Here is a 57,671-nt window from a genome sequence, read left to right on the forward strand (position 1 = left end):
ATCTCCTTTATCATTTAAAGTCAGAGAATGTAGAAATTATAGCTAGCTATTGATATGCTACCTACTACGTACTGGAGCGCAACCTATCTGATAGGTGAATGATTCATGTGAAAAAGGAAACGCTACCAGTTCTATAGCACCTCCTTTTTATTTAATAAGTTAGACAGAAAGAATAGAAATAATGTTTTTCCTGTTTCACTATCCTTTTGTTTGTAAATGAACTGAGTTTTGAAAAACTATCCTATATAGTATGAATCGGGTATAGACATTAAATAATAGAATAGGGCACCTATTACTCCACAAGTAAAAATAGTAAATCCCATATTTCTTATGCCTTTAATTTTTGACCACAATCCAATAAATCCTGCTATTAACCCACTTAAAGAGAATAGTGAAAAGTTGGAAACGGGTGTAAGAAGAAATTCCGCATTAATCCCTGTCCCCCAACAAACAATAGGTAACACGACAAGGGTAAGACAAAGTAATCCCATTACACTTACAAGTAATTTAAGATATTTGATACCTGCAATAATTAAATAGATTCCACCTATAAATCCACATAACCAGTAAATTGGCATAAAGTAAATCCAAAGAAAATGCAAGATGATCATATGTAATTTCCTCCTATTTATTTTCGCTCATTGTAGTTCTGGTTATTTGATGTTCTGAATTCGTTGCTAATTTATTAAGTTGATTTAGCGTTTCTTCTAAATCAAACGAATTAAACCAGCGGTAATCCTGTCTGTCTAGAATACGATAATGCTGACTAATTAGATTTTGTTGTAAGCGAAAGTTCCCTTTTTCTTGAATCTGCTTCCACCAGACTTTTCCTCCCAATGTTTTTTCTTTGAAGTTGTTAGTGCTATTGTGGGCCATTGTTTCGATTACTACTAATGGATCATCCCCAAGAGTATTCTGTAAAACTTCACTATCTCTAAACAATGCACAAATAGCAACAGTGTTGGTCCAACCTGCATTCGTTCTCCCTTTCTCAATTTGAACAAGCGTTTTTTTTGATATGCCGAGAACTTCAGCCATTTTATCTTGTGTATATCTTTTTTCAGTGCGTATTAACTTTATTTTCATTGAAATAAGTTCAATTGCATGCTCCTTATTCACTTTACTTCCCCCTCAAAAGTAACTAATGTGTTATTTAGTGTAATTTTACACTTTAATCAATTCATTTTCAACTCAATCCTCCTTAAATCTTGTAAGAAATAATTGGATAAGTCATAAAAAAGGCATTCCACAGTTATATATGAGAAGGTAACTCGACCATCGATTTCTAACCTCGATGGAGATATGTCGAGATCACATTTCATTTTAATTAAATAAAAAACCCGTGAATAATTCACGGGTTTTACTTTAATAACTAATTGCTATTGTACCTTCACCTGCATGAACCGCAAATGAAATTGGTAATGGATATAATTTGAAATCCATTTCAGGGAATGCTTGTCTAATATCTGCAATCCATTCTTCGGCTCCATCTTTATCATTAGCATGGAACATATGAAGTACTTTTGGTAATTCTTTTTCAAGTTCATTTTTAATATATTCTCGACATTTTTGGATTTTACGAACTTTCTTTTCAAGTAAAAGCTCTCCACCTTTTACTTCTAATATTAAGTTAACACTTAATAAACTTCCAAGTAAAAATTGAACTCCTTTTACACGCCCACTTGCGTAAAGGCCTTTTAAACTTTTCGGGAATACGTGGAAAGGTTTTCTTTTTTCATCTACTAATGTTTTGTGTATATCTTGTAACGTCATACCATCATTGTATAACGATTTCGCTTTTCTAATTAGTTCATCCATTGGATAACTTGTTGTTTCACTATCCAATACCGTTAATGGGAAACCTGCCATTTCTGCAGCTAACTTCATGTTTTGATAAGTTCCACTTACTTTTCCGCTAATAGCAACTGCAAATCCCTCTTCATATTCTTCTTTGCATTTCGAAAATAAATCTACCATTTCCCCTATGTTAGGCTGTGATGTAGTGACAGTTTTACCTTCATTCAAAGCATTATAAACGCGCTCACGCACACCTTCTTCACAATCTTTGTACGACACACCATCAATAATAACTTCAATTGGGATAACAAAGTTATCTCCTTCTGTTTTAAAACTCGCAGTTGTACTATCAGTAATCCAAGCAACACGCTTCATGTTGTTCCTCCCTTAATTCAATTCCTCTTTTCTAATTTTTCTATATATTTATGTTATAAAAAGAGAATATCCCTGTAATAGTAACAGGACTTTATTGTTTTGGCTATAGTAGATGTATATTAAATGTGACTATTTCTTGTCTATTTCACAAATAAAAAAGAAAATCAAGGAATTTGCTCGATTTTCTTCTTATCATATACTATTTAAAAGTTTCATTATCTAAAATTACAACATAATCATTCGTTAATCTTCCAGCTTCTTTTGTATAACTAACAAGCCTTTGTATATTATCACAGCAAATTTTTGCTCCCCATACGAGTAACGGTACGCCAATAAAATCGATATGGAACCTTCTAGAAAACAGACCACCAAAAGTCATTGGTAAAGGTACAGTTGGTGATGTATTAGAAAAAATAATTTTTTCATGACTTTGATAATGTTTTTGCAAGATTTCTCCTAAATGCTTCATCGCAGGTACAACAACTTTTGATGCGCCACATCCAATCGTATATACAGGATGACCATGTTCATCAATTCCATGAAAAATAATTTTTCCCATATCTTCTGTTTTCAATTTATTAAAGTAATCTACATTCAAAATTTCTTCTTTCGTTAACTTACGATCCGTTGGTAATTTATTTAAATGATACGCTGCAGCAAGTGAAGTTGTATGAGTACCGCCGAAGTCTGTGTAAATGTATATCATATTATCATCCCTTGTTGTAAAAGTTCAATGTTAATTAGTATTACCGTTCTTAGCAATGTTAAACAAGGGATGAATGTATTTACGCTTTTTGTGTTAATTCATTATATTTTTTCCAAATATAATAACGTCTACTAATCACGGTGCCTAATGTAATACATAAAAAGGCGTTTGTTACAACCATTAATGTCTGGTGTGTACTACCAGAAAACATACTTTGTTTAATTATAATTTTTGCTCCTAAAATAATAAGAAGGATTATTGTACTTACCCAATTTCCTTTTCGTAGTACATGACCTGTTTCACTATCTACTCGAAATGTTAAAGCTCTTCCTCGTATAATTCCAAGACCTAAGCCGATTCCAAGCATTACAACAAACAGTAGTCCTTGCAGCAAAGTTATTTGTCCCATATGAATAATGGACTGGATTGTTACAAAGCACAACAAAGCCGGAATGAGCCAAATACGGTTTATTTTCACTTTTCGTTCTTTACTTTGCATCAAAACAATAATAAGAACAACAAGTAAAATATCCATTTAGAATCCTCCTATAAACTTGTTTATCTTTAAAAATTATATTCTCCTCTTTTCATTCCATACTTGAAATACGATAGCTACTTTCAAGTGTAAGATGGAAAATGTGATTTCTCATCAGCCTTAAGCATTATTTATAAAAATAAAAAGACGTACTTTTTACTCGTACGCCTTTAATAACTCGTTTAAACTCCTATTTATCAACTAATTCCACACCTTTAGAATTAGTTTTACCCAACACTCGAATGTTAAATTTATTAATGGCTTTTAAAAAGATATTATAAATAGAATATCCAATAATAGAACCTATAACATTACAGATCACATCATCAATATCAGTAATACGTCCCACTCCACTAAATAAAGACTGAATTAATTGTAGCAATTCAATACTAACTGATATAGTAAATCCCAATAAAATAGTATTTTTGAACTTTTTATATTTATCCCATAAAATTGGTGCTAAAAATCCTAAAGGCATTAATAATAAAATATTCCCGCCTACATTTCTTACAATTAGACCAATCATAAATAGGGCATCCCCATCATAAGCACTACCAATTTGATTGATGTCTTTAATAATTGATGCAAATGGAATTATATTGACCGAGCGATTCAGATTTTCAATATTAGAAGGAAAACCGATTGGTAAAGGGAATAAAGTTACTGCAACAACCATACAAATGTAGACCACGAATAAAAAACTTATTATTTCTTTCCACCAAATCATATGTTTTTTATTTTTTGTACCAATTAATATTCCACGTACAATTAAATAACAAATAACCCCTAAAATAATAAACAAACTACCGTTGATCATATACAAATTGTTAACACATCCTTTCATATGAATTAATAATTTAAATTTACAATTATATAGTAATGTTTTTTAATTTAAAAATCCATATAAACATATGTAATTGTGCAGAATTACAAAAACCCCTTATTTAATAAATAAAGGGTTCCTCGTTAACTAAAATATTTTTCAGAACAGAAACAATCATAAACCCGTTTAAATTATTTTCGTATCTCTTCTTTTATATCCATATAATTAAAAAGCTCTTTCTATTTCTGTCATTAATTTTTCAGGTCCTGCCCCTTTATTCGATGGAATAACTAAAGTGATTCCTAATTCTGGATATATGGCCGAGCGAAAACTGACGCCTGGATCATATCCCATTACATGATATTTGAATACCTTGTTTTCTCGTGTTTCAATCCATATTCCATATCCGTAAGACTGTTTATCATTTACATGAATGTGGGGAGTTAAAAGTAACTTTGTATATTCCTTTCCTAAAATTTCATTATTAAATAGTGCCGCCCAAAATTTCAACATGTCTGGTGCAGTAACATATGCACCTCCATCAGCCCCTCCTTTTATTGGTATAGAGTAAGCGTTTGTTCTCCAATTTTGGTTGGTTTCGTCCTTTATATATCCTAGAGCTGTATGTCTTGGTAATTTATCTAACGAAAAATAGCCAGAATCATTCATGCCAATCGAATTAAAAATGTTTGTTTCTATATACTCCGTAAATTTAAGTCCCGTCTGTTCTTCTATTATTAATCCAAGTATGATAAAACCTGCGTTGTTGTAGTGAAACTTACTCCCAGGTGCAAACATCATATTACTGTTTTGGAATAATGGTAAAAAGTCTTTTAAGCTCTTTAATAGATACATAGGTGTTTGTTTCCAAAGATCCTCGAAGTTATCCATAATACTTTCATCAAAATAATCTGGTATACCAGAGCTATGCGTTAGTAGTTGATGTATTGTAATATCTTCATCGAAGTTTGGAAGTTTTATCTCTAGACAATCCTTTAATTTTGTATGAAAAGAAATAACACCTTTTTCAACAAGTTGACAGATTCCAATTGCAGTGAAAATTTTACATCCTGAGGCAATGCCAAATCTTGTTTGTATCGTATTGTTTATACATTCACTTTGGTTTGCGTAACCCATTGCTTTTTCATAGATTATGTCTTTTTCTTTTTTTACTAAAACTACCCCAGAGAAATCTATTTTCTTTTGTATTTCTTTTACAATTTTATTAATTTCATCTTTTGTTTTTATCACAACAACCACCCTTATCTTTCGGTATTGTTCTTTCCCCTTATTAAATACGATAAATTGTTAATGAGAACACAAAGTTCATTTCGAATGTATTCCGCTATTTGTGGGCAGTAGGACCCCCATCTCAAAATTCAGCGAAAGCAAAGAAGTTAAGTGGGGACCCTGCTGCCCGTAAAAGCCCGATTGGTGAGGGCTGATAATCAGTGGGGGATGCCCCCTGATTAAAGTTTCACTTTATTGATTCAGTAGAATACAACTTAGATTGTGATGGGAATAAAGTAAACACACACAAGACGATAGTAATAAATAACATGATCAATGAACCTACAATAACTACAAGTTGTATAGAAATGAACTGAGTCGCAACACCAGATAATATTGTAATAAAGATTGTTACTAACGCAATAACAAGTCCATATATACTTCCGATCCGTCCCATTATATGAACGGGAACGTTATTTTGGTAAAACGTATAAAATCCTGTATTTGCATATGCCATAGAGAAAGATAAAATAAAGAATCCAATAGCAGCTATTAAAAATATATTTGAAAAAGCATAAATTAAATAACCAATTGCGATGAATAATGATCCTATTCCAATTAGAAATGAATGTGCTAATTTCTTTGACAAAATTGTATTTGTTATGGCACCTAAAATAAATCCTGCACCAGCTATACTAACTAGAAAACCATATTCACTATCTGTTAGTAGTAATACCTCTTTCGCAAACGATAGTTCAAGTGAATCAGTAGCAGTTGCTAATACGAACATACTTTGAAATAAGAAATACACACATACGACATACACATGTTTTCTACTAAAATTTATAACAGTGTTCCAATCTTTTTTTAATACTGTAAGAGATAATGTATTACTTGTTGTATCCGAAGCTTCTTTCTTATCAAGATTAGGTAAAAGTAATGTAATTAATCCTGATAAGAGAAATGCTATAGCATTCATATATATAGCAAACTCAGGTGTACTCGCAATTAATAAAACCCCTGCTATCGCTGGACCAATTAAAAATGCACCAGATCCTATTAAACTGCGTAATGAGTTGAAACGTTGTCTTTGCTCTACTGGAATTAATTTCGTCATATACGTCATAGCAGTTGGCTCATAAATTGCACTGGCCATACTTATAAAGAATACGAATACATAAACAATCCAAAGTGACGGAAGTAAAGGTAAAATAGCGATAAATAACGCACGATATATATCGAGGTGAATCATTAATTTCCGTTTATTTAAACGATCAATCATACTCCCAGACCAAGCGTTTGTAAATAAAGTGGCTAATGGTTTTATTACATATAAAGTAGCAACAGCTAAGGCTGAGCCACCCATATTATAGACAAGTACATTCAGTGCTATTAAGTAAATCCATGCCCCTAAATTCGCAATACCAACTCCGGACAATAGTAATAAAGGATATTTCCAATCTTTAAGTAAATTTTTCATTTTTGGCCCCCGCTTTCAAAATTGTTTTACAACAATAAAAAAATCCCACCCCCAAGACTTTTAATCTTAGGGACGAGATTTATCATCGCGGTGCCACCCTAGTTTGTTAATATGTCACCATACTAACCTTATCAGGTACTGCATTCTAATTCATGCTTATACCATAGCTCTATAACGGGAGCTCCCGTCACACCATCCCCTAATAATAGGTTCCGATATGCTGCTCAGAGGCTTGGTTCAATAAAGAATTTTTACTCCTTTTCAGCTACATGGAGCTCTCTGTGAAAAATTCATTTTATTTACTCTTCTCTTCACTGCATTTATTTTTTCCATATTATCACATATGAATTTAACTGTAAATAAACAATAATCAGATATTTAACAACGTGTCACTTTTAGTTCTTTTATTTATTATTTTTTCTAAAAATTACGGTGCGTGAAATTACTCGCAACTCTAACGAAAGAGCTATTTGCATATAGCTCCTTCCAAATGCCTGGATTAATTCGTATTCGCCTCTGTTAACGGTTGTAACGGCGGTTCTAATTCTAGTTCTAGTGTATCTCCTTCTTGTAAATCTTGTCCTTTTTCAATACTTTGACTCGTTACATAACCCGTACCAGAAGTTTTCAAATCTAATTTCAAAAGTTTAGAGAAATACATAACATCACGCATGGACCACCCTTTTACATTTGGCATTTGTGCGTTATTCCCTAATAAAAATATACGATCACCTTCACTTATTACCTCGCCAGACTGTGGATATTGTTTTATTATTTTTCCTTCTCCTAAAATTACCGGCTGTAGCTTCTCTTTTTCTACACTTTTCTCTATTGTATCCATCGATTGATTTACATAATTTTGTACTTTTAATTGAGATTGTTTTGCTGCATCAGCTATTTGTTTTTCTGTATACGGTTTCACCTTTAAATATTCAAGGCTGTTTTTTATAACAGGTTTAAATATTTCAGCAAGAGGCTGAGCTCCATACTCATCTCCTTTTAACTTTGGCTGCTTAATAGCTAAGTATACGATTAACTCCGGATCATCAATTGGAGCCATTCCTAAAAAGGAGAAAATGTAATTCTCTTTCCCTTCCATATATCGGCCGTTTTCAGGATTCGGGATTTGTGCTGTTCCTGTCTTACCTCCAATTGGATAACCATCTACTTTATACATTGTACCAGTTCCTTTTGAAGATGTTATAACACGCTCCATTAAGCTTCTAACCTTGTCCGCTGTTTCTTTTTTTATCGGATTCCCAATTTCTTTCGGTTGATTTTCCATAATAACTTCTTTGTTTGTTGGATTTACAACTTTATCAACGATATATGGTTGCATCATTTTCCCGTCATTTGCTATAGCAGTAGCCGCTTGGATTAATTGAATCGGAGTTACTGTAGAACCTTGACCAAAAGAAGTTGTAACCTGTTGAATTTGTGTATTTAATAATAAAGTATTTTTCCTTTCTCCAGGTAAATCTATCCCTGTTTTTTGATTGAATCCAAATTTATTCATATATTGCTTAAATTTATTTGGTTTCAGTAACTGATCTTCTAAAATAGAAAAAGCTACGTTTGATGACCTTTCAAATCCTTCATCAAATGTAATTGATCCCCATCCAAATCCACCATTATGGTCTTTTATATCAGATGAACCAACGGAATATTTTCCAGATTGAAAATATTCTTTTCCGTTATATACACCTTCATTAATGGCAGCTGCTAACGTAAAAACTTTCATTGTTGAACCTGGTTCATATGCATTTGCAATCGGGTCATTTAAAAAGTATTCGATATCACCTACATTAGGATTGTAACTAGGTTTACTAGACATTGCTAAAACCTTTCCTGTTTTTGGATCAGCAATAATGCCAATTAACATAGAAGGATCATAATGTTCTTGCGCTTTGTTCATCGCTTCTTCTAAAAAGCTATTAATTTGTTTATCAAGCGTTAAATATACGTTATTCCCATTTTTAGCTGGTTCTACTTTACCTATATCATTCGTAAGCGGAATCCCCCTTCGTGTACCCACATATTCTATATTCCCGTTTGTAGAGCGCAAATATTTATCCAAACTCTTTTCAAGCCCAAACTTCCCTTCCGTATTCCCTTTATCATCTGGTCTAGCAAAACCAAGTATATAGGATGCAAAGTCTTCATTCGGATATACTCTTGCTTTTTCCGACATAAAAGATACACCTGGTATTTTTAAATCATTAATTTTTTCCTTCTTTTCCCTAGATAAGTTCCGACCAATTTTCCCAATTTCAACTTGCGTACGCCCTTCATGAAAGTTTTTTAATACTTCTTCTTTATCAATTTCAAGCGCATCGGCTAATTGTTGTGCGGTTTCATCTTTATTTTTCACTTTATCTTTTCCTTTTAAATTCACAACAACTCGATACGTTGTAGAATCTTGTACTAACACCTTTCCGCTTTGATCATAGATAGTGCCACGATTCGCTTCTAAAACACCTTTTTTATTATGTTGTTCATTCGCGAGATCCTTTACATTCACATTATGCACGACTCCTACTGCCTGAATATAGAATATACGCAAAATCATAATAAGAAACAAAACAATAAAAGCAATCATCATATATCGAGCGCCTTTATTCGTTTGGAGTTTTTGCATACTTATCTCCTCTCTTTTGGAATGGATTCGTACGAAGATCCGTTTTAAAATTTGTAGTTTTTGTTTGCGATACTATATGTTTCGAAGTTTTCTTTTTAATTCCTTTAAAACAATGCAAAACTAACTGTTGTTATTTTGTGTCATTATTTTATATATTTTAAATACGGTGCGTGAAATTTCAGAATATTAATTAGTACAACTTGATTACAGAGCACTCTAAACTCTTTTCGTATTTCCTATAAAAAAATTCCCCTCTGGATGTCCAAAGGGGAATTTTTTTAGGAAAATTATGCGATATGGTTATATTTCGCTAAGAAAGGAATTCGTCTCGCTACTAATGCATACATTTTGAATACAAGTTTCGCTATTGGTTCAAACATACGTGTACTTTGCATTACTAAAGCGCTCGTAATAAGTGTTAAGAATGCTGCACCAAGTATATCTAAAGGATAATGAACACCTACGTACATACGTGATATACCGACTATTACTGCCCATAATAGCGCGATATATTTCAGTTTTTCTCCTCTAAGAATAAATACGAAGGCGATTGAAAATACAAGTACAGAATGATCACTAACGAATGATGAATCTGCTGCATGTGGTACTAATTGATGTACATCATGTGATACGAACGGACGCGGATGGTAATATACCGCGTGTATAAGAACATTTACTAATAATGCAATAATAACCGAAAGCGTCGTATATAAAACTGTATATTGTTTTCTAATTGCCTTTTCTTTCTTTCCATTATTAAACCATAAGATAAACATAAATAGAACGGCTACGTATGCAGCGCTATTTGTAATAGCAATCATTAACGTATCTAATAGTTTGGATGAATCAGCAAAATTATTAAACCACTGAAATACTGTGTAATTCATTAAACTCTCTCCTTACATACAAGTGTTCTTGATTTACACAGTATACAATACCATTATGAAAATAGGCTTAAACTTTTTTCATCTAATTCTCATTTTACTATTACTCATGTGACAATTATTAAACAAATTTTATACGCTATTTATGTATAAAGCCGGTAAGCCTTTATAATAAGGCGGTTCGTATTTTTTTCATGTTTGAAATACATAACATATTCATTTAAATATACTAATTGCAAAATCATATTTTTTAATTCATTTGAAGTACAATATTTCCGAATTGTTCCCCATGTTCCATACGGCTTAGTGCTCGAATTGCTTCTTCTAACGAGTAAACCTTATCAATAATTGGTTTAATTTGATATTTTTCAATAAACTTTATCATCTCATTAAATTCCTCACGGCTACCCATGGATGTTCCCATAATATCAATTTGATTATAAAATAATGCGCGTAATGGTAATTCAATTTTATCTCCTGAGCTTGCACCAAAATTCACGATTCTTCCATTTGGTTTTAATACATCAAAATATTTCAAGAAAGTTGCCGGGCCTATACTATCTATTATTAAATCTACTTTTTCACCTTGTAAGCTCTCTTCCCAATTTCCGGTACTATTAAAAGAAATATCTGCACCATATTTTTCAGCAAGTTCCCTTTTATTCTCTACCCTTGAAGTAACACTCACTTTTGCGCCGATTGCTTTCGCGAATAACATGGCAAATGTAGCTACACCACCTCCTATTCCCGGAATTAAAACATGTTCACCGCACTTCAATCTACCCTTTGTAAAAAGTGCTCTATATGCTGTTAATGCGGATAAAGATAAAACACCTGATTCTTCCCAAGTAAGATATGCCGGCTTTTCTACTACATTTTCAGCCGGTACAATTACATATTCAGCAAACGTTCCATCTTTCGGTCCACCTAGCACTTCCGGTAACTCCGGTACTTCAGTAGCATGTTCCCATCCAATACTAGGATTAATAATAACTTCTGTATGTAGTGTAATATTTGAAACTCCTTCTCCTATTTCTGTAACAATTCCTGAGCCATCTGACCCTATTACTAATGGTAGATCCATTTCTTTTCTATTGTTTATAATAAATAAATCCCTATGATTTAACCCTGCAGCTTTTAACTTTATTTTTACTTCACCTGCATTAGGACTTATCTCAGGTGAAAATTTATATTCTAACCCCTCTAATCCTTTTTCATATTGATGTACAATAGCTTTCATTGCTTAATTCCCCCTTAATATTTCCAATGTACTAGAAATATCAAAATAAATAAAATAGTTTGCCTCCAATAATTAGAAATTATATATTTTGTCATGAAAAAAACAAAAAATCCTCTCCCTATAAAAAGTATAGGAAGAGGTTTCAAAACTAGTTAGATAAGAATCTATAAATTTATTGAATTCTAGCCAATTCTAATATTTTTCGAATAAATGGCGCTTTTGCCTTTGTATATGAAACACGATCAAAAGCATATGTAATAGCAAGCCTCTCTTTTAATTCTCTATATTCTTTACGTGCCCATTCATGGCTTATTAGAAAGTCACGAAATAAAATATTGTTTCTCCACTCATCACTATTATAAATATAAATATGCAAATGATGAGTACCCGCTCTCCATTTTCCCTTTCTAAAAAAACGCCAATTGGTTGCATCTTTTGGAACATACTCATATCCAATTTCCGATAGAACTTCAATCCAGTTTTCAGTAATTTGTAAGTCTGTTACGCCAATCATCATATCAATAAGAGGTTTAGCTCCTAATCCTTCTACTGCTGTGCTTCCTATATGTTCAACAGCAATTATTTCTTGTCCTAACAAGGAACAGAATTTCTCTTTTTCTTTTATATACTCTTCAACCCAGTCTTTTTGATATGCTTTAATAACAATTTGTTGATCCATTGTATTCACCTCTTTATAAGTGTTTATCATTATATTTATAAAATTTTATATTATTAGCATAGGATTTCCATAAAATATGTCGAATAGTGGAATGTACAACTTAATTATATTAAATGTGAGGTAATCTATGAAAGATAATTCCGTCGAAATTCAGTTAAATAGTGTAACATTCCAATTAAAAGAATATCATAATTTTGATTGGCTTATTAAATTAGGAACCGTATTTGCAGTTTTTGACCAGCAAGACTCAGGTAATATAAGTTTTGGTGTAGAAAAAGATGGTCACAAGAAATTTATCAAATACGCAGGAGCACAAACAATTGCATATGAAGGAACAACGGGTGATGCTATTAAAAGGCTAAAAAATTCAGTTACTATCTATGAAGATTTAAAGCATGAATCGCTCATAAGACTAATTGATCATTTTCCAGTTCAATCTGGATATGTATTAATTTTCGATTGGTTTGATGGTGAATGTCTTCATTCGCATTGGAGTTTCCCACCTCCTGAAAAATATAAAAATCCAAACTCACCATTTTATAAATTTAGGCATTTATCTGCTATAGAACGAATTCATTCCTTACATTCCATTTTTTCTTTCCATACTTATGTAGAAAAGAAAAACTATGTAGCAATAGATTTTTATGACGGTAGTATTTTATATAATTTTAATACAAACGAAACAAAAATTTGTGATATAGATTTATACAGTAAGAAACCTTACATAAATAAAATGGGCCGGCTATGGGGTTCCTCCCGTTTTATGTCACCAGAGGAATTTGAACTAAACGCAACAATCGATGAAAGAACAAATGTATTTAATATGGGAGCAATGGCTTTCTCACTTTTAGGCGGTGAAAAAGATCGTTCTTTTATAAAATGGGAAGCAAGTAAGGAATTATATGAGGTAGCGTATCGTGCTGTAAATAAAAATCGTGCAGAACGGTATGCATCAGTTACAGCATTTTACGAAGCATGGTTAAAAGCAGCTAACGCAGAAAAGATATAACCCTAAATTATTAAAAGAAATATAGAGTTTATACTATACTTGTTTTGTTTTCTTTGCTATTGCAAACTTCAAAAAAGCTGCAAGTAGGAGGAGGAGCGGTATTCCCTGAATAAAGAGAAATCCTCCAAAAAAATCAAGCGTAGTGCTATATGGAGAGTCTGTTGCCATCACACCTACAAATAAAGCCATTGGACTTGTGAGTAGATTTATCCCTAAACAGATCATTATCAATGATCTGTTTTTAGCCTTAATTTTTGATGAACCAGACAAGAAAAATAAAAATATCGCAGTACCAAATATAAGAAACAGTGTTACATAAAAACTTACCATAATATCCCTCCATGAATCTAATTGTACCATTAGCAAGGACAAATTTGAATAAATAGGATATTTATGTAAGTCAGATATAGTGTCTCTTTATCAGTGGTAAGAAAAGAGTGGATCCCTACTCTCTCACAAGGAATCCACTCTTTCTATTTCTACAACTCTATTTATATACGTTCCTCTTTTTGTCCTTACGAGAACTGCCATCACTAGATCATTAACATAATTATCTTTAGCGGAAGTTAAAGGTTTTTATTTTCTTGCTCAATTAAAGCACCTGTTAGTTAAAGATTATGGATAATTAATTTGAAAGTTTTTTATCTAAATACACCTTTTCTTTTGGAAAGCCAATCTTCTAAGGCATCTTCGTGTAGTTTTGTGAATAATTTTGGTATTTGGTCTATTGGGAAGTATTTTAAATCCAAAGTCTCAATACCATCTACAGTAAGTTCTCCACCAATTGGCTTACATTGAAAACAATGAGTGATAGTCTGAGCTTTATCTCCGTTCGGAAACTCACCAGAATATTTAGAGTAGACACCTATAAGATGTTCAACTTCAACATTTAATCCTGTCTCCTCAAATATTTCTCGTTTAGCGGTTTCTTCAAGAGATTCTCCAAGTTCCATAGCACCACCTGGAAGACCCCATTCATTTCTATCTCCCCGTTTTTGTAAAAGAATTTCATTTCGTTCGTTATAAACAATACCTCCAGCAAAATTAAGAAATATTAAATCATGCCCTACTTTTCCCCGGATATAACGAATGTAGTCCTTATTTGTAGTCATAAATCCCCTCCTAATTTATATATAAAATACAAATTAATTATATATAAAGATAGAAGAAAATGGTAACAAAAATGATAATATTCCTTATTCTCATAAGGGATTTGCCCTTTACTTTTTATCAATCTATGCGTTTATTAACCATTCTATTCCAATACCTTCATTTCCCAAATCCCCTTTCAAAATAAAGAGAACACCATTTCTTAAAACAATTTTATCGCAGTTCTAAAAATTAGTGTCCTCTAGTTTTCTAGCCGGACTATATTCTATTTTCAAGCTCATTTCTATCTCCCCATGAATAAAACTCAACGTTCTGTTTATACTACAACTACATCTAGAGACACATCACTGTTTAGAGCGGCTAGGTTTTGTTAGCTGCTCTTTTGTGTTTTACACAAATAAAATCAATAACTCAGCATATAATATCTATGTAGCTAGACTATTACCTCTGTATCGAGCAGTTAGGCTGGGCTAACTGCTCTTTTATTTATGACAAAATAAAACTTTTAAACAGAATTACTTTCGTATAACATTTTCAATCTCGCTTACACTATAACTGTAACTTTAAATTACACATCTATTACTTGTAGGGCCTAATTTTCTTTTGTGGAACAGGTGGTTAGCTCATAAAGTTAACCACTTTGTTGCGCTAAATATTTTTTATTTCTCAATACTTAATTCCTGGAATTAATTCTCATTTATCGGTATTAAACTATTGACATTAATTTTCCTCATATGCAATTTTTGAAAAGGCCTTTTCTCTCACATTAGGCTCTTTTATTTATTAAAAAAAGATTATTTTATATAGATTACTATAAGCATCCATAAAGCCAAAGCACCAATGATAGCGAGTACTATACGTGTAGATAGTATCCTTACTTCAAAGTCTGTTTTCTTGGAGGGTTCAGGATATGCAATTATGTAAATTCCCTTTAATAATGCAAGCCATGCAATAACCGTTAGGAATCCCTGCCAGTTGAATACCCATACATTATGTAGAATTACAGTACCTAATCCTAGGAAAATTGATAGAAAACCATACATAATACCAAACCCTCTGTCTTCAACCACTAATTTTTTTAAGTCACGTAGCTCCGATGGACGGACGAAAAGTATTCCCGATACGATAACCGTCATCCATCCCCAGAACAGCCCTAAAAAAGTACTAGTTTCCATTATTATTTCACTCCCCTCAATTATATTTATATTTCAGATATTCCTTCCTTTAGAACAATTCCAGCACTTTTATGTGTAGGTTAAAGTCTGCTCTTTTTTAATACAAACATTCCGTATTCAATACCCATACTTAATCACACCATTTCTCTACAAAATGAAATTTTTATTAATCTTCCTCATCTCCGTAACAGTTATATAATTCCTAGCATTCTTCCGACTTGCTATTCTACTTTGATTCACTGGTCTTGTATAAAAACGAACTGTTGCATGAAGTACGATCATATACTCAGCGCACTCCTGTATAGTTCCAATCCATAGAAATGATTCACTTTTATAAACGACGTACTCCTTTACGTTCAATGTTCATTCTCCCTTTTGATTAAAATAGCGCTTTTATTAAAAGTTTCTATCTTTATCATTCCCTATCCGCTTCTACTGTGCCAAAGCTTGTACTATTTGCATACGCTATTAATAAGTAAGAAGATAGGAGGTGTAAATAGAATGTCTTGCATTATCACAGGGTTAATGTATAGGGATACCACCAGCATTTTGCAAAATACCCTACGCTATGCGGAAAAATAAAATAAGCTGCCCATATGGACAGCTTATTTACATAATTATCGATTATTGGTAGTTAATACATCTAGAAGTCTACAAAAATATCCTCCAGTTAAGTACTCTGAAGGATATTCATATTTACATAATTATTCTTAAAAGAAGCCACACGAAATGAAACCTCGTTAGCTCCCAAAAGGCTTACTCTTATCTATTAATAACTGTACATCGTCTTGCTCCTCTACAGATTAAACGCTCGGCTTCTCTTAATGAAATTGGAACAAGTACAGCTTCATCAACATCGTCTTCTACATCAAAAACCGCAAATGCTTCCCCACCCACGATTAAAACACAAATGAATTCTACTTCTAAATCATCATGAGACCTAGGAATACAATTAGAAATAGTACAACGTTGAATACCCCCAGCTAACAATGTTCTAGCTTCTTGCTCAGATATTCGAATAAAAACAAATTCCTCTATGGCTACATTTCCAACTTCCACTTCAATTTCTACTAGAAGAAAGAATCTGTTTCTAATTCTCACTATACAATTTGCCCCAATTGAAATAATATCTTCATTCATTCTTTTCACCTCCTTTAATACTATAAAATGCATAAAGAGGTGAAATGGTGTGGACAAGCAAATAAAAGAGTTGTTTTTTTGAAATGTGAGACATCAGTTTACAACTATCATCAAAAAAAGAAATATACAAAATTAGTTAACATAACGCCTCATTATCGGTAGCAAGGAAAAGAGAGCAAACTGTACTCTCACCAAAGAACCTTCTTTTTTTTGCTCTATGGATCTATACATTTTTTATACATGCCTATCCTAACGCGGTTTTAGGGGGTTTGTTTGTTACTGGAACTGTATAAAATCTTGCATACTCTTAACGTAGTTTTTTTCCAAAATGCTGTGATACCCCTAGATTTTTTTAAAAAATAAGCAATGATTAAATTTTAAACCTAGTCATTGCTTTATCCATTGCATCTTGGTTTACACCTATATAACGTAACGTGACCTTCTCTGATGAGTGATTGAATATCTACATAAGTAATGCTATCGTTTGCATGTACATATGATAACCGTACGTCTTTCTCAGCGTATGTGTGCCTATTTCATCTAATTCGAACTCTGCCGCTGCTCCACTTAATATCTTATATGTCATGCTATGCCCAATAGGACGATTCTTCCCTTGTCTACTTTGTAATAAATACTGATTATCTTCTTTTTCTTCTATAAACCATTTAAGCTCTCTTTTAAGAGATGCAGTAATTTGTATTCATTTCTGCTTCCCTGTTTTCTTTTCCCTCATAGATATATGACTACCCTGAACATCTCCTACCTTCAGTTTCAAAATATTTGAGATTCTAAGACCTGTATTAATAACCATAATAAAGAAAATGTGATTACGTAAGCTCTTTTCCTTAAAATACTCTTTTAACTGCTGTATTTGCTCTGGATCACGTATTGGTTGAACAAAATTCATTATTCATTGCCTCCCTTTTCTTCTGTCTCGTAAACTTCTAATCCAAGTGCAAAAGCAAGTTTATAAAACGCTTTAGACTTCCAGCGTCGATAAGTGCGCTTTGACATCCCTATTTCGTTATAAACCATGTAATTTCATACGTCCTCTTCTTCTAAATAACGTTTATAAATAATATCTCTTTGAATGCTTCCTGCACGCCCGTTTTCTAATCGATTTAGAAACTGATCAATACGTACTAAAATTCTGTCAAGCCACTCTTCTCGTTCGTTTTATTGAATATTTGCTATAGCAACATCTTCTAATGGTTTTCCAACTGTAAGTGTAGGACCATGCTCACGTATTTCATAAGAAGGAGTGACTTTCATTTCTTTACGTATTGTCCCAAATTGTCTTTGTATACGTACGCTTTCCAACACACCTTCTAATTCTTCTTGTGTCGCTGTTCTATCAATTTTTGGTAAGAAAGATAATTGTTTAGTCATGTAAGATCACTCCTTTTTATTTTTAGATTACTTTTGTCTTATCGCTCCGCGTCTTCGTTCATAACAAGGTCTATGCATTCCCATTAACTCTTTAATTTCACGAGTACTTAATTTCTCTTTTGGTTTTGTTTTATTTTTCTTCTTTCCTTGCTTGGATTGCTTTTTCCATTCGCATAATTGGGCTTTTAGTGCCTTCATATTTCCCCATCTCCCTTTTCAAAATAAAAAGGACACCTATTCCTAAAACAACTTTAACTGCTGCTTTAATGAATTGGCGTCCTCTAGTTTTCTAGCCGGACTGTATTCTACTTGCGTTCACTTTCTATTCAAAGGATTATTTTTTTGGGTTTTATTAAATAAACCAGTCTCTTAATACATCTAAGAAACTGAAAAAATTCACACTAGCGGCCCTTTATATGGAATACGTGGCATATTAATGAAATCATACGTCACAATATCTTCTATATTTGCCAGATAGGCATGTAAGCTTTCAATTAACATAAGATTAGGTATACTTTCTTTTTCTTTTATCAAAATAATAGGCTTTTGGAATGCATATGCGTAACCAAGTTCAAAAGCCGTGCCACTATCTACACATCCATTCACAAAATCATGAATTGCCACTACTACATCCGCTCTTCTTAAATATTTTAAATCATTATGAAAAACTACAGTTCTCCACTCCGTAGATCCAAAAGTTAAATGTTCATGTTGATAAAACCTAGCCGAAAAAATATCTGCAACAAAAGGATTGTTACCAAGCGCATTTTCTAGTCTCTTTATCCTGTTAATTTGTTCATCATTAAAAAATGGACCTGCTATAAATACCCTAACTACCCTGGTATTCTTTTTTTTCATACCACCTATACCTCCTTTCGCCCTTATAAACTTTAAATATTCCGTGTATTACAAAGATATTATCGTTTATTTTAAAATTATGAATATCTACCCCTTGAATAAAACCCAATATTCTGTCAATAATGCAAACACATGATTATCTTTCTCCGATTTCCTTATTTGAGTAGTTAGCTTTTGCTAGCTGCTCTTTTATTTGCGAACACTTTAGACAAGATTTCATACAATATATCCAGTCCTTTCTTATAATTTGAGCTCGTCACTTTCGTTATAAAAATAGGGTTATGTCCTATAACTTTTTTCAGGAATCATCCATATGTTATATCTGAAAAAGTGGCTCTGCTTTATAAAAAGGTGGTTGCGGAAACTACCGCCTTTTTATTTATGACAAAATGAAATTTTTATTCAGTTTCTTCTAATTCATGTATACATGCCATACATAACTCACTAACTTCATCGATCCAATCCGTTTCCTCTAAACAGTTACTGCAGCGTTTCATTCTACTTCATCCTCCAATACCGTGACAGTTATATAATTTCTAGCATTCTTTCGGTTTGCTATTCTCCTTTGATACGCTGGTCTTGTATAAAAACGAACTGTCGCAGGAAGTACGCCCATATAATTAGCGCATTTCTGTATAGTTCCGATACATAACAATGATTCACGTTTATAAACGACGTACTCCTTTAAGTTCATTTCTAAGTCCCCTTTTCTAATAAAATAGCGTTTTTGTTTAGTTTCACTCTAAAAGTAAAATTTTCATTTTTTCATTCAATCAAGTTCATAAAATATTCTTTTCCCCCGATAAAATAATGATTAGGTGTCCCACGCGCATTTTATCCACTGGAAATAATACCTTTCACGTACTTACGTATTAGAAACTTCATTTCTGCTTCTTCTGCAATAGCAATTTTGTTCACTTTTTTGATACATTTATGAAACATTCACATGTTATCTTCAATATGTTCTATTCTTTTTGAAAAACCATGTGAGAATACCAAACTAAGAAGCCCTAGAGCCCTAACTCTAGGGCTTCTTGTTTTTAAATAAGGATTTTGCTAAAAAACTGCACATTTATTAAGAACATACATAAAATATAATGTGGTATTCTTTTTCAATATTAATATTTATCCGAGAGCGCCTTGAATGGCGCTCTTTAATTTCCAAATAACATTTTCATGTAATTACGAGAGTGGATTTTATTATGATGTACAAGCACTACTTCACTTTATTAAATAGACTATATAAATATCTAAAAGAAGGGAGCTTTTAATTCATATGGCTGATTACTTCTATAAAGATGGTAAAAAATATTATAAAAACCAATCGCATTCCAACAATCAAAAAAACAACTGTTTTATTGAAACTCATACGATAGCTGGTTCTGCAGAAAATGCAAATGGAAATATACCTGTGTCTGTTTTCCTTGAAACCACCGCTCCACAAACTGTATTTGAGGATTTTACAAACAATCATAATAAAACATTAATTCAGTTATTCGTTGTTGGTATGAGTGCACCCGTTCAAGTAACTATTCTAACAAGAAGATCTAGCGTACCAATTACTACTATATTACAACCTGTTCAAACAAAAATATTTCAAGTTGAAGATTTTCAAAGTCTTACTTTTACAAAGCAGGAAGGTTCTACTAGTGTAGTTAGTTTATTTGTTCAAAAAACATTTTGTATATGCTGTAATGATAATAACGATTCATGTAATGAATATTACCAAGAATGTAATTGATAGATTAAATCACCAGAAGAATCCTTTATATAAAGGGTTCTTTTCCTTTCACTCCCCTCATTTCCCCATTTTTTATTAAAATAACTATTTTATTATGTTTCCTAACTTACAGTAATGTCCTTAAAAAACATTCATATATATTTATCAGATACACTTTGAAATCCCAGAGTATCAAATACTTTTAAGAGTTGACTGACCAATATTCGACTTATCTTTAAAAACTTATTAAAAATAACTTAGATACAAAAAAGCTACATTTTATATAGGATAAAAAATCATCTTACGTAAAGGAGCTTGATTATTTGTGAATTACCAAAATGATAATAACTCTAACCTTCACAACCCTTGCACTTGTCCATCCCCCACGGCTAACAGTTTAAATGTTGTTCAAACTACCCCATCAATAGTTTCTGTAAATTCTGCGATTCCACTAGATACCGTGGTAAATTCTAATGGTACGGCAATCTCATTCACACCACCAACAACTGTTTTACTTGAAGGTGGAAGAACCTATTTGGCAATCTATGAAGTGCAAGTTATCATTCAACCAGGAGGTAATTCGGCAGGTATCACTATGTATCTTAATAATAATCCAATCATTGGCTCTGGTACTTCTCTGGGATATACTGCAGGATTCACTTCTGTATCAGCACCCGCTATTTTCACTACACCTTTAGGTATAACAAGTACTCTTACTGTTAATGTAGGACCATATTCTAATACATTAAATACATTGGGCTTAACTCTTGCTGTTGTAGCATTAACATAATAAAATGTAAAACTCTCTAAAATGATTTTATTTATCCCTTAACTGTCTATTGGGCTAGCCTCTAAGAACTCCACATAACTACATATAGAAAAAGAACATTATTTGGTTCCATAGTACTAGGTGACTCGGCTAGCACAATTGCTGAGTCACCTATTTATCTATAATAAAATAAAGCTTTTGTTTAATTTATTACTTGTTCTTTTTTATGCATTATTCTATTACAATCCATTTTCATGTTATAATTACCAACAGTACATATTTTAATAGGCATAACAAATCTCATAAATATAGAAGGACCTTAATAATCCTAACTCAAGAAAAGAACATAAAATTAATTATGCATTTTCTTACATTATTATCTTTTTTTATTCTTATTTTCTTTAGTGTCACAATTTTTTATATACCTTTGGTTTTCTATTTTGTATGTAAATCACAAAACATTCGGAAAAATATTCTTGAAGCTGTTTTTTTCAACTATTCATTTGGATAATTACAGTGATTTGGAATCTTTTCATAATAAGAATCTTAATGCTATTTTGGTCTAATTTAGACTTGGCTTCAAATAACGCTTTGATTATTTTCGGGGTAGCTTCTTTATATCTAATACTGTTTCTCTTGTTAATTTTTGGACCTATAAAAGGAATTTTATATGTGCTACAAGAAAAAGACTTTCATTATCCTATTATTTCTAAATGGATTAACAAATAAAAATACGTGTAGAAGAATTCAGAGTTTCACTGAATTCTTTTTTTATGGATCTTTTAAAATCTTTTACATCTTCCTTCATTCCTTCTTTTTAATAAACTTCAACTTTTATTACAATAACGCTTTTTTAAAATACAATCGTTTTTCTATAAACTTTGTAACCTTCATTTCCTTTCCTATGATTACAATTTCCTACTAGCAACCAAGTATTGGCTATCCCCCCATATGAACACCTCAATTTTATTGGCATATACTTTGAAGGAAAAAACATTTCAATTAAACATATACCTACAAATTCAGTTGCTAATAATTTACCAAAAATTACTTAACATTTAATTTTTTAAAGGAGGTATTTATGAGATATAATCGAAAATCAAATTCGTGTGATAAATTTCAGCAACCCTGCTTTGTTTCTATATCCCCTTGTGATCAAATTAATTGCTGTACACCTGTTTTTTTCTCGAATGCTCAACAACAAGAATTATTGCAAATAATAAATCAATTAAATCAAGCCACCCTTTCTTTTTTCACAACACCAAATCCAACAACTATACAAATACTCCAATCAGCATTACAGGCATTAAATGATTTATTAATAGCAGTACAACCAAATACACCAAATAGAAATTTAGTTATAAGAACTATAAATCAATTAATTAATTCTTTACCTACCGCATCTCTCACTCAAATCTCAGCATTATTCCAATTTCTATTCCAAAGCTTGTCTTCACTTATAAGTTGTTCAAATATATCGGACCCCTTATTACAGCAAACATTCAACTTAATTTTACAAGGAATCTTAAATAGTTCGCTATTAAGTAACATCGGAACACCGGGGCCGACTGGAGCCACTGGACCTAGAGGATTTCCTGGACCTAGAGGCGCTCAGGGTTCTCAAGGTGTGCCAGGAATTCAGGGGCCTGAAGGGCCTCAAGGACCTCAAGGTGTAGAAGGAATTCAGGGGCCTGAAGGACCAGAAGGACCGGAAGGACCTCAAGGTGTACAAGGGATTCAAGGACCACCAGGACCACCTGGGCCTACTGGTTCAGGGACCGGAATGGGAATTCCTGGACCACCGGGACCTACTGGGCCTCAGGGTATCCAAGGGATTCAAGGACCGGAAGGACCGGAAGGGCCCACTGGACCTCAGGGTGTACAAGGAATTCAAGGGCCGGAAGGACCGGAAGGAGCCACTGGACTTCAGGGTGTGCCAGGAATTCAAGGGCCGGAAGGACCACCAGGAGCCACTGGACCTCAAGGTGTGCAAGGAATCCAAGGGCCGGAAGGACCACCGGGACCTACCGGAGATTGTGATTGTCCACCGGGACCTACTGGACCGACCGGACCTACTGGGCCAACCGGACCTGCATGTAATTTCCTAGTATATGCTACAAATGCAGGACTCATAGATGACCCTACAAATGATACAGTATCTGTAATTAACACCGGAACAAATATAGTAGTTGATACAATTACTGTAGGTAATGCACCACTTGAAGTAACGGTTTCACCAAATGGAGCTCGTGCCTATGTTACTAATATTTTTTCTGATACCGTTTCCGTTATTGATACTGCTACGAATACTGTTATCGCTACCATTCCCGTTGGAACTGATCCAATCGGTGTAGCTGTTTCTCCAGATAACACAACTGTTTATGTTGGAAATCATGGTAATAATACTGTTTCTGTTATTAATGCAGCTACCAATGCAGTTATCACTACCATTCCTGTTGGCCTCGCTCCACAAGGAATCACTGTTTCACCAAATGGGACCTTTGCATATGTTGCAAACGAATTAAGCAACACAATTTCTGTTATTAATACTGCTACCAATGCAGTTATCGCTACCATTCCTGTCGGTATTCGTCCTAGAATAATCGTCTTCACACTAGATGGTACTCGTGCTTATGTCACAAATCAAAACAGCAATACTGTTTCTGTTATTAACACCGCTACCAATGCAGTTATTAATACAATTAACGTAGGTACCGAACCTGTTGGTATAGATATTACACCGGGTGGAAATCTTATTTACGTTGTAAATAAAGTTAGCAATAATGTATCTGTAATAAATGTGGCGACAAATACTGTGATTGATACAATTTCTGTTGGTTTATCCCCTGATCAAGTAACTATCATACCTGATGGCACTCGAGCATATGTTACAAATCAAGCTAGTAATACTGTTTCCGTTATTGATATTGCTACGAATACTGTTATCACTAATATCCCAGTAGGTGTCGCTCCAACCGGAATAGCTACTGGAACTATTTGTGAATAAAATAAAGAAATGAAAGCCACAGATAGTTTTTATTAACATTGATAGTATGTGATATTCTTTCTTTAACTACGTTCAAACAACCAGGATAAACCTCTATATTCTGTTAATATTCTTTTCTGTTTTGTCTTACAGAACCTGCCGAGCCGCTAGCTGTTGTTAGCTGCTCTCTTTCTATAAAATCCAAATCAAATACCAATCAATTTACTGAAATTGATTTTTTTGGAATTACATGATAATATTTACCTATAAAATCATTACCCTTATACAAAGAGCTATGAGCCTTTCCACTCATGGCTCTTTTTTATTACGATTTTCACTTCACATCTACACGATCAACTTTACCGTTTATCCAAACCGCGACTTGCTCACCAAATCCACTCATTGGTGGATTGACTACTGTTACATTTCCGCCCTTCACTATTAAAAGTTTGTTGCTACCAACATCAATTTCTACTTTTTTCAAATATCCATCTCCCTTTTACTACCGCATGTACTCGACAACATCAGTTTTAAAGCCACTTCCCAAATAAACCCTTACTGGAATTACTACACGACCTAGCTCGTCCACTTTTCTTGCAACACCTGTTTTTTCATAGCTTACTCTCCTTTAGTATTTTTATATTTATTTAGAATCTCATCCAAACGTTTCTAATTACGAATGGTTTCTGCTTATCAAGATTTAGATTTAATTAATTGTAATAAATCGGTTGGGGGTTTATACAGAAATGCTTTCAGGGAAATTTTTATAAAGAAATAAAAAATGCAGCAGTGAAAAAAATTAAAACTCATAATTTAAGACATACACACGCAACTATACTATTGAAACAAGGAGTTAACCCTAAAATTATCAGTGAGAGATTAGGTCATACTGACATTTCATTAACTCTTAGTATTTATTCTCATGTTTTATCGAACATACAGGAAGAAGGAGTAAAAAATTTTGGTAAAAGTATCATTGGATAGTTAACGTTTGCAAACTGTTTGTATTTTATAACAAAAAGCCAAACAAATCTTGTATTAACAAGGTTTATTCACTTTAACATATGTTATCATGTATAATACATATGTTAAGTAAATTCAGAATAACGAGGCAAATATTATGGACTTTGTTTATATTAATCAAAACGTATTAAATAATCTTCTATACATTTTATGTAGTATATTTGTTTTTTATTTCATATATGATAGCAGGCATTATTTGAAAAAATACAAAATATTACTGATTACCCTTTGTTCTAGTATCCCGCTTATTTTATGTATGCGATACCCTATCTATATGGATGAAAGTTGTATTCATGATTTAAGACAAATTCCGGTCATAATAGGTACGCTTTATGGTGGATTCCCTGTCGGTATCATATTGTTTACAATTTTATTAATTACAAGATTTATATTTTATGGCTTTAATATGCTGACAGTCGTTGTTTACGGAATAATGTTCATCGTTACAGCACTCGCATCTTCAAAATTTAATACATATAATAGAAAGCTTAAAGTAGCTTTTTCCATGTTTTTAACCTTTTTCCTAGCAATATTTACAACTGTAATTGTATTAACTTTATCAGATTTTGAAGTGAATAATTTGTATATTATTTATTTCATGGTATTACCGACTACTTTAATGTTATTTATTGTTTATATAAATGAAGTTATAAAAGATGCTGTATTAATGCGCTCAAAATTAATTAAAATGGAAAAAATGGAGATTGTTAGCCAACTCGCTGCAAGTATATCGCACGAAGTAAGGAATCCTTTAACGGTTGTAAAAGGATTTACACAGCTTTTAAAAACACCAAATTTAACTCCTGAATCAAGAGACGAATATATTAAACATATACTTGAAGAGTTAAATCGTGCCCAAGAAATTATCGATGATTACTTAACGTTTGCCAAACCTGCTCCAGAAAAATTAGATCAAATTTCAGTAAAGCAAGAGTTAAATCGAGTTATTAATATGATATTGCCATTGTGTAATATGAATACGATACATATTACACAGGATTTTTCTGAGGCAACCATTGTTGGTAATAAACAGCACTTTCAACAATGTTTTTTAAACTTAATAAAAAACAGTATTGAAGCAATGCCTAATGGTGGTACCTTAAATATTTCCTCATCTATCAATAATAGTAAAGTTGAAATACGAATTGAAGATAGCGGAGTTGGAATGTCACAGGAGCAAATACATCGATTCGGTGAACCGTATTTTAGTACAAAAACAAAAGGAACTGGTTTAGGTACGATGGTTGCTGTTAAGATTATTGAGACGATGCATGGAAGTTTAAAAATCCGAAGTATCATTAGTAAAGGAACGACTTTAACGATTACGTTCCCGAAATATAGTAAGAATACGCATTTAAACAAATAAAAAAGGAGCATAGTTGCTCCTTTTTTATTTGTTTCGATACATAAGTATCTTCAATGTTTTTTTAGTTTACATTTGTGAAGACTAATTAAAAATTAGTATCCTCCGCCCCAGCAGCTGCATCCTACAATTATTAATAGAATGAATAACACAACTAATAAAGCGAAACCTCCACCAAAACCACAAGAACCACCGTAACTCATATTTTCTCCTCCTTTTGGTTTGAAAACTAATAGGTAGTTGATCATTTTAACTGGTTCGTATTATACATTATGTGTATATCCCTTTTTTGAGCATGTCTACATAAAAATAAGTAAAAGCACTCGTTTAAAGAGTGCTTTAAAATGGATACCAAAAGTTTTGAAATACGTTTAATTTTAAATATACCGCAACAATAAATATGAAAATACCGGCAAATAAAGCGATGAAATCTTCACGTTTCGCCTTACTTGTATAAAACCATGTACGTTTATCCTTCTTTCCAAATCCTCTTAAATCCATTGCATTTGAAACCGTATCTATTCTTTCTAGAGATTGAATGATTAGCGGCCAGAAAATTAAAACACGGTTCTTCATACGAACCCATAAACTTGCTTCTCCTTTTTCAAAAGCCACTCCTCTCGCTTCTTGCGCGTGTTTAATAATTTTATACTCAGACTGGATGTCAGGAATATAACGTAGTGCAATATTTATTGCATAAGTAATCTTATAATGAATACCAAGTTTACTTAAGTTACTTACAAATTCACTTGGATCTGTCGTGTAAATAAAAAGAAGTGTAAATGGTAACAACGTAAAATACTTTAATGAAAGTGTAGCTGCATAAAATAATGTTTCATATGTAATCGTTACATATCCAACATGTAAAAACGCGGTATATGATTCAGTTAATTCAGATCCATGAGTTGGTGTAATCAATAAAATCATGACAGAGTTTAATAAACTAAATGTAAATATGACACTAAAAACAATTAAAATTTTAGGAAATGGAATTTTAGCAATGCTGAGCCCGATACACCCAATAATAAATAATATTAGCAACACCCGAAAATCAAAAAACAAAAAAGTAAGCGTCATACAAAAAATAAATAAAAACAATTTCACTACCCCATCCATACGATGAAAATATGTACTATGCACCTTCCTCCCTCCTATTACTATCTAAATAAAGCTCCATAAATTTTTCTGGACATGCAATCCCACTAAATTTAACAAGCTTGGTTAAAGAACTCTCTCTTAAGTTGGCTCTTTGTAACGTTTCTTGATCGCCTAATACATCAAACACTGTATTATCCGCAATAATTTTCCCTTCATGTAGAACTACTGCACGGTCTGTATATTCTAGCGCGAGATTCATATCGTGAGTGATAAAAACAAATGAAATTCCCTTTTTAGCTAGGTTTTTAATAAAAGACATAAATTGTTTATAGTGATAATAATCTTGTCCCGCTGTTGGTTCATCTAATATGATAAGTTTAGGATTTGTTGTTAATACAGATGCGATTGTTAATCTCTTTTTTTGCCCATAGCTTAGTGCTTGAATTGGCCAATTACGAAATGGATATAAACCACAAATTTTTAAAGTTCCTTCTACTCTATTCTTAATTTCTTCCTTAGAAAAATTATGTAATGTTAATGTAAATGAAACTTCTTCAAAAACAGTAGGCTGTGTAATCATATGATTTGGATTTTGCATCACGTAAGATATGATTTCCCCACGTTTACGAATAGACCAAGAACTAATATCTTCACCTTTTAACAAGATTTTCCCATTTTTCATTTTGTTTATGCCTATAAGACTATGAGCTAATGTTGATTTCCCTGCCCCATTATGCCCTAACAGTGCCACAATTTCTCCTTCATATATTGAAAGGTTTACATTTTCTAATACTTTTTGTTTATTAGGGTATGAAAATGATAAATTCGCCACTTTAAGTAATTCCTTGTTTTTAGTATTACCTTTTAATATGACTTGTTTCTCCATCCACTCTTTTAGAACGTTGCCTACCTTTTCTTTTTGAAGGTTTTCCATTGGATATATTACGTCATTATTACGATCAAAATGTAATCTCTTTAATGCTTCGATGTAAATAGGCTCTCTTAAGCCAATACGTGGCAATATATTTGACGCTAAGATTTCTTTTGGTGTTCCTATTGCAATAACTTTACCTTCATCAATTAATATAACTTTGTCTAAATCCAGCTTTAAAATTTCTTCTATCCTATGTTCGATAATAACAATCGTTTTATTATATTGCTCATGTATATCTTTCATAAGTTCTATCGTATGTACGGCGCTTAGTGGATCTAAGTTCGCTAACGGTTCATCGAACAATAATATATCCGCATTTGTTGTTAATAAACCAGCAAGAGAAACTGTTTGCTTTTGACCTCCTGATAATTCATGTGGACTTTGTTTATGAAACGTATGCATCTTCACCTTTCTTAATGAGTCCGAAACAATCTTTTTCATGTCATCTTGCTTTACACATTCATTTTCTAAATAAAAAGCTACATCTTCTTCTACTGTCAGACCAATAAACTGAGCATCTTGATCTTGCAAAATTGTTCCTACCTGTTTACTTTGTTCAAAAATACTTCCTTCCCTCGGGTCTTTACCGGCAATTAAAACGTTACCTGTACTAGTCCCTTCGTAAGAAAATGGGATTAGCCCATTGATACAATGAGCTAATGTCGACTTTCCTGAACCACTTCGTCCAGCAATTAGCACCTTTTCCCCAGGGTATATATGAAAGGTAATATCACTTAAAGTAGGCTGCGCAGCATGCCCATATTGAAAGGTGAATTGTTCAAAAGAAATAATTGGTTTCATGTTAACATCCCTACTTTTCAATTTTTAAATGTGTATGTTTCTTATTAGATTTTGCCAAGCCAATTGTAAGTGGCAATCCAACTACTAAGAAAACGATAACATCGGAAATTGTTGCTCCTAATACTTGTATAACAATTTTGTCAAATGGTTCTCCCATCACAATAATATCGAATGCCCCAGCAAATATAATAGCAATGACAATACCAACTAATCCAGTAATTGCTAAATAAGAAATATGCCCCTTGTTAAACGACCCGTTTTTCACACTAAAACCAACTCTTTTTTGAATAAGACCCATCGAAAAACCAATAATCCCTGAACTAATAACCCAGCCCCACCAAATCCCCCATCCAGCAATCGTATCTGTTACGGTATGACCGATAAGTCCGATTAACAGTCCTGCCACTGGACCAAATAATGCTCCAAAAACAGTTAATATAGCTAATGCTGGTTTAATAAATGTATTCGGTGCAATAGAAAATCCCCAAAGTCCTAATATCCCGTATAATGCTGCTCCAATACCGATTGCTACTACTAACTTTGTTGATAATTTGTTCATGACAATTCCCCTCTCATATTAGTCAACTTTTATTACTCTATATTTAATTTAAAAATGAATTATGCATCGACACTCCCTTTCTATACAACCAAAAAATGACCTCTTACATAAGAGGTCATTTTCTTTCACGTTCAAGAATCCTCTTATCTTTCAAAAAACACATCGTGTCCTCTGCGGAATTAGCACCTTCCTATAAAATTACATAGGGGTTGCTGAGGTTTCTTAGGGCCGTTCCCTCCACCTCTCTGGATAAGTATTAATTTGTAATTCGTATTATGGCACTAAAGAATGTAAATTTCAACACTTTTCTTACTATTTTTATTTTTTGTTAAATAGATCATTTAAATCATTGTATTCTTATCGGAATTATGAAATAATAAATTCAAAATCGTTTCGGGAGGAATGCATTATGAAAGTTATTGGTTTGATTGGAGGATTAAGTTGGGAATCTACATCATTATACTATAAACATATTAATACACTTACACTCTCTCAATACGATCAAAATGCAAAGTTAGTTTTATATAGTATGGATTTTGGTGAAGTAACTACTTTATTACAAAACCATCAATATGAAGAAGTGAAAAATGAACTAGTTACAGTTGCAAAGAAAGTTGAAAAATCTGGGGCTGAATGTTTATTAATGTGTTCAAATACTGTACATCTATTTGCCGAGGAGGTAGAACAAGCAATATCTATCCCGCTTCTTCACATTGGTGATGTAAGTGCTAAAGAAATGGTAGAACAGAATATAAAACGTATCGGACTATTAGGAACAAAACAAACGATGGAGCAAGATTTCTATAAATCACGATTAGCGAAATATAACATTAAGACAATTATCCCAAATGAAGAGGAAAGAACCTTTATCCACCATGTCATATTAGATGAATTAAGTAGAGGGATCATTTCAGAAACATCTAAAGAAAAGTTATTACAAATTACAAAATCATTAATTCAAAACGGCGCTGAAGGTATATTATTAGGCTGTACTGAAATACCTTTACTCATCTCCCAAAATGATCTTACTGTTCCCGTTTTTGATACTGCTTTTTTACATGCAAATACTGCTGTGCAATTTGCTGGATAAGAATATACAAGCATAAAGGTGAGAACCTCTATGCTTGTATACAGTTACGACTATTTATCCCGCTATTTATGGGTAGTAAAATCCCTACCGATTAAAGTTTTACTTTATTTAAAAGAGATTCAATAACTGCAATTGCTTCTTTTGAACCACCACATTCTAAAAAGCTATCATTAAGTTTTCTTATACCATGTTTATACTTTTCATTTGAAAGAACATCTGTTACGGCCTCTTTTAAAGTGTGCACATTAACATGTTCTTTCAATAGTCTATGTGCCGCTTCAAGCTCAGTTAGTCTTTGCGCTATCATAGGCTGGTCTTTATCATGCGGTATTATTACAAATGGGACATTATAATGAATGGCATCGTGTACGCTATTCATACCGCCATGTGTAATAAAAACATCTGCTTCATTTAATATTTCTGATTGAGGTACGTATGGAGCAATTATAAAATTATCTGGTGCTTTCTTAATTTTAGAAATATCATTTCTATCACCAATTGCCATTACAACTATCCCATCAAAATCTGAAAAAGTATCAATACAAGTATTAAAGAATGGTTCGAGTCCTTCAAGCAGTGTTCCCATTGAAATATAAATAACTTTCTTTTCTTTAAGTGATTCCAGTGGAAACTTTATATTTGTTTTACGCTTTGAAATACTCGGTCCAATAAAAATGTTATTTTCTCCGAACGATTCGTTATTAGGTTGGAAATAACGACTTGTGTATACGAGACAAACATCACCCTTATTATTCATAAATTGAAGATTATTCTTTGGTTTTACTCCAAATTTATGTTCCATCTGATTTAGTAATTTTTCAGAGATTTCCTCTGGTTGGAATGGCATATCTGCATTTGGATGAAAAGGTAATGTCTTCAAAAATTGTGGCGGAATTAAAAATATAGGTGAGGACACTACACCTGGAACTTGTAAATACTCCTTTACTAACTCTCCTGCGCCAAATATATCATAAATTACGAAATCAAAATTTATACTTTCACATAATTGTTTCGTAATTTCTAATATATATAAAGAAGTTTGAACATGCACATGAAAGAAAGCATTTAACCCAGATGAGGTTTCAGCATCAATAGAAATCTCTTTTAATAGATCCGGATGAATATGTACAGTAGCTCCTAAATCTTCAATTCTATCCTTAAAGTTTGCCGTTGTAATATAATGTACGTTATCCCCTCGTTTAGTAAAAGCTTTTACTAAATTTAATGTAGGGTTTACATGTCCCTCTGCTGGAAAATTAACCACTAAAATATTTAGCACTTATTCCTCACTCCTTACATTTCATTGTTTTAATTAAGCATACTGTTATTTGTACAAGTAATCTTCCCCTAATAGTCCTAATATGCTTGCTACATTATATTGATAAATAATTTTCAGTCATCAACATAAAAAAAGCATCTACCTATGTAGATGCCTAACCGTGATAAGGAGTGTTCTGTGAGGTTAGAACAAGCTTTTCTGCTTGTCCTATGCTATTAATATATGATTGATTTTATAAAACGTGAATAGTTAATAGAATTATTTTATCCATTTTATATGATCAAATGGATAAAATACCATTTCTACTTTACCTATTATATTTGACTCATCAATAAGTCCAAGTGTATTCCTACTATCTTTACTATGATTACGATTATCACCTAACACAAATAATTTATGCGTAGGAACTTTTATTTCTCTAAAATTTGAAAAACGATTGGATACTTGTGATATATCTAAATTTATATACGACTCATCACGCTTTTTACCGTTAATAAATACCTCATCTTTTTTAGTTGTATATTATCCCCCGATAATCCAATAATTCGTTTCACATAGTAAGTAGGCTCGTCTTCTTTTTTTATAATGACAACATCTCCATGATGAAAAGACGATAAACAGACGTTTACCTTATTAACAAGTATATAATCTTTTTCATTCAAATTAGGTTGCATCGAAATTCCTTCTACCATACAAAATAAAAAGGACTTATTAATAAAAATAACCCCTATTATAATTAATATGTAGCTACATATGTTCCTCCAATATTTTAGAATAAACAGCTTCATATATACCTCATTTCTAATCTATTCCCAGATAAAAACGCCTCTAGTTCACATGAATGCTAGAGACGTTTCGTCCGTTTTAATTCTCTTTAGAGGCATCTGTTTTTGGCGCTTCACCAGTTAATCGCTTATTTTTCAAATCAAAATAAGCATCTAAAACTTCTTTTCCAATATCGGAGTTAATGCCCGATTTATCATTTTCAACCCACGGTACTACAACAGAAAATGATACTTCTGGATCATCATATGGCGCATATCCAGCTAATGTTAAGTTATAACATTCTCTACGATCGCCTTTCGCATTTCGCCCAATTTCATTTTCTCCACCATATACAGTTTGTGCGGTCCCTGTTTTACCAGCTGGTTTATATGGTGCTTTTTGGAACGCTCTTACTCCCGTTCCATCTCCTTCTTGAAATACTTTTCTAAATCCTTCTTTTACTTGATTAATATATTCTTGTTTCATATCGATTCTATTTAAAACAACGGGTTCTATTGATTGTACTACTTTACCAACCTCATCTTTTTGAACGGTTTGTTCTCTAATCTCTTGAACAATTTGTGGTTTCATTCGATACCCTCCATTTGCGATAGTCGAAATATATTGTGCAAGCTGAAGTGGTGTATATGTATCATATTGTCCAATAGAATAATCTAATAAGAAACCAGGCTGATTATCTTTTCTTCCAATTTGTCCTGCAGTTTCATTCGGTAAATCAATACCAGTTTGTACGCCTAGTCCAAATTGCCTGAAATAATATCTCATTTTATCAAAATATTCTTGTTTAATATCTAGTGAACTATTTTTCACATAATCCACACCAGCAATTTTTAATGCTATATTAAACATATAAACGTTTGAAGAAACTTGTAACGCTCTTAGATCGTCTATATCACCAAAATTTTTCCAAGACTTCTTTTCCTTAGTTCCTTTAAACTTCATAGGTGCATCATAAAAATGTGTCCCAGGAGTTATTGCATTTGTTTCAAACCCTGTTAACACTGTCGCACCTTTAACCGTTGATCCAAGCTCATATGAACTTGTCAGCGTGCCTAAAGCATAATCTTCTACTTCCATTTTCCCATCTTTTTCTACAAGCCTTTTCCCAGCCATTGATAATACTTGGCCATTTTTAGGATTCATCATCACTACGAAAGCACGGTCTAACATTGATTCTGATCCTTTATATTGTTTTAATATTTTTTCTATGCTCTCCTCTACTTTTTTTTGCAATTCCATATCTATTGTTAAAGTTAAATTTTTACCGCTTTTTCCTTCCGAAACGGTTTCCGTTCTAATAGTATTTCCTTGTTTATCAGCAATGCTTCTTACTTCTTTTTTTGTACCATGAAGTACATCTTCGTATTGCTGTTCGATATAACTTTTGCCGACCCTATCATTTCGGCTATAATCACGCACTAAATAATAATCTAATCGTTCACGTGGCAATCCTTCATCAGCATTTGAAACGTTACCAAGGACAGAACGGAATAATCCATCATTTACATAGATTCTCTCCCAATCAACTGATGCGTCTACTCCTGGAAGGTTCGCTAAATTTTCACTAATCACCGCATATTCCTGTTCACTAACGTCCTTTTTAATAATTTGAGGTGCCATTTGAAAACCTGAGGTCATTTTACTTTTAATAGCTAACACTTCTATATCTTTAGCCGTTAGTTCTTGAAGATTTTTATCTGTAACGCGTTTCCTTTTTAAATCTTCTATTTTTTTGTCTAGCTCTTTTCCGGTAATATCCTTATCTCGGAACTTATCTATTTCTTTTTTTGATACTAAGTCTTGAGCAAGTTCTGGATTTAATTGCATCCAAAAGTCTTTCTTATCAGTCTCAGTTAACTTATCTATATCTTCTTGTGGCATTTCAATAATATCTGCAAGTTGTCTTGCTGATTTTAATATTTCTTCTTGTTTTACACCTTTCACCTTAGTATATGTAATCGTACGTAAAGACTTATTATCAACTACTGGATTTCCTTCACGATCAAATATTTTCCCACGTGGTACAGAAAGGCCCACGGTTGCATTTTCTCTCTTCTCTACTTCATTTTTATATGTTTCTCCATCAAAAATTTGCACTTTCCCTAACTGAATAATAATGCCAGAAAATAATAAAAATACACAAAGGAATAAAATATTTAACCGGAGAGGTACTACTCTACCACTTTTCTTCTCTTGCTTTTTCACTTTGTCATAATCTCCTCCTTACAATATTTCAAATAACAATCACATTTCTATATTAAAAGTAATGTACAATTTCTATACATTGCTTTGTACAAATATTAATATAATGTTTAAAACTTAATAGAAATTAAAACAAAGGTAAAGAAAAGGTAAAGTTTACTAAATTAAATATAAAAAATACCCAATAACAAAAAGCTTAGTTTTCACTAATCGCTTTGTTATTGGGTATTAATTGATTTAAGAATTACTACTAATGCGTATCGCTATACATTTGTCGTCACAATTAGAAAGAGATTGTTTATTTAGTACTTTCGGTAAGTAAATAGTTACTGTTGTCCCGACCCCAACCTCGCTCATGATACTAATTGTCCCTTGATGACTTTCAATAATTTTATAACTTAACATTAATCCAATACCAGTCCCTTTTTCTTTCGTACTATAAAAAGGTTCACCTAATCTCTTAATTCTTTCTTCAGGTATTCCTATTCCTTCATCTATTACATGAATAATGACACCATCATCATTTATTTCTTTTATGTGAATTGAAATTCCCCCACCATTTGGCATAGCTTCGATTGAATTTTGCAAAATATTAATAAATACTTGTTTCAATTGATTTTCTGAGCATTCAATAATTATATCTTTGTCACCCGTAAAAAGTTCAACTTGAATATTTGTCATAATTGCTTTTGTATTCATTAACGATACGACATTTTTAAAAATTTGATAAATATTTTTCTTTTCTGTATTTATCTCATCTGTTTTAGCGATTGATAGAAATTCTTGTAGGATTGCTTCTATCCTTTCAATTTCAGAAAGCATAAGATCAAAATATCTTTCTTGATCTTCTTTATTAATTTGGAATAACTGTATAAAACCTTTAATTACAGTTAAAGGATTTCTTACTTCATGAGCCACGCCAGCTGCTAATTGACCAATTGCTGCAAGCGTATCTGATTTGTTTAACAATTCTTCTGTCTTTTTTCGCTCTGTAATGTCGCGTACAATAATCATAATTTTATCACGTAATAATGGTAAGCACCTAGCTTCAAAGAAATCAATACTTCCATTAAGTGTGAGTGGATATTCTACAATTACATTCGTTCCTTTTTCCTTCACTTGATTAATGGCTTCCTGAAACTGCTGCGCTACTGAAGATGGTAATACTTCGTAAAACTTTTTTCCCATAAAAGCTTCTGCGGGTACGTAAAACTTCGTAGGAGATCCTGCCTTGTAATCAATAATCGTGCCATCATCTTCTGTTAAGAAACATAAATCTGGTAAAGCTTTAAAAATTAATTCCAGTTCAGATGTTTGTTGTTTTAACTGCTCTTCTATCGCTTTTAAATGCGTAATATCTACACCAACAGCCCAATAACTATATCCTGTTACAGGAAACTGTTCTGATATATTCGACCACATTATTGTTTTGATTTCACCATTTTTACATGTTAAGTGCATTTCCCAATCTCTGAAATTTTTTCCACAAGTTAAAAATTTCTTTTGTATTTGATGGCGATAATTATGATCAGGATACAATAATTGCAGTGCATTTGGATTTCCAATTATTTCTTCAGCGGTATAACCTGTTACGATTTCACATTCTCGGTTCCACAAAACAAAATCTCCATTATAATCAAGCGCATCGACCATAACAGGCATGTTTTGTAAAATCGTATGTAGTTCCTCCTCTTTCCGAGAAAGCAACGTTGTATTTTTACTTTGAAATACCTTTATTGCACCATCTAAAATTAAACTTGAGAGCATTTCAAAGTATTTTTGACAACTGAAAATTTCACTTTTTTTGGACCATACAACAAAAGATCCTAAATGTTGATTGTATAAGAAAATGGGGATTTCAATCTTTGGAAGTTTACTCTTTTTTATCTCATTCATTCCGAATGAAAAAACACACTCTTTTTCAGCATCAAGAAGTTGATGTGATATGTTAGTTAATTTATAAAATTGTTCTGCCATGGTTTCTATTGTACTCACATCAATAAGTTCCATTAGCCGCGAATTCATTCTTTGTTCACCTCAATATGTAAAATTAATACAAATCTAAAATTCATACTTCTCCATTATACGAAGAAAGCTAGTGTAGGTATATAGCTGTAGAATAATTATTCGATCAAATTTTATTTTTCAATTAAAACAAGAAAAGAATATATTTCGTTCATTCCTCATTTATTGTCTAGGTAACTTGAATTCCTCCTTACATTCACTGAATTTTCACTTGAGAGTCATACGCGTCACTAATAGCGGTATAAACATGCAATAAGTATAAAGTTCATAAAATATTCACATTTTTATGAAAAATATACACATTTATTCCAATATATTCTATATAATGAAATGTAATAAGGCTTCTATGAATCTCATAGAATACCTTACCCCTAATAAAAAGAAAAAAGAATCCATTTGGATTCTTTTTTCTTTTTTTAATTACATTACATATTTATATAAAGCATGTGCCACACCATGTTCTTCATTTGATAACGTTTCGTATTTACACATTGCTTTTATTTCTTCAACTGCATTTCCCATTGCAATTGATATATTCGCTTTTTCCATCATAGAAACATCGTTTAGTCCATCACCTATCGCTACAGTGTTTTCAACCGGAATATCAAGATGTTCTGCTAAAGTATATAATCCATTCCCCTTTTGAGCATCTCGATGATTAATCTCTAAATTGTGCCAATATGAAGATGTAATTGCTAAATCTGTATTATGAAGAAATGTTTCTTTTAGTTTTTTTAATTTCTCAATATCATAAGAAAATGGTAATAGTTTATGCACATGTATGTCTGTTTCTACAATTGGTTTACAACTTTCCGCACTATGAAACGCTGTATGCTCAAGATATAATGCTGCGATTGTTTCTAACTCTTTCAAGTCGAAATTTTCTTTTGAATTCTTCACATACTCAATTTCATTACGTACACTCTCTACTCCATAATCCGGTACATACACACCTTTATCAGTATAAAGCTGATAATATAAACCATTCTCTTCAAGATATTCTACAATTTCAAGTGCCTGCATATTTTGAATTGGATATCTCTTCATCATTTTTTTATCTTTATATATAAGAGCCCCATTTTCCGCAATGATTGGACACTCTAAATTAACTTCTAACAATAATCGCTCAATGTCAACAATAGAACGTCCTGTACAAATTGCTACAACATGGCCAGCTTCTTGACATGTTCGAATTGCTTCTGCATTTTCTTTACTTATCATTTTATTCCCCGAAAGAAGAGTTCCATCTAAATCAATTGCGATTAATTTCATTATTTCTTCACCACTTTCTATAAATACACGAGTTCTAATTAATTATTAGGTATCGTTTTCATACAATCCTCGTGAGGTACTCCTTATTTATAATTTATGAAAAGCGTTTCAGGTCAAGAAATAATTAAAAATAAAATCCAAAGCTTTTCTTTTTAAAAAAGCTTTGGATTTTAAACTATGAATTATAACTAATGTATTTTGTCTCACACATGTACACATTTTTTTCTTCAGTTGGGATATATACTTTAAACTTTTCTAACCGTTTTCCATAGACATGAATCGTAATAACGCCTTCATTTTTGCTAATTTCAAGAATATGACAATCCGCTGGTGGAATTACTTTATCTGTTTCTCCTTCTCCCAAATAAAGATTTCCTGTATGTGTTAAATAAACAAGTGAATTTCCAAGTTGTTTCGTTTGTATAAAGTTCTGCACCATAATCCTTCCTGAAAAAACGCCTTCTACTCCCCATGTGCCGTCATGATCATGTAAAGGTGTAGATTGTCCATCTTTCCATACGAGAGCTAGTACTTCAAAACGTTTGAGCGGATCTTCATACAATAAATGTCGTGCATATTGAGTCAAATTGGCCTTCTGTTTATCTAACGGAAGCCATGTTTTCTTTTCTAAAAGTTCTTCTAGTAACTTTTCAATGCCACACACTATTTCTTCTTCAAATAAACCGTTTTCCATAAGATCTGTAACACCTTTAATAAACTTTTGAAATGATTTACTTCCATTACAAGTCAACATAAGAATCCTCCTCTACGTTTTATACAATTCCATATTAAGGTGATTACCGAAAACTCACAATTGAGAAACAAAAAACAAGATGCAAATGTATGCACCTTGTTAAGATTTTTATTTAGCTTTCAATCGAATAGGTAAGTATTTTAATGTTTGTTCATTTTCCAATATACATTTTTCTAAACAGAAAGATGGAGATAGCTCTATTTTTTCAAAAGCATTTATAAAGGTAGTTAATGCAATCTCAGCCTCTAAACGTGCAAGTGGTGCTCCTAAGCAAAAGTGAGGACCTTTCCCAAAGGTTAAATGCTTTTCATTCCCTGTTCGATGTACATTAAATTGAGAGGCTTGTGAAAATTTTTTCTCGTCTAAATTCGCTGCACTAACCCACGCAACAATCATCTGATCCTTTTTCATTAAAGAACCAAATATATTTGTATCCTCTGTAATCCTCCGGGCTAATGTAACAGGAAAGCGATAGCGTAATACTTCCTCAATCGCTTTTGAAATTAAGTTAGGTTCTTTTCTTAACTCTTCATAAATTCCAGGTGAATCTACTAAAAAGCAATAAAAGCTATTAATAATTAAATTTGTAGTGGTTTCATTCCCAGCTGCTAGTAAACCTAATGAAAAGGTTACAATTTCTTCATCGGTTAATCTTTCGCCTTCATATTCAGCTCGAATTAAATCAGAAATGATATCATCGGTTAAATGATATCTCTTTTCCTGAACAATCGGTAGAAGGTATGCTTTGAATTCATTTAATGCTATCCCTTTCTCAGCATCCAGATCATTAAACTTTTCTTTACTATACGGCATAAATAAAATATCAGACCATTCTTTAATTTTTTTACGATCTGTTGTTGGGACTCCTAATAAATCAGAAATAACGGTAACAGGTAAAGGTGCAGCAAACTGTTCAACGATATTAACTTCACTACATTTTTCGATATGTTGTACAAGTTCATCTGCGATAGCCTGTATTCGAGGTTTCCACTGTTCTAAACTTCTTGGAGTAAATGCCTTAGAAACAATGGAACGTACATTGCGATGTTCTGGTGGATCTGTAGAGTTTATATTTATTCTAGTTTCTAAAGGAGGGATTGAGAATTGTCTGCGCTCCCTTCTACTTGAAAATAAGCGATAATCTGATAAAACACGATTTACATCATCATATAAAAAAACATTCCATACATCCTGCTCTTCATCATAATGAACTGGGTGATTATCCCTCATCAAACGATACCATTCATATGGATTCCATAATTCTTCTTTTGTTTTCAGCTTTGAAATTTCATGAACTAAAATAACATTTTCAGGTGAAGCCATAGTTCTTTCCTCCCTTTTCTTTTACAATAAAAGTGATAGGTCGGCAGTTCAAAGTTGTATAAACTATCATATGTTATTTTAACATATACTAAAGGGGATTTTTCATTAGAGAACTTGAGAAATATATAAGGGGGATTTTTATGTACGTTGACATTTTACTACTAGCAGAATTAACGACCGGACCAAAACATGGATATGAAATCAAAAAAAATGTTCAAAATCGTTTAGGTGAGAATTTTGAATTAAATCACAACATGCTTTATCCTGCCCTTAGACGCTTTGAAAATATGGGTGCTATAACGAAAAAAATACATAAACAAGTTGGAAAACCAAACCGAAATATGTACGATATAACAGAAACAGGAGAAGAAATTTTTTCTGAAATGTTACGAGAGTTTCCCGAAAAACTTGCGACAAATAATGCAGAATTTCTTGTTCGTATCGCGCTATTTGAAAAACTTGAATATGAAGCTAGAAAAGAGATTTTGACTGTACGTCAAAACGTACTACATAATCAACTTACCGCTATTCAGTCTCTAGAGGTTACCTCACCCTTTATTACTGAAGTCATTGAATTTAGTAAATCACGAATTGAACATGAATTGAGTTGGATTACATCACTTATGAAGAAAATATGAAAAAATAACAAAAAAAGCTAAAATTAATGAATGAAAATGATATTTATTATCAATAATATGATTAATAAAAGGGCAACCACGATTTGGCTACCCTTAAAGAATTTACACTTCTGGATCGAATGTTTTGCAATCTGTTTCTTCCGTTGTAGATGCATGTTTACCTTTATGACTTACTACGTAAATTGCCTCTGCACTACATTTATTACCGTTCGCCCAAAATTTACAGTTGTTTACTTCACATAAAACGTCTTGTGCCATAGTATCACACCTCCTTGTTCTATTATCATTAACAAAATTCGGAGGTATGATACTATTTGTCATCCATTTTTCATTCCCTTTTTAGCTTTCTTAATGGTTCAATATCTCCGCGTACAATAGCATCAATATTTCCAGTTATTTTTTCAATATCAAAATGCCACCATTGAATTTGCAATAATTCTTGAATTATTTCATTTGAAAATCTCTCTTTTATTTTATTTGCAGGGTTTCCACCAACAATTGTATATGGTGCGACGTCTCTAGTCACAACAGATTTAGCTGCAATGATTGCACCATCCCCTATTTTTATTCCGGGCATAATTGTTGTATCCATACCAATCCAAACGTCATTTCCTATAACTGTATCACCTTTATAAGGTAAATCAGACAAACTAGGTGTATACTTCTCCCACCCATTTCCAAATATATTAAATGGATATGCCGAAAATCCATCCATCCGATGATTGGCTCCGTTCATAATAAAGTTAACTCCAGATGCAATACAACAAAACTTTCCAATATTAAGGCGATCTCCAAGAAATTCATAATGATGTAATACTCGATCTTCAAATGTTTCTCCATCTTTCGCATCATAATAAGAATATTCACCAACAAGTATATTAGGTTTTGTTATTATATTTTTTATAAATTGAACGTTTTGATTTCCTTCAATAGGGTATTTAACATTTGGATTAGGATTCATTTTGTACGGCACTTCCTTTACCACTTATTTCACTTTCTACCGCTATTACTGGCTTTAAATTGTATATAGGTAAAATAAACAATAATCCAATTATAAAAAGTAAAGCCGTCCCTTCATACATCATACTTAATGAAAACATCTCTTTTAATGAGCCAGCTATACTCATCGTTACTACCATTGAACCGGTAAAAAGCGGACTTAAAATACCATTTACACGACCTATAAAATCGGTATCGCTATTTTGAATAATAAGCGTATTAATACCAATTTGGATACACGGAAGAGCTAAACCACTAAAAAGCTGCGCTGTAAGTGTCACCCATAAATTTGTAGAATATCCTATAATGCCAATACCAATTGCTTGACCAAGCATACCGATAATTAACATCTTTTGCGGAGCAACGTTTTTCGCAAATACCATTGCTAATGCTCCGCCAACAATCATTCCCGCACCATTTACTGTTAGTAGCCACTGTAAACTCTCTTTTGATAATCCTAACTGCTCAGTCACAATAAATATACCTAATGGCTGAATTAATCCTATACCTAGTCCTGCAGCCATAAAACAAAGCCCTAGCAAAGTTAATGCTTTTTTCTTTTTGACATACTTAATACCATCCTTCATCTCCTGCAACAGAGTGATACCTTTCTTTTCTACGTCGTTTTCAAGATCTTTAGGAAGGAATAACAATACAACTGCCGCAAGTAAAAACGAGATACCTGTTATGATGATTGAAATATAAATTCCAAAACTATGAAAGATAAATGTCCCTAGTATTGGTCCTAATACCATAAATATTGCAAATATCGTTTGATATATAGACATTGCTAATTGAATTTGTTCCGTTGATAAATGTTGTTTAAACAATTTCATTCCAGATGGTTGTGAAAACTGTGAAAGGATTGCAGAGATGAGTGTCACAAAAAACACAATTTTCCACGTTCCAAACATAAGCGTAATTAATACAGCGAATACTGAAATGGAACTTAACGTTTCACACCATATCATTGTCTTCTTTGGCTTCCACCTATCAGCAAAAGTACCGCCAATAAATGAAAAAATAAAAATTGGAGCGAATTCAGCAACTGAAATCATCGAAATAGCAAAAGCATCACCTTTTGTCATTTCCATTACATATAGTAATACCGCAAAGTTTCGAACCCATATTCCTATTTGTAAAAATAATGCTGATGCTAAAATCCCTTGAACAAACCGATTTTTTAATACTTGTGATACCCCATTGTTTTGTTTCGTTACTACATTTGTCGACATAAAAAAGCCTCCTATTTCATGTTCTGAACAGGAGGCAGCACAAATCATATAAAAAGACTATATATTCGCAGAGCGAAATACATCCCTTTTCTATAAATGTACAGACTAACCCTATTCAGAAGAATATTTCGTTTTTTAACGAAGATCTCTTACAAATAGAATTAGTTAATCATTGGGATGTCTTCACCCTTCCGTTTCGAATTTAAATAACACATACATACTCTATGTAAATCATTTTCGATGTATGCATGTCTCCTTTTAACTATTCTAGAAAGTTAAAGGCAATTCCTCTAAAGAACGCATTAAATAGTTACCTTGCCATTTAATTTCTTCACGATTCCCTTTTATTTTTAGTTCAGGCATTCGATTAAACAAATTAGTAATAGCAATCTTTGCTTCTAACCTCGCAAGTGGAGCTCCTAAGCAGAAATGGCTACCATGACCAAACGCAATATGACGATTATTTTCCCGAGTAATATCGAATACTTCTGGGTTTTCAAATACAGTTTCATCACGGTTTGCAGAAGCTAAGGCAATGACAACCATATCTCCTTTTTCGATTGTTCGGTCGTGAATTTGAAAAGGTTCCGCTGCCCATCTTGCAGTTGTAACCTCAACTGGAGAATAATAACGCAATCCTTCCTCAATAGCCGAATCAATTAGTTTTGGATTATCTTTTAATAACTGTAATTGATTTGGATTTTCAAGAAGTGCTAATACCGTATTTGTAATTAAATTCACTGTCGTCTCGTGTCCTGCTACAATTAATAGCATTATCATTGAATATAGTTCCCGAGCGCTAAGTTTATGCCCTTCACTCTCTGCAAGTATTAAAGCACTCACTAAGTCTTCTTTTGGCTCTTTTCGTTTAATATCAACTAAATATTGAAGATATGTAATAAACTCAGATAGTTGTTTTTCGGTCTCTTTTATTTCTTCAGGTGTTTCTGGTGATGCAATAACAGCATGAGACCAAATTCTAAATTTCGCTTGATCTTCTTTTGGAATACCGAGCATCTCACTTATTACAATAATTGGTAACGGAAATGAATAATCATCCACAAGATTTAATGTACCTTTTCGCTCTATATCACTTATCAAATCATCTGCTATTCTCTCAATTCTTCCGTCTAATTGTGCAATCATCTTCGGTGTAAAAGCTTTTTGAACTAAAGATCGTAAACGACTGTGGTTAGGTGGATCTGAATTTAGCATATGTGTTGTTAAGTGGTCACTATTATCAACGGAAAGATACATGTTCTTTATATCTTGAGAAAACACATTTGTCCAATCTTTTTTTAAACGATTATCTTTTAAAAGTGGCAGAGCATCTTCATATCTAGTAATGAGCCATTCTTTACCGATTTCAACTTGGTTTACAAATAATATAGGTTGTTTTTTTCGCGATTCTTTATAAATTTCATACGCATCTTCTTTAAACTGAGCTGAAGCTAAATTAATGCCATCCTCTATGCTTAACCCAACTTTGTTTTTCATTGACATTGTATTCCCTCACTCTCATTTGTTTTTGAAAACCAACCCAACATATGCATTATACTCTAATAAAAACGTGAAAATTGTAAATTTTTAATCAAAATCTTACTTCGTATATTGAAAAATTAAAAAGTGAGAGAGTAAAATCGTTTCACTCTCCCACTTCTCTTTATGCGAAGCACATAAAATTACTAATTTGTTGATAGCGATAACTTACTTTACGACGACGACCACCTTGCCACGTGTAACCTGACACTCCATTTCTTCTCACTTCAGTCGGAAAAAACCATAAGTCCCTTCCGAAAGGACCAGGACGATGTAAGCGTAAATAGCCCCATCTTCCTAGACAGTTACACATCCATGATTTCATATTACCTGGTTGTGCCGGAGAAGCAAATGTAGACGGTAACGACGGCGCCTGTGACGGTGGTGGTGACGTTGGAGCATCTTCTGCATCATCTGGTCTGTAATCTTCTTGTTCAATATCTCTCACTTCATTTGTAGGTTCATACCCGTAGTTTTGTGGATTATAATACATCGCTTGATCATATGGATAATTTTGTTGGTTATACATATTAACAAATCACCTTCTTTTCATTCATTACCTTTACCATTCATATGTGATATGCCCTCTCTGGGAAGCTTATGTATAGCCCAAATTCAACTTAAAAAGCTCGTATTATTAAAAATACGAGCCTTTCAAAAATAGAATGTGTTTATTATTTCCTTAACTTCACACTATAAAAACGCATTTCATCTAACGAACCTTCAAATTCAAATACTTCTTGTTTAATTAATTGTTTCAAGCGATATTCTAAGAAAGTATCTCCAACTAATTGTTCAACAAGACCAAGTGCTTCACCAATTACTCTAGGAGCTTTAAGGAACTCTCGATCAGCACCCACACTTTTGGCGCATTCAATTATAAATTGATCAAAATAATCTTCCTGTACAGAATGCACTTCATTTTCTTTCCAAACTCTTAAACATTCTATGCTTTCCGATAATCTATCCCACTCATTTTCAAACTTCATGCGCTTCTCTTCAGTTAAATAAGGTAGCTTTATAAAACTTTTTTGGAATAGAGCTAAACTTTCAGGTGGTAATTCTCCCGTTCCACGAATATCATACTCTTGTTTTAATATTTCTCTACTTGCTTCAGACGTATTAATAACTCGAATGTTTTTCTTATCCTTTAATTGTGCCATTACAAAACTTAAGCCTACATGTTCATGTGCATTATCAGCCTTCCAAATTGTAATAGGCGTTTCAACAGGAATAGTATGTAGTTCTTCTATAGTTGCTATAAATCTTGATAAATATTCTTCTTCAAAATAACTATCATAAGCAGTTAAGTTATTTATTAACCACTTCTGTCTTGCTAGTTGCCCCTCATTCGTATGCAACCTATATATCGGTCCAATTGAAAAGAATTCCGAAAAAGCAACAACACTCTCTTCAAATAATTCTTCTTGACTTAACATATATTTTAAGCAACCAGCCGTTGAATCATCAAAAGCAATATGTATGTGCGTACTTTCTTTTACATTCCTTTTATAAGTAGGATTACTTGTTAATTGTTTCGGAATATCCATCAAATTTTTAATTGTATCTTCACTGTAGTTTTCTTCTAATAAGTTTAACTGTATGAGAATACTTTGAAGTAAATCTTTAGCCTCATCTTCGTACATATCCTCTACAGCATTTTTAATTTTATCTATCACACAAATCCCTCTATTCATTTCAAAAATAACGTAGATTATAGTGTATCATTTTAGTATAGTTCTTTAAAGTCAAATCCAGATTGCTACAGCAATCTGGATTTTCAACAAAAGCTTTCCTTATATTTTTGAATTGCTAAATATTTCACTTTGAAAATCTTTGTATCTAAATGTATAATTATATAAAAACAAAAATATAGGAGCTATATTTATGGAGAAAGTACTTACTAATTATAAACATTACTTAAAAAATTGGAGATTTATATTTATTTGCATACTACCTGCTATTGCCTTATTCGTTACTTTCGATGTCATCTTTGAACTACTGTTTCATCAAAATTTCTACTTATCTAACTTAATTTCTGCTATCATATTATTTTTAATATTTATTAACGTTAAAGATAAATTTAAAATTAAAGGCTAAAAAACACTATTTCAAAATAGCCCTTTATTATTGCATCCTACTATAAAATAAGGCTCGTAGTAGATTTTCATAAAAAATAAGAGCACCCTGCAATTGGCCGCTCTTATGTGATTAGAGGTTTTTTCTGAGTATTAAGTAGGACACGAAGATTTTGTCCTACTACATAATATATGCTTGTACTTATTATTTCGTGCATGTATTAAGCACCATGTTCAGGTACTTAATATATGCATAGTCATTGCTATAAAATCTACTCAAATATTTACTGTACGATTATCATATTTATAAATTAAAAAACATCCCCAATGGATGTTTTTTATCTAACATTTTAAGCTTCCATAAACTTAGCCGGTACACCAATTTTTTCAACTACAGAAGATATATTAGTAGGATTAATCATTACATTTTCAATACATACTAATTTATTTTCTAATATCCCATTCTCTGCAGTAATAAGTTCTTCAAACCGATCTAAAGTCATTGAGAATTTATGTTCACTTCCACCATTCATACTAACTTTTACATACTTCATAGTGTCACCGCCTTTCATAATAATTTACATTTCGACAAGAAGGCGCTTACATCCTTTTTATTTACCCTTAGATTTCTCACGTTTACATGTATTTTGAGAAAAGCAGCTACTATTATTTACTCACAAAATTATTGCTAATAAGAAAGATAAAGATAAAAATGCACAAAGTGGAATATATAAACCGGTATCCATTCTAGCAAAGTGTGTATCTTTTTGTCGTTTAAAGATACCAAAATAATTAAACTCACCAATTACTCTAATAGAAAAGACGATCATACAAATCCAGGAACCGACTTGAATAATAACATTAGGAACTGCAAAATGAAAAATTTTTGCTTGTTGCAACAAAATTATTGCTGCCATACTTAATAATAATGCAATGAACAATGTCATTCCGGCGCGAGGTGTAAACGCCTTTTCCCCTGATTTAGTTGGAATAACACTATTTGTCCCCCAATTACCTCCGAAAGCCCAATATACATGTAAAAAGCTAACTAAGAATAATATACAAACAGATATATATGTAATGATAAGCATTTTATCCTCCCCTTATTTTAGTTCCTATCTATAAAATATGCTATTCCCCTCCGCAATAGCAACCTTCATTTCATTACATAAAAAAACCGTAATGATTCATCAATATTAAGATAAGTCATTACGGGGTTATTAAACTTCATTATGCATTATACCTATTTCTTCGGCGTTCCATCCTTGTTTGACCTTGAACTGCATTTTCTTTGTATGGATCTATTTGCTCTGTCATTTCATATGTTGCAACTGGTTCTTCGTACTTATACTCATGGATTTTTTCTGGCATTTTACTTTTAGATTCTTTTCCACCAAACTTAAATAGTTTTATCCTTAATTTCGGTAATCTTGGAAGACGAATCTTAAATGATAATCTTTTGTGTTTCTTTTTTGGTCCAAGTAGATTTATATTTTCTTTATTATTATCTTTCTCTTTGCGGTGAATGAACATCGCGAGTAATCCTCCTATTACAAGTCCTCCAATTAATAGTAATATATATACATAATGGCTTGTCATTAAACTCGTTATGCGTTCAAGTATGACTAACGACTGTACTTCTTTTATATCCCATAGTAAAGCGGCCCATAATGAGAATAAGCCCAAAGTAAGTCCATATGTACGAAAACGGAATAAACATGGAATTAACGCGACACATGCAGCAATTTTCGCATTTGCTATGATTGAGCTTGTTGCAATATCCTGATGCCAAATAACTAACAGTAATGTTATAAATGGCGCATACGCTATCCAGCTGCATATACGTGAATACATCTTTTTAGCAAAATAACTACCGAAACTAGTAAAAAATAAAAGCCCTCCAATATATATAGATTGTTCTAGAGGGATTTGCTTTGTAAGTCCTGCAATTGGAAAGAGGCCGCTCAGTAGCATTAAGAGCACATCTAATTTCTTCACAATTCCCCATTCCTTTCAAATTTTTTCAATTAATAAAAATCGTTTTTCCATATGAAATAGTTTTTGTATTTCTAAAAAACATATTAATCCTGTCTGCACATAAAGTAAATATGTAAACGAAAAGATACTTGACAAAGGATATCCTTATTTACATAAAAAAATGACAAATCCTGTTCGATATAACGAGCAGGATTTGTTTACAAGTATTTAAAGTAGAATAATTGAATCTTTCTTTTCTACTTTTACTACATCTACATCCAATTCATCATTAAATTCTTTAAACTCTCTTGCATCTATGTCAGTAATATAACTCTTTATTATCTTTTCCATATGCATGGAATATGTCATGTGTACATTCTTTTTCGAAAGCATACTAGAATTACAGCACATGTAATGTATCATTTTAGCGATATAATCCCTTTCTACAGGTTTTACACCTAATGGTAGAATTTCAAGTATATATCGCTGAAAAATCCCACTACAATTAAGTGAATATTCACCAGTGCTATAATACATCCCTTTTTGATCTGCATATAAGCCAATGCTATCTAGAGCATCATCAGATTCTATTACACCGTAACTTGGTACATCAAAACCTGTATTTATTCTAATAATATTTAAATTTGGAACCTTTAACACCTCTGGAACAATATCAGGTAAAATATCTATATTAATTTCTTTATTTTGTAACTCTTTTATCCAATATTTTCTCAAATTTGCATCTACAATGAAGTAAACTTGTTTATTTTGTTCTTTTGCATATTGTACAATTTCCATTAATGTTTCGAAAACATATTGTTTAAAAAGAGCTCCCATATCATTTCTCTTTGATGGTTGTGGTAAAAATGCATTATGTTTATTTATATTTAATAATACGTAATCAATCGTTTGCCACTCTGTACTCCCATATAATTTATATAAAATTTCTTTTCCTTTTATTTTTGAAAAAATAGGTAAGAAATCGAATTTCGATATTCGTTCAATTGATAAACTAACATATGTACAAGGTAGATTTATCTTATTCCAACTACGCCTCAAAAATCCTTTTTGTTCTAATAGACTAAAAACACTATTTACAATTGTTTTACGAGATACATTTTGGCCTATAAATAAATTAATAAATGTTGAAATACGGTTTGTTCGTGCAAATCCCTCTCTAATGATTTGTTTTGGATCAATTTTTTCGCGTCCATCACAATTTTTCATCGCGATTAATGCTAATGTCGCATCACTGCGCTTACCCGCGGTAGCATAGACAGCTTTCTTAACATCATCTACAAGATTTGTTTTATATTTTTGGCAATATTGCATTTTATATGGATTTTGTAACACCTTTTCAATATTGTATCTCACAATCTTTAATAACACTGGAAAATCTGTATTCAATACATAAGAATTTTCACCAACTTTAGTCAAAACAATTTCGCTATCAAGTAATGCTTGTTCTATTTCCAGCGCTATATTTTCAGACCAAACTTCTAATATTAATGTCTCTAATCCTTTTGGTGCAAATAAAGGAAATAATTCATTTTTGTTATTTGTAGCTACCTTTTTACATTCTGGAAGTATTGTGAAATAAGAGAATTTACGCTGAAATTCTTTAAATAAATACTCTCTTTCCTTTACTGTTATACCCGGTTCTATTTTAGTACCTTGAACTTTATAAATTCTCTCATTGTATGGAAATAACACCCTTTTATTTTCTCCTACAATATAATCTTTCGGATATTGGAGAATATGGTCTAAATCCACCTCTCCCCCTATTTGAAAATCATCTTTTAAATTTCTAAATATCTTAATCCATTTCATGCCGGTTGTAGCTTGTTGTATTTTTAGTTTTACAAACCGTATTTTTTTATTATTTGACGCAAACTCTGAGGTAGAAATCAATATCATGCCTCGTTTTCGTCTTAAAAGTAAAGGAATATCTGGATGATTATATTCTTGATATTAAGAATGTTTTTATGAGTATTTCATGTTAGCCCGTTTTAATTGATTATAGCTATTATTGAAGATGACATATCAGCGATAATTTATGTCTATTTTGTATAAGTGTTAGCAAGTTCGTTTGCAAACTTGTTTGCACTTTTTTATTTCTCCTTCATTACATACACCTTCACAAATATAGTAGCTCCAATTAATTTTTATTATAAAAAAAGAGCTTAGCTAAGTAGCCAAACTCTTCTAAAAACATTATCTAGAGAATTATCTTTCCTAATCTTTATTATGTATAAAATAATTCGTGTATTTTAAATATTTATTATCTGACGACTCTTCGACAGTTGCTGCTATCTCAGCATTTTTATCACTAATATCAATTTCAAGGAAGGCGATAATAAATTTTTGTAATTCTTTCTTCTTTTCTATATCCAATACATCTTCCTTTTCTTTGTTTAATTTTTTTAATAATAGTAAAGCATTCTTCAATCTTATAATTTTCCGAGGCTCTACATCTGAAGCGTACTTACATATTGTATCTTTAATAACCTGACGTTCTATCAATGTAAATGACGGAACATCCCTCTCTTCGGGTATTTCTAACTCTGCTGGATATTCGGACTGTTCTTGAGCCCCGGATCGTTGCATTAGTTCTTCACTCTCTATTTCATCATGCCCTTCAAATAATCGTGCCGATTCCTTATTTTTACCCTCATTATCACCTTCTATATCATTTCCATCAAATAAATGATCCACCAAATTTCTATAATCAATACTATCTTCCAGATAAAGAGACAAATCTAGATACTTATCCATGTATTCTTTCCCTAATTTATAATAATTCACATAAACATCTTTATCTTTTCCTTCAACAAATCCGTTATAATTCTTATAACTTTGAATAAATAATTGCTTATCTTCTAAAGATATATTTCGTCCTATAATAGGAAACAGTACGTCATGGTTAAATGAAAATAAACACGAGATTGTGGATTTATTATTCGTCTCGTTTTTATTATTTTCTTGTTTTTCTCGTAATCTTTCTTCATTTAAGGATTTAAATAATTGAATGCATTCAATTATATCTGGCAATAGATCTTTATGAATTCGATCTAATTCATCTAATATTAGTAATATCTTAATATCCTTTTTTTTCGGAACATTATTTAGCAAATTTAACAAAAGTTTATATTCATTAACACTTCTCGAATATGTATTATCTATACTTCTATTATCCGTTAAAAACACATTTTCTTTAAATATTGATGATATGCTTTTCACTAAAGTATAAAAAGCGGTAACTATCGTGATGAGAAAAGTAATCTCTCTTAGACTCTGATTTTCTCCCATTAATAAAGGCATAAATTTATAAATAATAAATCCAAAGATACTACCAATCCCTAAAATACTTATCCATCTATTTTTACCTTTTAACCATTCCCAAAAATTACGGGCAAAAAACCTAGTTTTAAAAGAAATAAATTTCCATTTAAAGTTGAACTTATCTTCTTTGTCTTTATCTTTGTCTTTAGAAATTTCATCTATCAATTGATTAAGTATTTTAACCCATAGTTGATCTTTTTTATCAAATACAGAACAATCTACTTTACATACTACGTATTCGTTTATATTTGAGTTATTATTTCCAATGTACTCTGATAACATTTCCACCAACGAACTTTTTCCCATTCCCCATCTAGAAAAAATCCCAATATAAAAAGGAGATGAGTTAGCTTTACTATATTCAGTATAAAAGTTGCCAAGCTCCCTAACTAATAGATTTCTTCCTAATAGATCTTTGTTTGTTATTTGATCACTTAATCCACCTTCACCATTCGGATTTGAGTCCTGTGTTTCGGGGCTGTTTAAATTAACTCCAATAATATATTGCTCGTAATATTGAATCATCTCTTGTAGGTCTTCAACTAGCTCTTCCTCACCTGGCATTTCTTGAACACTATAGGAAATATAAGCGGCAGTAGAATTTGCATAGCTTCTTGCTATTGGGCTTGTACCAAGAAAGATGTCATCATCCTTTTTAACCTTTTCTGACATCGTGATAACTTCACGAATCTCGCGTTTAATCCTTTCTATCTCTTCTTTTGTATTTTGGAGATGCCCTAGTGTTAAGGTTAAATAAAGTCGCTGCATATCATCACTAAACAAGTACATAATATAGTAACCTCTTTGAGTAGAAGTCGTAATATTTTTATTCAACACTGCAATCCAGGGAAAAGTTGCCCAATTCCCTTGACCGACTGAGCCTCTTACTATGTATTGATTTTTATCAATAAAGGTTAATTTTTCGATTTCTTTTGTAATTTCCCCTCTAACAAAAGAGCCTAATAAGTGACCAGTCCAACGCTCTCTCTTTGCCTCTATATATTCGTTCATTATTTTTAAAAATCCGGTACGTAAATTACTTACCATTTTGCTCCCTCCTTCACTTAAGGCAGTAAGGTCCCACTTTTAATTAATTACTCCTACATTCTCAAGCCACATTAACAAATTAATCTTTAGTCTTGTTTCCCATCACTAAGAGACTGGGATATCAAACTTTTACTTCTTTCCATTTCCTTAATATTATTTTCAAGATTTTTAATTGTTTCTTCTTGTTCTGCTATAATTTTTTTAATCTCGTCAATAACTATCAGGTTTTCATCTAAAGCTTTTTCCATATCTTCAACTCGGGCATTTCGTTTCTTCTGTTCATTAATTACTGCCCTTCTATTGTTATTACCTATCATCATAAATACGAAACCTAAAGCAATAACACTCGCTGAGGTGCTCAATGAATCAAGTGTGTCTTTTGACAACGATGTAATCATCTTAGAATTAGGAAAAGCTATTATACAGAATGCCGCTGTATAATATAGCAGCCCACATATTACTAATGCCTTCTTTTCTGATTTAGGGTTATTCTTATCCTCTATTGATTTACTGAGAAAATCAGATATCGTTAAGCAAAGTCCAGCTAAAGAAATACCTGTAACTAATGCAGCTGAAATATTTGCTTCACCTAGAATATTTAAAGTTCCAAGTAAAACTATAGAAACTCCCATAAAAATCGTTATTTGTTCCATTTGTAAAAACCAATTTCTTTTCATTAATTCACCAACCAACGTATTTATTATAAAATATAATTATACAATAAATACGTTATACAAATGCTATTTATTTGCTAAATTTAAAATCCCACTATCGCATACCACCTCCAGAGGAACATCATATTTAACTGCTAACTTCTCTAATTCCCCTCTGTATTTGGTAACGGTTAAAAAATAAATAACTAGCATTTTCCCGTTATGCTTCTGTTTATAAATTTGCGTAATCTGTTCATATTTTTTAATCTCCTTCACTTTCTATGAGCAGTCCAACTCGATTGTATTAAACACGTCCTAAAAATAGATACAACCCTTTTAGTCGCGATTAGAATCGCTAAAGTTCTTAATATGCGCGTAGAAGAGATTTGGATAGAAGAAGACTTGGACACGATGTGAATTTTTAATAAAGTATTTGTCCCTTTGAAACAATACAAATATTATTAAAGTTTGATATAATAATACAGTTATTAATATTAATTAGGGGGAAATATTTATGAAAAAAGCTTTCAAATTCGGTTGTTTTGGATTTATTGCATTATTTGCAATCCTTGTTATTGCACTAATCATCGATATATCTAATGACGATCCAAAAGAAAAAAGCAAACCGAAGGAAACTGTTACAGTAACTGGAAAATGGGAAGGAAAAGTTAAAGAAATTGCATCCAGTGATAAATCTACAACTGAAAAGTTTGATGAAGTAAGCAAATATGCTAAGGATTACAAACCATCTAAAGATGAAGTTAAACAATTCGGTGACGAAATTATTAAAGAATATAAAGATAAAAACTATATTAAAGATGTATCTAACCATGAACACATGCTGAAAAACCTTTTCAAATCACAAATTGTTGATAAAAATGCATCAGATAAAAATTTAAAAGATTTTGCTTTTGATTTCTGGCAAAACTCTAAATATAATTACCGCGGTGTAGAAAATGCAACAAGTAGTGCTACTCAAGCTAATGAACGCCAAATGGATAAAGCTTTAAGTAAAATGAATAAATAGATTTTGAATAGAAGAAACAAAAAAAGCCGTCCTATGGACGGCTCTTATTTTTTACTTCTTAAAATACTCGTAGAACCATTTTCCTTCCGGTCTAGTGTCCATCCACCAAGTAATCTTGTCTAATTCCTGATTAGGCAATACTTCCGTTTGTAAGTATGCTACTCCAGTTGAAGAATCCGAGATAACCTTCCCTTTAATTCCACGCTCGTTCATAGCATTTACGACTTCTGGAACCAATGAGACGCCAAACCCACCAGATTTAACATACTGATACCCGCCATTAGAAGCGTTTTGTTCTGGCTGATTCACTTCTGTAAACCAAGATAAAGGTTTGTTTCCGATTAATTCATTCAAATCACACTTACCGATACCAGGCACATTTCCTGTTTCAGTGTATTGCCAAATATCGCATGGATAAGATGGTCTCTTTCCTCCGTAGCGGGGGATCCATACAAAGTCAGCAAGTACATTTGCCATTCCGAATGGAGCATACATATGATGGCCAACATATAAACCGACTTTTTGAGCACCTAATCGGCGTAATTCATCAATAAACGCTTGAGCGCCCGCTCTCATATCATTCATTGTTTTCACTTCAACATCTGCAACCCAGACTGTCGCACTCTTATCTCCGCGGATCCAGAAGTCTCGCGCTTCTATACGTGCATCATTTTCAGAAACAAAACGACAAAATGCATAGTTGCCAAAAGGAATTTTATGCTGCTTCATAGCTTGTACGTATCCTTTATATAGAGGATCTACATAATTTGAACCATCTTGTACACGAGCGATGATGAAATCAATGTGTTGTTTTGCTACAGGCCAATTAATATTACCATTCCATTTTGAAATATCTACAGTGTAACCCATTATTCAACATCTCCTTTTTGATTATCATCATGATCTGACCAAATCCCTAAAGCGATACCAACAGTTAATAAATAAGGTGCTAATTCATCCAAAAAGCTCTTAGCCTCTGGTACACCAAATTTCGTAAACAAAAATCCAAGCAAAGAAAAAACCGCAACCCATGTTTTCCAGTTGCGGAATCGCTTTTTTATATTCTCTTTTTTCATAGTTAATTCGTATCCTTTTCTAAATTATCAAGGCGTTTATGTGCTTGTTTAGCGCTTTCTTCCACCCTTGTAATGCGTTCACCAAATGAAACCATTTGTCTTTCACTTGCCTTTTGATCTATACGAATATCATCAACACCTTTGCTAATGTATTCTAACTTTGCTTTCATTTCAGCCCCTCGCTGACCATCCGACTTAATTTCTTTTGAGCGATTCAATGAGTAAGAAAAATACCCAATTAATGCTGATGCTATTGCTATAAGTACTCCGATTTCAATTGTCATAACTTCACTCCTTTCAAAATAAAAAGAGAGACAAATTTGTCTCTCTTTTGTTAAGCAAACCATATTTTTTAATAATAATTTATTACTCAATTTCTAATATAACCTTATTTCCTTTTTGTTTAACTGTTATATCATTATCCACAACACAACCACCTTCACAGGAGACAAAAACTTCACTTTCATGATCTAATTCCATTAAATATGCAATTAAGTCTTTTACAGTCAAATTAACACCTCCTATGGACTGAATTATTTACCCATATACTGGAACTCCACCAATATACGGAGGTAGACCATTTGGGTACCTTTTAAAGGAGTTGGCGTGATTGCGAATGAAATTGTCATCATTTTTAACAACTTCGAGCCATTGTCTTGCTGACTCTATTAGGTCCTTGCAAAATATTCTCACATCAATGTTTAAAACATCATTCATGACGTTGTTGTGCAAAACAATAGGTCCTCCTGGTTCTATAAATATTATCTTTTTATATTTTGATTTCTCATGTTGTGTACTACCCTGATGTAAGAATGAGCATCTGAAATAGTAACAATCATCAGCGGATAGTCTCAGTTTATCTGCCACATAATTATTGTACCATTCTTTATACTTTTTCCCGCTAGTCTTTCCGTCATCTGATTGCAAACCAGCACAAATATCAGGTATGCATAAAGCTATACCTAAAGATAAATGATATACTCCTGCATCTAAGCCTCTTTCAATTTC

Annotated in this window: 57 protein-coding genes, 7 pseudogenes, 1 riboswitch and 1 other annotated feature (1 of these 66 only partly in view); of the genes and pseudogenes, 11 read left to right on the top strand and 53 right to left on the bottom strand. The window is 32.3% G+C overall.

The genetic code is table 11. The annotated features are described in order from the left end of the window. Positions 1–236: 236 nt before the first annotated feature. The 12 genes from DN400_RS16985 to DN400_RS17040 all read right to left on the bottom strand — a co-directional run bounded on the left by DN400_RS16985 (position 237) and on the right by DN400_RS17040 (position 12,387). Positions 237–611, bottom strand: a complete 375-nt coding sequence (locus tag DN400_RS16985) for a hypothetical protein (protein ID WP_000584709.1) — start codon at positions 609–611, stop codon at positions 237–239. Positions 612–624: 13 nt separating this feature from the next. Continuing rightward, on the bottom strand, positions 625–1,119 hold the full coding sequence (locus tag DN400_RS16990; RefSeq protein WP_001031006.1) for a helix-turn-helix transcriptional regulator: 495 nt from the start codon (positions 1,117–1,119) through the stop codon (positions 625–627). Positions 1,120–1,365: 246 nt separating this feature from the next. Then, on the bottom strand, positions 1,366–2,172 hold the full coding sequence (locus DN400_RS16995; protein WP_061660854.1) for a DegV family protein: 807 nt from the start codon (positions 2,170–2,172) through the stop codon (positions 1,366–1,368). A gap of 199 nt (positions 2,173–2,371) precedes the next feature. Next, positions 2,372–2,878, bottom strand: coding sequence for a DUF3189 family protein (locus DN400_RS17000; RefSeq protein ID WP_000639421.1), 507 nt, complete (start codon positions 2,876–2,878; stop codon positions 2,372–2,374). A gap of 79 nt (positions 2,879–2,957) precedes the next feature. Then, entirely contained in the window at positions 2,958–3,413 is a 456-nt protein-coding gene (locus DN400_RS17005; RefSeq protein ID WP_061660853.1) for a CcdC protein domain-containing protein, read from the bottom strand. A 190-nt stretch (positions 3,414–3,603) separates the two neighbouring features. Then, positions 3,604–4,236: a VanZ family protein gene (locus DN400_RS17010; RefSeq protein WP_061660852.1), complete on the bottom strand. Its 633-nt coding sequence runs from the start codon at positions 4,234–4,236 to the stop codon at positions 3,604–3,606. A gap of 225 nt (positions 4,237–4,461) precedes the next feature. Then, positions 4,462–5,487: a serine hydrolase domain-containing protein gene (locus DN400_RS17015; RefSeq protein WP_072938596.1), complete on the bottom strand. Its 1,026-nt coding sequence runs from the start codon at positions 5,485–5,487 to the stop codon at positions 4,462–4,464. 226 nt (positions 5,488–5,713) lie between these two features. After that, complete coding sequence (locus tag DN400_RS17020; protein WP_072938593.1) at positions 5,714–6,946, bottom strand: MFS transporter; 1,233 nt, start codon at positions 6,944–6,946, stop codon at positions 5,714–5,716. Between the two features lie 65 nt (positions 6,947–7,011). Continuing rightward, positions 7,012–7,270 (bottom strand) — a binding site (T-box leader). Positions 7,271–7,445: 175 nt separating this feature from the next. Beyond that, positions 7,446–9,584, bottom strand: coding sequence for a penicillin-binding protein (locus tag DN400_RS17025; protein WP_098256185.1), 2,139 nt, complete (start codon positions 9,582–9,584; stop codon positions 7,446–7,448). Positions 9,585–9,871: 287 nt separating this feature from the next. Further along, entirely contained in the window at positions 9,872–10,471 is a 600-nt protein-coding gene (locus DN400_RS17030) for an undecaprenyl-diphosphatase (protein ID WP_001110122.1), read from the bottom strand. A gap of 247 nt (positions 10,472–10,718) precedes the next feature. Further along, positions 10,719–11,708, bottom strand: coding sequence for a zinc-binding dehydrogenase (locus DN400_RS17035; RefSeq protein WP_000644511.1), 990 nt, complete (start codon positions 11,706–11,708; stop codon positions 10,719–10,721). A 172-nt stretch (positions 11,709–11,880) separates the two neighbouring features. Beyond that, complete coding sequence (locus tag DN400_RS17040) at positions 11,881–12,387, bottom strand: GrpB family protein (RefSeq protein WP_000372679.1); 507 nt, start codon at positions 12,385–12,387, stop codon at positions 11,881–11,883. A gap of 127 nt (positions 12,388–12,514) precedes the next feature. Between DN400_RS17040 and DN400_RS17045 the strand changes: the two genes are divergently transcribed. Continuing rightward, the gene (locus tag DN400_RS17045) at positions 12,515–13,396 is read left to right on the top strand and encodes a protein kinase domain-containing protein (RefSeq protein ID WP_098256186.1); all 882 of its coding nucleotides are present in this window, start codon (positions 12,515–12,517) and stop codon (positions 13,394–13,396) included. 33 nt (positions 13,397–13,429) lie between these two features. Here the strand turns inward: DN400_RS17045 and DN400_RS17050 are convergent, their stop codons facing one another. The 10 genes and pseudogenes from DN400_RS17050 to DN400_RS17090 all read right to left on the bottom strand — a co-directional run bounded on the left by DN400_RS17050 (position 13,430) and on the right by DN400_RS17090 (position 19,762). After that, a complete protein-coding gene (locus tag DN400_RS17050) occupies positions 13,430–13,726 on the bottom strand; it encodes a hypothetical protein (protein ID WP_098256187.1) in 297 nt (98 codons plus the stop codon). 311 nt (positions 13,727–14,037) lie between these two features. Further along, positions 14,038–14,508 (bottom strand): NUDIX hydrolase, encoded by a 471-nt coding sequence (locus DN400_RS17055; protein WP_000210489.1) that lies wholly within the window; start codon positions 14,506–14,508, stop codon positions 14,038–14,040. A gap of 792 nt (positions 14,509–15,300) precedes the next feature. Beyond that, complete coding sequence (locus tag DN400_RS17060; RefSeq protein WP_147801770.1) at positions 15,301–15,681, bottom strand: hypothetical protein; 381 nt, start codon at positions 15,679–15,681, stop codon at positions 15,301–15,303. 147 nt (positions 15,682–15,828) lie between these two features. Beyond that, positions 15,829–16,041, bottom strand: a complete 213-nt coding sequence (locus DN400_RS17065; protein ID WP_065228915.1) for a hypothetical protein — start codon at positions 16,039–16,041, stop codon at positions 15,829–15,831. A gap of 402 nt (positions 16,042–16,443) precedes the next feature. Further along, positions 16,444–16,821 carry a hypothetical protein gene (locus DN400_RS17070; protein WP_001001284.1) on the bottom strand — a complete coding sequence of 126 codons (378 nt, stop codon included), beginning with the start codon at positions 16,819–16,821 and terminating at the stop codon, positions 16,444–16,446. Between the two features lie 370 nt (positions 16,822–17,191). After that, positions 17,192–17,728 (bottom strand): annotated as a pseudogene (locus DN400_RS17075) (tyrosine-type recombinase/integrase). Further along, positions 17,728–18,210, bottom strand: a pseudogene (locus DN400_RS17080) (ArpU family phage packaging/lysis transcriptional regulator). The pseudogenes DN400_RS17075 and DN400_RS17080 overlap by 1 nt, the downstream one beginning before the upstream one ends. 27 nt (positions 18,211–18,237) lie before the next feature. Beyond that, positions 18,238–18,408, bottom strand: coding sequence for a hypothetical protein (locus DN400_RS29525; RefSeq protein WP_000645522.1), 171 nt, complete (start codon positions 18,406–18,408; stop codon positions 18,238–18,240). Between the two features lie 198 nt (positions 18,409–18,606). Further along, positions 18,607–19,068, bottom strand: coding sequence for a nucleoside 2-deoxyribosyltransferase (locus tag DN400_RS17085; RefSeq protein WP_025118696.1), 462 nt, complete (start codon positions 19,066–19,068; stop codon positions 18,607–18,609). A gap of 493 nt (positions 19,069–19,561) precedes the next feature. Then, positions 19,562–19,762, bottom strand: coding sequence for a hypothetical protein (locus DN400_RS17090; RefSeq protein ID WP_001049408.1), 201 nt, complete (start codon positions 19,760–19,762; stop codon positions 19,562–19,564). 582 nt (positions 19,763–20,344) lie between these two features. Here DN400_RS17090 and DN400_RS17095 point away from each other — a divergent pair. The 4 genes and pseudogenes from DN400_RS17095 to DN400_RS17110 all read left to right on the top strand — a co-directional run bounded on the left by DN400_RS17095 (position 20,345) and on the right by DN400_RS17110 (position 24,564). Beyond that, the gene (locus tag DN400_RS17095) at positions 20,345–20,809 is read left to right on the top strand and encodes an exosporium protein D (RefSeq protein WP_147801771.1); all 465 of its coding nucleotides are present in this window, start codon (positions 20,345–20,347) and stop codon (positions 20,807–20,809) included. Between the two features lie 304 nt (positions 20,810–21,113). Next, complete coding sequence (locus DN400_RS17100; protein WP_147801772.1) at positions 21,114–21,578, top strand: hypothetical protein; 465 nt, start codon at positions 21,114–21,116, stop codon at positions 21,576–21,578. 301 nt (positions 21,579–21,879) lie between these two features. Beyond that, positions 21,880–22,286 (top strand): annotated as a pseudogene (locus DN400_RS29910) (magnetosome magnetite crystal formation protein family). Positions 22,287–22,638: 352 nt separating this feature from the next. After that, the gene (locus DN400_RS17110) at positions 22,639–24,564 is read left to right on the top strand and encodes a YVTN family beta-propeller repeat protein (RefSeq protein ID WP_147801773.1); all 1,926 of its coding nucleotides are present in this window, start codon (positions 22,639–22,641) and stop codon (positions 24,562–24,564) included. A 313-nt stretch (positions 24,565–24,877) separates the two neighbouring features. Here the strand turns inward: DN400_RS17110 and DN400_RS17115 are convergent, their stop codons facing one another. Further along, positions 24,878–25,027, bottom strand: coding sequence for a DUF3954 domain-containing protein (locus tag DN400_RS17115; RefSeq protein ID WP_000754941.1), 150 nt, complete (start codon positions 25,025–25,027; stop codon positions 24,878–24,880). 189 nt (positions 25,028–25,216) lie between these two features. On the opposite strand from DN400_RS17115, the pseudogene DN400_RS30140 reads away from it, so the two are divergent. Beyond that, positions 25,217–25,527 (top strand): annotated as a pseudogene (locus DN400_RS30140) (tyrosine-type recombinase/integrase); the annotation flags it as partial. A gap of 136 nt (positions 25,528–25,663) precedes the next feature. Further along, positions 25,664–26,932, top strand: coding sequence for a sensor histidine kinase (locus DN400_RS17125; protein WP_002094037.1), 1,269 nt, complete (start codon positions 25,664–25,666; stop codon positions 26,930–26,932). Positions 26,933–27,024: 92 nt separating this feature from the next. On the opposite strand, the gene DN400_RS17130 is transcribed toward DN400_RS17125, so the two are convergent. From DN400_RS17130 to DN400_RS17145, 4 genes are all read right to left on the bottom strand, one after another. Further along, positions 27,025–27,132 carry a YjcZ family sporulation protein gene (locus tag DN400_RS17130; RefSeq protein ID WP_000120182.1) on the bottom strand — a complete coding sequence of 36 codons (108 nt, stop codon included), beginning with the start codon at positions 27,130–27,132 and terminating at the stop codon, positions 27,025–27,027. A 136-nt stretch (positions 27,133–27,268) separates the two neighbouring features. Further along, a complete protein-coding gene (locus DN400_RS17135) occupies positions 27,269–28,069 on the bottom strand; it encodes an energy-coupling factor transporter transmembrane component T family protein (RefSeq protein ID WP_098256250.1) in 801 nt (266 codons plus the stop codon). Next, complete coding sequence (locus DN400_RS17140) at positions 28,062–29,762, bottom strand: ABC transporter ATP-binding protein (protein WP_065228913.1); 1,701 nt, start codon at positions 29,760–29,762, stop codon at positions 28,062–28,064. The genes DN400_RS17135 and DN400_RS17140 overlap by 8 nt, the downstream gene beginning before the upstream one ends. A gap of 10 nt (positions 29,763–29,772) precedes the next feature. Next, positions 29,773–30,321, bottom strand: a complete 549-nt coding sequence (locus DN400_RS17145) for an ECF-type riboflavin transporter substrate-binding protein (protein WP_001038211.1) — start codon at positions 30,319–30,321, stop codon at positions 29,773–29,775. 140 nt (positions 30,322–30,461) lie between these two features. Next, a riboswitch (SAM riboswitch) is annotated at positions 30,462–30,577 on the bottom strand. 153 nt (positions 30,578–30,730) lie between these two features. Between DN400_RS17145 and DN400_RS17150 the strand changes: the two genes are divergently transcribed. Further along, positions 30,731–31,411: an aspartate/glutamate racemase family protein gene (locus DN400_RS17150; protein ID WP_000864396.1), complete on the top strand. Its 681-nt coding sequence runs from the start codon at positions 30,731–30,733 to the stop codon at positions 31,409–31,411. Between the two features lie 91 nt (positions 31,412–31,502). On the opposite strand, the gene DN400_RS17155 is transcribed toward DN400_RS17150, so the two are convergent. The 7 genes and pseudogenes from DN400_RS17155 to DN400_RS17185 form a co-directional block, all read right to left on the bottom strand. Then, positions 31,503–32,690, bottom strand: coding sequence for a macrolide family glycosyltransferase (locus DN400_RS17155; RefSeq protein WP_098256249.1), 1,188 nt, complete (start codon positions 32,688–32,690; stop codon positions 31,503–31,505). A gap of 258 nt (positions 32,691–32,948) precedes the next feature. Continuing rightward, a pseudogene (lepB, locus tag DN400_RS17160) lies at positions 32,949–33,478 on the bottom strand (signal peptidase I). A gap of 76 nt (positions 33,479–33,554) precedes the next feature. After that, positions 33,555–35,681: a peptidoglycan D,D-transpeptidase FtsI family protein gene (locus DN400_RS17165; protein ID WP_098256248.1), complete on the bottom strand. Its 2,127-nt coding sequence runs from the start codon at positions 35,679–35,681 to the stop codon at positions 33,555–33,557. Between the two features lie 234 nt (positions 35,682–35,915). Then, positions 35,916–37,703: a PAS domain-containing sensor histidine kinase gene (locus DN400_RS17170; protein WP_001088550.1), complete on the bottom strand. Its 1,788-nt coding sequence runs from the start codon at positions 37,701–37,703 to the stop codon at positions 35,916–35,918. Positions 37,704–38,123: 420 nt separating this feature from the next. Further along, entirely contained in the window at positions 38,124–38,975 is an 852-nt protein-coding gene (locus tag DN400_RS17175) for a Cof-type HAD-IIB family hydrolase (RefSeq protein ID WP_016512748.1), read from the bottom strand. 175 nt (positions 38,976–39,150) lie between these two features. Continuing rightward, positions 39,151–39,729, bottom strand: coding sequence for a cysteine dioxygenase family protein (locus tag DN400_RS17180; RefSeq protein WP_147801774.1), 579 nt, complete (start codon positions 39,727–39,729; stop codon positions 39,151–39,153). Positions 39,730–39,837: 108 nt separating this feature from the next. Beyond that, a complete protein-coding gene (locus tag DN400_RS17185) occupies positions 39,838–41,052 on the bottom strand; it encodes a cytochrome P450 (RefSeq protein ID WP_000168014.1) in 1,215 nt (404 codons plus the stop codon). Positions 41,053–41,192: 140 nt separating this feature from the next. Here DN400_RS17185 and DN400_RS17190 point away from each other — a divergent pair, with 140 nt between their 5' ends. Continuing rightward, positions 41,193–41,690 (top strand): PadR family transcriptional regulator, encoded by a 498-nt coding sequence (locus tag DN400_RS17190; protein WP_000289121.1) that lies wholly within the window; start codon positions 41,193–41,195, stop codon positions 41,688–41,690. Between the two features lie 102 nt (positions 41,691–41,792). Here the strand turns inward: DN400_RS17190 and DN400_RS17195 are convergent, their stop codons facing one another. The 6 genes from DN400_RS17195 to DN400_RS17225 all read right to left on the bottom strand — a co-directional run bounded on the left by DN400_RS17195 (position 41,793) and on the right by DN400_RS17225 (position 47,142). Next, positions 41,793–41,948 carry a DUF1540 domain-containing protein gene (locus DN400_RS17195; RefSeq protein ID WP_000046095.1) on the bottom strand — a complete coding sequence of 52 codons (156 nt, stop codon included), beginning with the start codon at positions 41,946–41,948 and terminating at the stop codon, positions 41,793–41,795. A 70-nt stretch (positions 41,949–42,018) separates the two neighbouring features. Next, positions 42,019–42,651 (bottom strand): Vat family streptogramin A O-acetyltransferase, encoded by a 633-nt coding sequence (locus DN400_RS17200; protein ID WP_001069253.1) that lies wholly within the window; start codon positions 42,649–42,651, stop codon positions 42,019–42,021. Beyond that, the gene (locus tag DN400_RS17205) at positions 42,641–43,924 is read right to left on the bottom strand and encodes an MFS transporter (RefSeq protein WP_000106403.1); all 1,284 of its coding nucleotides are present in this window, start codon (positions 43,922–43,924) and stop codon (positions 42,641–42,643) included. Before DN400_RS17205 ends, DN400_RS17200 begins: the two co-directional genes overlap by 11 nt. A gap of 267 nt (positions 43,925–44,191) precedes the next feature. After that, positions 44,192–45,427: a cytochrome P450 family protein gene (locus tag DN400_RS17215; RefSeq protein WP_089171126.1), complete on the bottom strand. Its 1,236-nt coding sequence runs from the start codon at positions 45,425–45,427 to the stop codon at positions 44,192–44,194. Between the two features lie 160 nt (positions 45,428–45,587). After that, positions 45,588–45,992: a hypothetical protein gene (locus DN400_RS17220; RefSeq protein WP_000282687.1), complete on the bottom strand. Its 405-nt coding sequence runs from the start codon at positions 45,990–45,992 to the stop codon at positions 45,588–45,590. Between the two features lie 145 nt (positions 45,993–46,137). Then, positions 46,138–47,142, bottom strand: coding sequence for a DUF1835 domain-containing protein (locus DN400_RS17225; RefSeq protein WP_000565684.1), 1,005 nt, complete (start codon positions 47,140–47,142; stop codon positions 46,138–46,140). 208 nt (positions 47,143–47,350) lie between these two features. Here DN400_RS17225 and DN400_RS17230 point away from each other — a divergent pair, with 208 nt between their 5' ends. Then, entirely contained in the window at positions 47,351–47,563 is a 213-nt protein-coding gene (locus tag DN400_RS17230) for a hypothetical protein (RefSeq protein ID WP_000416826.1), read from the top strand. A gap of 328 nt (positions 47,564–47,891) precedes the next feature. Here the strand turns inward: DN400_RS17230 and DN400_RS17235 are convergent, their stop codons facing one another. The 8 genes and pseudogenes from DN400_RS17235 to DN400_RS29925 all read right to left on the bottom strand — a co-directional run. Further along, positions 47,892–48,095, bottom strand: a complete 204-nt coding sequence (locus tag DN400_RS17235) for a hypothetical protein (protein WP_000878368.1) — start codon at positions 48,093–48,095, stop codon at positions 47,892–47,894. A 120-nt stretch (positions 48,096–48,215) separates the two neighbouring features. Continuing rightward, entirely contained in the window at positions 48,216–48,632 is a 417-nt protein-coding gene (locus tag DN400_RS17240) for a DUF3995 domain-containing protein (RefSeq protein WP_000905591.1), read from the bottom strand. 139 nt (positions 48,633–48,771) lie between these two features. Beyond that, positions 48,772–49,539, bottom strand: a complete 768-nt coding sequence (locus DN400_RS17245; protein ID WP_000732179.1) for a DUF3959 family protein — start codon at positions 49,537–49,539, stop codon at positions 48,772–48,774. A 207-nt stretch (positions 49,540–49,746) separates the two neighbouring features. Next, positions 49,747–51,429, bottom strand: coding sequence for an RNaseH domain-containing protein (locus DN400_RS17250; protein ID WP_000626126.1), 1,683 nt, complete (start codon positions 51,427–51,429; stop codon positions 49,747–49,749). Positions 51,430–51,753: 324 nt separating this feature from the next. Then, positions 51,754–53,385, bottom strand: a complete 1,632-nt coding sequence (locus DN400_RS29915) for a P-loop NTPase fold protein (RefSeq protein ID WP_481747366.1) — start codon at positions 53,383–53,385, stop codon at positions 51,754–51,756. Further along, positions 53,359–53,988, bottom strand: a pseudogene (locus DN400_RS30300) (DUF3578 domain-containing protein); the annotation flags it as partial. The pseudogene DN400_RS30300 and the gene DN400_RS29915, both read right to left, overlap by 27 nt. A gap of 5 nt (positions 53,989–53,993) precedes the next feature. Then, positions 53,994–54,584, bottom strand: a complete 591-nt coding sequence (locus DN400_RS29920) for a hypothetical protein (protein ID WP_255477961.1) — start codon at positions 54,582–54,584, stop codon at positions 53,994–53,996. A 63-nt stretch (positions 54,585–54,647) separates the two neighbouring features. Then, positions 54,648–54,833 (bottom strand): annotated as a pseudogene (locus DN400_RS29925) (hypothetical protein); the annotation flags it as partial. Positions 54,834–55,074: 241 nt separating this feature from the next. Between DN400_RS29925 and DN400_RS17270 the strand changes: the two are divergent. Further along, entirely contained in the window at positions 55,075–55,587 is a 513-nt protein-coding gene (locus DN400_RS17270) for a hypothetical protein (RefSeq protein ID WP_147801775.1), read from the top strand. Between the two features lie 51 nt (positions 55,588–55,638). Here DN400_RS17270 and DN400_RS17275 read toward each other — a convergent pair whose 3' ends face one another. The 5 genes from DN400_RS17275 to DN400_RS17290 form a co-directional block, all read right to left on the bottom strand. Continuing rightward, positions 55,639–56,457, bottom strand: a complete 819-nt coding sequence (locus tag DN400_RS17275) for a GH25 family lysozyme (protein WP_147801776.1) — start codon at positions 56,455–56,457, stop codon at positions 55,639–55,641. After that, positions 56,457–56,663: a hypothetical protein gene (locus tag DN400_RS17280; RefSeq protein ID WP_142243938.1), complete on the bottom strand. Its 207-nt coding sequence runs from the start codon at positions 56,661–56,663 to the stop codon at positions 56,457–56,459. The genes DN400_RS17275 and DN400_RS17280 overlap by 1 nt, the downstream gene beginning before the upstream one ends. Positions 56,664–56,665: 2 nt before the next feature. Beyond that, positions 56,666–56,947 carry a hypothetical protein gene (locus DN400_RS17285; RefSeq protein ID WP_147801777.1) on the bottom strand — a complete coding sequence of 94 codons (282 nt, stop codon included), beginning with the start codon at positions 56,945–56,947 and terminating at the stop codon, positions 56,666–56,668. 82 nt (positions 56,948–57,029) lie between these two features. Continuing rightward, the gene (locus DN400_RS29530) at positions 57,030–57,173 is read right to left on the bottom strand and encodes a hypothetical protein (RefSeq protein ID WP_179118772.1); all 144 of its coding nucleotides are present in this window, start codon (positions 57,171–57,173) and stop codon (positions 57,030–57,032) included. Between the two features lie 27 nt (positions 57,174–57,200). Then, positions 57,201–57,671, bottom strand: partial view of a hypothetical protein gene (locus tag DN400_RS17290; protein WP_147801778.1) — the 3' portion only. 18 nt of this gene lie beyond the right edge of the window; the window shows 471 of its 489 coding nt (coding positions 19–489); its start codon lies off the right edge, out of view; it ends in the stop codon at positions 57,201–57,203.

This window comes from Bacillus sp. AR8-1, assembly GCF_008042345.1.
GTDB classification, from domain to species: Bacteria; Bacillota; Bacilli; order Bacillales; family Bacillaceae_G; genus Bacillus_A; species Bacillus_A cereus.

What these genes read in the sequence shown, in the direction of transcription:
- DN400_RS16985 (WP_000584709.1), bottom strand. Translation starts at nt 611, where the DNA reads ATGATCATCTTGCATTTTCTTTGGATTTACTTTATGCCAATTTACTGG.
- DN400_RS16995 (WP_061660854.1), bottom strand. Translation starts at nt 2,172, where the DNA reads ATGAAGCGTGTTGCTTGGATTACTGATAGTACAACTGCGAGTTTTAAA.
- DN400_RS17000 (WP_000639421.1), bottom strand. Translation starts at nt 2,878, where the DNA reads ATGATATACATTTACACAGACTTCGGCGGTACTCATACAACTTCACTT.
- DN400_RS17005 (WP_061660853.1), bottom strand. Translation starts at nt 3,413, where the DNA reads ATGGATATTTTACTTGTTGTTCTTATTATTGTTTTGATGCAAAGTAAA.
- DN400_RS17020 (WP_072938593.1), bottom strand. Translation starts at nt 6,946, where the DNA reads ATGAAAAATTTACTTAAAGATTGGAAATATCCTTTATTACTATTGTCC.
- DN400_RS17025 (WP_098256185.1), bottom strand. Translation starts at nt 9,584, where the DNA reads ATGCAAAAACTCCAAACGAATAAAGGCGCTCGATATATGATGATTGCT.
- DN400_RS17030 (WP_001110122.1), bottom strand. Translation starts at nt 10,471, where the DNA reads ATGAATTACACAGTATTTCAGTGGTTTAATAATTTTGCTGATTCATCC.
- DN400_RS17035 (WP_000644511.1), bottom strand. Translation starts at nt 11,708, where the DNA reads ATGAAAGCTATTGTACATCAATATGAAAAAGGATTAGAGGGGTTAGAA.
- DN400_RS17040 (WP_000372679.1), bottom strand. Translation starts at nt 12,387, where the DNA reads ATGGATCAACAAATTGTTATTAAAGCATATCAAAAAGACTGGGTTGAA.
- DN400_RS17045 (WP_098256186.1), top strand. Translation starts at nt 12,515, where the DNA reads ATGAAAGATAATTCCGTCGAAATTCAGTTAAATAGTGTAACATTCCAA.
- DN400_RS17050 (WP_098256187.1), bottom strand. Translation starts at nt 13,726, where the DNA reads ATGGTAAGTTTTTATGTAACACTGTTTCTTATATTTGGTACTGCGATA.
- DN400_RS17055 (WP_000210489.1), bottom strand. Translation starts at nt 14,508, where the DNA reads ATGACTACAAATAAGGACTACATTCGTTATATCCGGGGAAAAGTAGGG.
- DN400_RS17060 (WP_147801770.1), bottom strand. Translation starts at nt 15,681, where the DNA reads ATGGAAACTAGTACTTTTTTAGGGCTGTTCTGGGGATGGATGACGGTT.
- DN400_RS17070 (WP_001001284.1), bottom strand. Translation starts at nt 16,821, where the DNA reads ATGAATGAAGATATTATTTCAATTGGGGCAAATTGTATAGTGAGAATT.
- DN400_RS29525 (WP_000645522.1), bottom strand. Translation starts at nt 18,408, where the DNA reads ATGAAGGCACTAAAAGCCCAATTATGCGAATGGAAAAAGCAATCCAAG.
- DN400_RS17085 (WP_025118696.1), bottom strand. Translation starts at nt 19,068, where the DNA reads ATGAAAAAAAAGAATACCAGGGTAGTTAGGGTATTTATAGCAGGTCCA.
- DN400_RS17090 (WP_001049408.1), bottom strand. Translation starts at nt 19,762, where the DNA reads ATGAACTTAAAGGAGTACGTCGTTTATAAACGTGAATCATTGTTATGT.
- DN400_RS17095 (WP_147801771.1), top strand. Translation starts at nt 20,345, where the DNA reads ATGGCTGATTACTTCTATAAAGATGGTAAAAAATATTATAAAAACCAA.
- DN400_RS17110 (WP_147801773.1), top strand. Translation starts at nt 22,639, where the DNA reads ATGAGATATAATCGAAAATCAAATTCGTGTGATAAATTTCAGCAACCC.
- DN400_RS17125 (WP_002094037.1), top strand. Translation starts at nt 25,664, where the DNA reads ATGGACTTTGTTTATATTAATCAAAACGTATTAAATAATCTTCTATAC.
- DN400_RS17130 (WP_000120182.1), bottom strand. Translation starts at nt 27,132, where the DNA reads ATGAGTTACGGTGGTTCTTGTGGTTTTGGTGGAGGTTTCGCTTTATTA.
- DN400_RS17140 (WP_065228913.1), bottom strand. Translation starts at nt 29,762, where the DNA reads ATGAAACCAATTATTTCTTTTGAACAATTCACCTTTCAATATGGGCAT.
- DN400_RS17145 (WP_001038211.1), bottom strand. Translation starts at nt 30,321, where the DNA reads ATGAACAAATTATCAACAAAGTTAGTAGTAGCAATCGGTATTGGAGCA.
- DN400_RS17150 (WP_000864396.1), top strand. Translation starts at nt 30,731, where the DNA reads ATGAAAGTTATTGGTTTGATTGGAGGATTAAGTTGGGAATCTACATCA.
- DN400_RS17170 (WP_001088550.1), bottom strand. Translation starts at nt 37,703, where the DNA reads ATGAATTCGCGGCTAATGGAACTTATTGATGTGAGTACAATAGAAACC.
- DN400_RS17175 (WP_016512748.1), bottom strand. Translation starts at nt 38,975, where the DNA reads ATGAAATTAATCGCAATTGATTTAGATGGAACTCTTCTTTCGGGGAAT.
- DN400_RS17180 (WP_147801774.1), bottom strand. Translation starts at nt 39,729, where the DNA reads ATGTTGACTTGTAATGGAAGTAAATCATTTCAAAAGTTTATTAAAGGT.
- DN400_RS17185 (WP_000168014.1), bottom strand. Translation starts at nt 41,052, where the DNA reads ATGGCTTCACCTGAAAATGTTATTTTAGTTCATGAAATTTCAAAGCTG.
- DN400_RS17190 (WP_000289121.1), top strand. Translation starts at nt 41,193, where the DNA reads ATGTACGTTGACATTTTACTACTAGCAGAATTAACGACCGGACCAAAA.
- DN400_RS17195 (WP_000046095.1), bottom strand. Translation starts at nt 41,948, where the DNA reads ATGGCACAAGACGTTTTATGTGAAGTAAACAACTGTAAATTTTGGGCG.
- DN400_RS17200 (WP_001069253.1), bottom strand. Translation starts at nt 42,651, where the DNA reads ATGAATCCTAATCCAAATGTTAAATACCCTATTGAAGGAAATCAAAAC.
- DN400_RS17205 (WP_000106403.1), bottom strand. Translation starts at nt 43,924, where the DNA reads ATGTCGACAAATGTAGTAACGAAACAAAACAATGGGGTATCACAAGTA.
- DN400_RS17215 (WP_089171126.1), bottom strand. Translation starts at nt 45,427, where the DNA reads ATGTCAATGAAAAACAAAGTTGGGTTAAGCATAGAGGATGGCATTAAT.
- DN400_RS17220 (WP_000282687.1), bottom strand. Translation starts at nt 45,992, where the DNA reads ATGTATAACCAACAAAATTATCCATATGATCAAGCGATGTATTATAAT.
- DN400_RS17230 (WP_000416826.1), top strand. Translation starts at nt 47,351, where the DNA reads ATGGAGAAAGTACTTACTAATTATAAACATTACTTAAAAAATTGGAGA.
- DN400_RS17235 (WP_000878368.1), bottom strand. Translation starts at nt 48,095, where the DNA reads ATGAAGTATGTAAAAGTTAGTATGAATGGTGGAAGTGAACATAAATTC.
- DN400_RS17240 (WP_000905591.1), bottom strand. Translation starts at nt 48,632, where the DNA reads ATGCTTATCATTACATATATATCTGTTTGTATATTATTCTTAGTTAGC.
- DN400_RS29915 (WP_481747366.1), bottom strand. Translation starts at nt 53,385, where the DNA reads ATGATTCAATATTACGAGCAATATATTATTGGAGTTAATTTAAACAGC.
- DN400_RS29920 (WP_255477961.1), bottom strand. Translation starts at nt 54,584, where the DNA reads ATGAAAAGAAATTGGTTTTTACAAATGGAACAAATAACGATTTTTATG.
- DN400_RS17270 (WP_147801775.1), top strand. Translation starts at nt 55,075, where the DNA reads ATGAAAAAAGCTTTCAAATTCGGTTGTTTTGGATTTATTGCATTATTT.
- DN400_RS17275 (WP_147801776.1), bottom strand. Translation starts at nt 56,457, where the DNA reads ATGGGTTACACTGTAGATATTTCAAAATGGAATGGTAATATTAATTGG.
- DN400_RS17280 (WP_142243938.1), bottom strand. Translation starts at nt 56,663, where the DNA reads ATGAAAAAAGAGAATATAAAAAAGCGATTCCGCAACTGGAAAACATGG.
- DN400_RS17285 (WP_147801777.1), bottom strand. Translation starts at nt 56,947, where the DNA reads ATGACAATTGAAATCGGAGTACTTATAGCAATAGCATCAGCATTAATT.